A 55,816-nucleotide genomic window follows, 5' to 3' on the forward strand; every position below is an offset into this window, starting at 1 on the left:
AACGCCCGGTCCCATTCCGAACCCGGAAGCTAAGCCTGGTAGCGCCGATGGTACTGCAACCGAAGGGTTGTGGGAGAGTAGGACGCCGCCGAACTCAACGTTAGAGACAGGCCCCGGTCGAGAACCGCATGGTTCTCCCGGGGCCTTTCTCCATATCCACACCCCTTTACGCGCCTCGCGGCCGGCCAGAGCACCGGGGACTGAGACCTCGCCATCCATCCCGGTTAGCCCGCGGCCGTCCGTTCCTTCTGACCGAGACTTCGCGATCCACTCTGCATCACCCCGTGGCCGACCGCTTCCTTCGACCGCGGCATCGCCCGCCGCCCCCAGCCAGGGATGGCCACGGCCCACCCGACCGTCTGAGGGCGCCACTGCCCACCGGAGGATGCGCCAGCGCACTCGGACGTTCAGTGCCGGCCAGCAAGCGGCCTCAGGCTCCCGCATTGCTGGCGCGGGACACGCGCCGACGCGGGCTGCTCCGCACACGGCACCCCAGCACGGCCAGTGTGGTTCATCCCCACCTGATCGGGTTGTGGACAACCAGCAGCCGGAGACTGCCGCTGTCCACCGGCCTCGTCTGGGGAGCCACCGCCCACCGGGAGATTTGCCCCGGGCACTCGGACGTCCGCTGCTTGCCGGGAAGCTCACTCAGGCCCGTGAAGGTCGCTGCTCGCTCCGGCCACACTGCCTCGATTGCGCTGATCTCGCCCCGCGCTGCGGCCAACCGTCGACTCGCAGGCCGCTCTGTCTCTTCCTCGCTGTGCGAGGCGCCTGGTGCCGGCCCGAACGGTCCGCCGCCGCTAAGGCAGATCCGTTCCTACCTCTAGCCAGCTCCGGCTCCCGCACCGCCGGTTGGGCACCTCCGACCTACCTCTCCGTGGTTGACAACCAGCTTCGACTTCCGCAGTGCCGGTCCGGACACGCGCCGACGCGGGCTGCTCCGCGCACGGTGGCCCGGCACCGGCCGCGGTGGCATGGCGTTGACCAGCGCAGTTCATCCGCACTCGACCGGGTTGTGCACAACCACCCCACCCAGCCGCTGACCACCTGTTTTTGTCGGGGATGGTCGATGGAATGGACTCGGGGATGCCCGCGGTTTCTAGGGGTGGTTGCAACACCTGAGTTTGTTCAGGAGCTGCGTGGATGTCCAGATCGGAACGTGATCGGGCGTCGGGGAGCAGATCTCGAGGGTCTGGTCCGCGTGGTCGAGGGTTGCCCGGGGTGGGGGCGGCGGGTTGAGGCGCCAGGGGAGTGGCGCGGCGGGTCGGGATCGACTACCGGACCGCGAAATACTGAAGGGCTGGTGCTGGTGTGGTTGCGGCGCGGGTGGTTGAGGCTGTGGTCTCATCGCGGCTTATGAGTTCGAGTGACCGGATCCTGATCGCTGACCGGGCGGCGGCCTGGGGTCTGGTTGCTGGCGATCGGGGCCGCAGCTGAGTCGGGCGGTCTCGACGGTCGCTCGGGAGTTGCGCCGGAATCAGCAACCGGATGGGACCTGTCAGCGGCGTGCCGCTCACGCACTGGCCGCCGGTGGTCGGGCCCGCCCCGGTATGTGATGCTGCTGCACCCGCCCCACGGCTACACCCCGACCCTGGTCCGCGCGGCGCTGATCGCGACGATCGCGACCTTGCCTGATCAGCTGCGCCGGTCGGTTGACTTGGGACCAGGGCAGTGAGATGCACCCTGCACGGCCAGTTCACCCGGGCCCGTACGCGCCTTGGCAACACGGATCCAACGGGAACACCACAGGGCCGCACGGCAGTACTCCCCCACAGGCACCGATCTCGCCGCGCCCACACCGCCGAGCACCTGGACGCGGTCGCGACAGAACTCAATGACCGCCCTCGGATGACCCTCGGCTGGGACAGCCCAGCCGAACGCATGACACAGTTACTCAACGCCCGCCATCACCAACAGTGTCGCAACGAACGCTGGAAACCGCCGGGAGGGCCGGGGGATGTCTCGCGGGCTGCCGGGCTGTTTCTGTTGCGCGGCAGGGGGATCCAGAGCGGGTTGGGCCGCCGGCGAACTGTTCGGATCGCAGACGTTCGCGGGTTCCGGGCCGGCGGTCATAGAGCCAGTCCGTTGCGTGCGGCTCGAGAATTGCTCAGCGTCGTCGGTGGCGGAGTCCGTCTTGGGAGTTGCCACATACAGCACTGCTCAGAGACGTGGCTCGGATTGGTGCCCCAGCCGGCTTGGGAGAGGTTCAATCGGGCAGGAAGGCCCGAGGGGCCGCCGACGAGGTTTAGACCGCTCAAGAAGGCCCTCAGCGGACCGTGCAGAGCCCTCAACGCCCACAGGGGCCTCAGAGAAGTCCTGCAACTAGACCAGCCGGCCCGGCCGCCACCGAAGCCGGCAACCGACACCGGCATTGGCGGCCGAGTAGACCGCCGCCTGCACCCGCCACGGAACAACCCGCAAACCACCACCCCAGAAAAGCCCCAGACAACAACAAAGGCGCCGGAGCAAGAGCTCCGGCGCCTTTGCGGCCTGTCAGTGCGAAGTCCCGGCAAGGGGTCAGGAGAGGGCGGAGCCCTTCTGCCAGTCGGTCCAGGACTTGGACCAGTCGCCGTACAGGTCCCAGACCGGGAGTTGCGGGCCGCCCGAGTTGGTGACCTCCACGACGTCGCCGAGGCCGAAGTTCTGGAAGAACCATTCGGCGTTGGCGGCGTTGAGGTTGATGCAGCCGTGGGACACGTTGGAGCTGCCCTGCTGGCCGACGCTGTTCGGGTTCTCGTGGACGAACTCGCCGTCGTTCGAGATGCGTTCGGAGAACTTCTCGTCGGAGCGGTAGGCCTTCGGGTCGGGCGGGCACACGCCGTAGGTGCAGGAGTCCATCGTGTAGTTCGCCGACTTGAACGAGATCACGTGCGGGCCCAGGTGGGTCGGCGTCGCGTCCTTGCCCATGGAGATCGGCATGGACTTGACCATCGAGCCGTTGTGGAAGATCTGCATCTGCTCGGTGTTGCCGTCCGCCTTGGCGATCCAGGAGTCGTGCACCTTGTACGTCTCGGTGCGGTCCTCGGCGCCGTACACGCCGTTGCCGAAGTCGACGCCGTAGATCTTCGCCGTGACGGTCAGCGTGGTGCCCGGCTGCCAGTACTCCTTCGGCCGGTAGTGGACGTTCTTGTCGTCCATCCAGTACCAGCTGCCTTCCTGCTTCGGCGACGATTCCACCGACAGGGCCTTCTCCACGGCGGCCTTGTTCTTCACCGCGGTACCGAAGCTGAACACGATCGGCTGGCCCACACCGACGCCGGTCGAACTCACGGCCGACGGTGCGGGGATCAGGTTCGCGTTCGCCTGCTTCGTCGGCGTCAGCGTGGTGATCTGGCCGTCCTTCTCGACGGGTTTGCCGTCGAGGCCCTGGGCGTGGGCCACGACCTTGTACGTGCCGCTGTAGCCGAGCTCCTCGGTGGTGGTCCAGGACGAGGCGTCCGACGTGAGCTTGCCGGCGACCGTCTTGCCCTTCGAGTTGGTCACCGTGACGTCGGTGAGCTTCCCGTTGGTGGCCTTGACGACGATGGGTGTGGTCGGGCTGATGTCCTTGCCGTCGGCCGGATCGATGGACACCGCCGCGGCGGGCGCCGCGGCTTGGCTCGAACCGTCCGCGGTGGCGGGCGAGGCGGACCCCCCGGTGTCCCCACCGGACGAACAGGCCGACACCAGCAAGGTTGCCGCGAGAATTCCGGCAACCGAAAGGAAAGTCTTCTTCGGGAACATTTTGTCTCTTTTGCGGGGTATCGCGGACCGGCAGGCTTCTTCTATTCCAAAACTACGCGATCGTGAAGACGCCCCATGCAGCGGATCGGTGCATCGCAGTGGCGTGGATCACGTGACGACGAGACCCGGTGCCCCGTAAAGACCGGGCCCGCCGACCACGAGTTCCTTGAGGTAATCGCGGGCCGCGTCGTACGCCTCTTCCGCGAGCTGGTCCGTGCGCGTGAAGTCCAGCGGGCTCACCCGGGCCGGCGCCGGGCCGGGCAAGTAGACCACCGGCGCGCGCCGCGCCGCCAGCGGAGCCTCCAGCGCCGCCTGGTTGCGCATGCTGATCAGCGCGGTGAACATCATCACCTCGGCGAACGTGCGCGGCGGACCGGGCATCTTGCCCGGAAACGCGCAGTCGAGCACCACGAGCGACTTCGCTCCCATCGCGAGCGCCTGGCGCATCGGCACGTTCGCGACCAGCCCGCCGTCGTAGAGCAGCCGCCCGTCGTGCTCCACCGGCGGGTAGATGCCCGGGATCGCGCAGCTGGCGAGCAACGGCTCCCGCACCGGCCCGCTCCGGATCAGCACCGGCTCGGCCGTCTCGACGTCGGTGGTGACGACCCCGAGCGGCAGCGCGAGGTCCTCGAACCGGCGGCCCTCGCCGAGCTGGTCGTCGACGATCTTCGCCAGGCCCGTGTTCGGGAAGAGGTTCGTCTTGCTGTGCCGAAGGGTCCGGACCTGGCTGAAGACACCGCCGGGGAAGGCTTCGTGCTTCGTCATGTGCTTCCAGATCTCGCGCAGGCGCCCGAGCCGGTCGCCGCCGGGCAGCGCGAGCACGGCCGCGTTGAGCGAACCCACCGACGTCCCCACCACGAGGTCGGGCACCACACCGGCTTCGTCCAGCGCGCGCAGCATCCCGACCTGCAACGCGCCGAGACTGCCGCCACCCCCGAGCACGAACGCGACGGGCCCGGGAAGATCGAGTGGGGTCATGCCCTCGAATGTAGGTCGCGGGAACGCTCACGGGCGGCTGACGCCGGGGAGATCACTCCGTGGCGCGCACGGGCTCCTGTTCCTCCGTGACCACGGGGGCGAGCGCCTTGCGCTTCTTCAGCCGCACCAGGAAGAAACCCAGCACCCCGACGACGACGGCCGCCACGACCAGGAATCCCGTGCTGAGGGCGCCTTCCACTTGTTTCGCCGCCTCGCCCAGCGCCGCCCCGAGGCTGATGTGCACGGCCGACCAGCACAGCGCCCCTGCGGCCGTCGCGGGCAGGAACTTCCGGAACGGCAACCGCGACGTTCCCGCGGCGGCCGGCGTCAACGTTCGCAGGACGGGCAGGAACCGGGCGAAGAACACCGCCCACGCGCCCCGTCGTTCGAGGACGTCCGCCGCCTTGTCCCAGGCGTCCAGCCCGTACTTGCGGATCAGCTTCGTCTCGCGCAGGCGCGGCCCGAACCGCCGGCCGAGCGCGTAGCCGACGGAATCGCCGAGCGCCGCGCACATCGTCACGACGGCCCACAGCGTGAGGAACCGTGGGTGGTCGTCGCCGTCGTCGCCGCGATCAGCAACGCCGACTCGCCGGGCGCGATGAACCCCAGTCCGATCGTGCACTCGGCGAACACAAGCCCGCCCGCCGCGGCGACAAGGCCCGGTTCCGGGAGTCCTTGCAGCCAGTTCAGGAGATCCGTTACCAAAGCCACAAAGTCACTTTACGGACTCTTTGGAATCGGCGACGGTGATCGCCCGCAGATGGGGGAGTTCCCAGGGGCAGCCCCGTAGGGGGCGGAAACGACGGAGGGCCCGCTCGAGGTGAGCGGGCCCTCCGGTCGGAAACTGTGGTCAGCGGGCGAGCAGCGACGCCGCTTCCTGCGCGGCGGGCCCCGCAGCGGCGAGGTGCGCCAGGTTTTCCGGCAGGTCTTCGCCGCGGTGGGCCTTGGTCTGGGCGTACAACCGGCCGGCGCGGTACGACGACCGCACGAGCGGTCCCGCCATCACCCCGGGGAACCCGAGCGCTTCGGCGGCGTTCGCGTGCTCCACGAACTCCTCGGGCTTGACCCACCGATCCACCGGGTGATGCCGCGGCGACGGCCGCAAGTACTGCGTGATCGTCAAGATCTCGCACCCCGCGTTGTACAAGTCGCGCATCGCCGGTTCGACTTCCTCGGGCGTCTCGCCCATGCCGAGGATCAGGTTCGACTTCGTCACCAGACCCGCCTCACGCGCCCGCGTGAGCACCTCCAGCGACCGCACGTAGCGGAACCCGGGACGAATCCGCTTGAAAATCCGCGGCACCGTCTCCACGTTGTGCGCCAACACCTCCGGCCGCGCACCGAACACCTCCGCCAACTGCGCCGGATCCGCGTTGAAATCCGGGATCAGCAACTCGACACCGGTGCCGGGATTGAGGGCGTGGATCTGCCGGACGGTCTCCGCGTACAGCCACGCGCCGCCGTCCTCGAGATCGTCACGCGCGACACCGGTGACAGTCGAGTAGCGCAACCCCATCGCCTGCACGGACTCCGCGACCTTCCGCGGTTCGGTCCGGTCCAGAGCGGCAGGCTTGCCCGTGTCGATCTGGCAGAAGTCACACCGCCGCGTGCACTGGTCACCACCGATGAGGAAGGTGGCTTCGCGGTCTTCCCAGCACTCGTAGATGTTGGGACAGCCGGCTTCCTCACAGACGGTGTGCAGACCTTCCCGGCGCACCAGGCCCTTGAGTTCGGTGAACTCCGGCCCCATCCGCACCCGTGTCTTGATCCACGACGGCTTCTTCTCGATCGGCGTCTCGCTGTTGCGAACTTCCAGCCGCAGCAGTTTCCGCCCTTCCGGCGCAACAGTCACGACGACCACACTACGCCCGGCACACCGGGCGTTTCGCCTACTGCGGGTCGGGCGTGACGTTCGTCAACCCGGCCGTCAGTTCCCACAATGCGGACCCCGTCACGGGGTTGCGGGCGGCGCCGAGCGTGCGCACCTTCGTGGGGTAGCCGCGGGCGTTGAACAGGCGGTCCGGGCCGTAGTAGTCGCCGCCTTCGACGCCGGGCGCGGTGGCCGCGTACAGCTGCGGCAGCGCGCCGTGCGCGACGTCCTGCGCGAGCAGGAGGTCGCCGAGCCGTGCGCCGCCGAGGATCAGGCTGCGCACGACCGGGTTGCGGTACGAAGTCGCCGTGTTCGTCTCGAGGCCGGTCGTCGTGTAGCCCGGGTGCGCGGCGACGCTGAGCACCGGGGACCCGGCCGCGCGCAGCCGCCGGTCCAGCTCCAGCGCGAAAGCCTGGTTCGCGAGTTTCGACTGCCCGTACGCGGCCGCCGTGTTGTACCAACGGTGCTCGAAGTTCGGGTCGTCGAGCCGGATGCGCGCGCCGACGGCGGCGAGGCTCGACACGGTGACCACGCGCGCGGCCGTCCCGCCGCGCAGCGCGGGCATCAGCAGCCACGTCAGCGCCGCGTGGCCCAGGTGGTTGGTGCCGAACTGCAGGTCGAACCCGTCGGCGGTCTTGCCCTTCGCGGTGGCCATCACCCCGGCGTTGTTCACGAGCACGTCGAGCGCGTCGCCGGTCAGCTCGCGCACGGCCGTGGCGGCCTTGCGCACCGAAGACAGATCGGCCAGGTCCAGCGACACCAGTTCGGGCGCCGGTCCCGACGCGAGCGCGTTGACGCGCGCCAGCGCCGTGGCACCGCGCTCGGCCGAGCGGCACGCGAGCAGCACCCGCGCGCCGCGGCCGGCGAGGACTTCGGCCGTGCGCAGGCCCAGCCCCGAGTTGGCGCCGGTGACCAGGACGGTCCGGCCGGTCTGGTCGGCCACGTCGGCCTCGGTCCAGCGTCGGTTCACGGGGTTCACCTAACTACACGTCACGCGCTGGGCGCGAGCAGGCGCATCAGGTGCCCCATCGGGCTGCGGCGGCGGGCCGGGCGCTCGGCGCGCCGGTCGCCCGCGCGGACGAGCGAGTCGAACGCGTACCCGACGCGCGTGAGCTCCTCGGCCGGCTCACCGGGCTCGGCGAGCCCGGCCGTGATGGCGAGCATCCGCAGCTCGCCCTCGTGCAGCGGGACGAGCGCCGGATGGCGTTCGAGACCCGCGTCGAGCAGTGCGCGCAGCGCCTCGTGCTCGGCCTGGGCGCGTCGCCACGCCCGCGAAACGGCGTCGACCTGGTCGCCGACGCCGTCGGCGGCCGCGTCCTCGGGGTCGGCCAGTTCGGCGCGCAGGTGCCCCCCGAGCACCTGCGTCCACTTGTGCTGCAGCGCCAGCAACAGGCTCTCTTCGCAGCCGAAAGCGTCGGTGGCGCCGGGGATCTCGGCGAGGTCGAGCGGCTCGCCGGGGGTGCGCTTCGCGTGGCGCACGGCCGCTTCGAGGATCTCCCGGCGTCGGTAGAAGTCGGTCCAGCTCATGGTGTGGGCTCCCCTTCCGTGACCCGGGCCATACCGCGGGTCTGCGGCATACTCCCGGTACGGACCTGACACGGCGAACATACCATGGGTATGGAGATCGTCGTCCGCGTAAGGTTGTGAGGGTGCCGACAATGAGGTCCAGACGGCTCGACTACTCGGAGTCCACGCGATCCGCCCTGGTCGACAGCGCGGTGGAGCTGTTCACGAAACGCGGCTACGCGGGTACCTCGCTCGACGAGGTGGCCAAACGTGCCCGCGTGACGAAAGGCGCGCTCTACCACCACTTCAGCGGGAAGCAGGCGCTCTTCGAGGCTGCGTTCGACTCCGTGGAGAGCCTGGTCTACGACCGGCTCGACAAGATCATGACCGGTCCCGGCACGCCGTGGGAGCGGGCGCTCGGCGCGCTCAACGCGTTCATCAAGAGCTGTCTCGACCCCGCGTACCAGCGGATCGCGATCCACGAGGCGCCGGTGGTGATGGGCTGGGAGCGCTGGCGCGAGGCCGAGGAGCAGTGCAGCTTCGGGCTCGTGCGCTCGGGCCTGCAGGCGCTCGTCGACGCCGGCGAGGTGGAGCCGGTGCCGGTCGACCTCACCGCCCGGCTGCTGTTCGGCGCGCTGTCGTCGGCGGCCACGGAGATCGCGAGCGCGACCGACCCGAAGCAGGTCGGCGCGCAGATCGAGGACGTGATCGTGCGGATGCTGCTGCGCCTGCGCCAGCCCGGCGAAGCGGGAGAGCGACCGGCCGCGAGCTGAACCAGTCCCTGGCTAGGCTGGCGCCATGGACTTGAGGATCTTCACGGAGCCCCAGCAGGGCGCCACCTACGACGACCTCCTGCGCGTCGCCCAGGCGACCGAGGCCGCCGGTTTCGACGCGTTCTTCCGCAGCGACCACTACCTCAAGATGGGGTCCGGCGACGGGCTGCCCGGGCCCACCGACGCCTGGGTCACGCTCGGCGGCCTCGCTCGCGAGACGAAGCGGATCCGGCTCGGCACGCTCGTCACCGCGGCGACGTTCCGCCACCCCGGCCCGCTCGCGATCTCCGTGGCGCAGGTCGACCAGATGTCGGGCGGGCGGGTGGAGTTCGGCCTCGGCGCGGGCTGGTTCGACGCCGAGCACACCGCGTACGGCTTGACGCTGCCGCCGCTGAAGGAGCGGTTCGACCGGTACGCCGAGCAGCTGGAGATCATCACCGGCCTGTGGAAGACGCCGGCGGGGGAGACGTTCTCGTTCTCCGGGGAGCACTACACGCTCACCGACTCGCCGGCGCTGCCGAAGCCCGCGCAGTCGCCCGCGCCGCCGGTGATCATCGGTGGCGGCGGCAAGAAGCGCACGCCCGAGCTGGCCGCGCGCTACGCCGACGAGTTCAACCTGCCGTTCGCCGGCCAGGACACGACGCTGGCGCAGTTCGAGCGCGTCACCGCCGCGGCGGAAGCGCTGGGCCGCGACCCGAAGGAGATCCTCCGCTCGGTGACCCTGACCGTCGCCATCGGCCGCGACGACGCCGAGGTGGCGCGCCGCGCGTCCGCGATCGGCCGTGACCTGGCCGAACTGCGCGAAAACGGCCTCGCCGGCACCGCCGCCGAGGTCGTCGACCGCATCGGGCAGTGGCGGGAGAAGACGGGGATCACCCGGCTCTACTTGCAGGTCCTCGACCTGGCCGACCTCGACCACCTCGAGTTCATCGCCTCGGACGTGGCTCCGCAGCTGTGACGCGCCCGGGTGGTGGGCTCGCTCGCGGCGCCCACCACCCGGTACGGGTCAGCTCTGCAAGGCGAAGGTGACGCCCGGCGCGGACGGCGCGTCCGGACGCGGCAGCCAGCGGTCGTCGCGCACCGGCAGCTCGCCCGCCAGCGCGGCGAGCACGGCGTCGCGGGCCATCGGCAGGACCTCGGACACCGCGACGTCGCGCTGGAGCTCGTAGGACAGCGACGTGACGCCCGCGTCGCGGATGCCGCACGGGACGATGTTGTCGAAGGCGCCGAGGTCGGCGTTGCAGTTGAGTTCGAAGCCGTGCATCGTGACGCCGCGCTGAACGCGGATGCCGATGGCGGCGATCTTGCGCTCGATGCCGCGCTCGTCGGCCGGGATCCACACGCCGCTGCGGCCTTCGACGCGGCCGGTGCGCACGCCGAGCCGCTCGCACACCACGATCAGCGCCTCTTCGAGCCGCCGGACGTAGTGCATGACGTCGATGGGATCGGCGAGCTTCAGGATGGGGTAACCCACCAGCTGGCCCGGGCCGTGCCAGGTGATCTTGCCGCCGCGGTCCACGTCGATCACCGGGGTGCCGTCGGCCGGGCGGTCCTCGGGCTCGGTGCGCTTGCCGGCGGTGTAGACCGACGGGTGCTCCAGCAGGAGCAGCGTGTCCGGCCCGGTCTCGTCGGCGCGCGCGGTGAGGATCTCGCGCTGCAGGTCCCAGGCCTCGGTGTACTCGATGGTGCCGAGCTCCCGGACGTCGACGGGATCGCTCGTGGCACGGCAGGAAATCGTCGAAGAACTCACCCGTCGAGGCTACGCCCGTCGGCCTCCGGAAAGGGCAGAAGCCGAAGTGCTGTGGCCGACACCAGGCCCATCCCCAGCACGGCGAGCACGGCGCCGGCGGTGTCCGTGACCCAGTGCACACCCAGCACGATCCGGCAGGCGGCCGCGAGCACCGTCGCGGCGGCGGCGGCGATCGTCGCGAGGCGCACGAACCGGCGCGCGACCCAGCCGCACAGCAGCACCACGACCAAACCGGTCGCGGCGACCGAAACGACGTGCCCGCTCGGGTAGCTCAGCTCGGGGTACACGCGCGGCCGTTGCCGCAGGAACACCGGTTTGAACGCCACGCTCATCACCCGGCACAGCACGAGGATCGCGGCGAGCCGCGCGTAGACCGAAAGCCGGGCGCGGTCCCGCAGCGCCAACGCGACGAGCACCACCCCGAGCACCCACGGCAGCACGGGCCCGAGGACGTTCGTGACCACTCCCGCGACCAGCCCGGCCGGCCGCGTGTCCTGGCCGCGCAGGGCGCCGGCGACCTCGACGTCGAGCCGCAGTGGCTGCCGGTCGACGAGCAGGCCCAGTACGACGAACGCGGCGAGCAGCACCACCCCCGTGACGACCCAGCGGACTCTCGGCACGGTCATGTCGCGGCGGCGAGCGCGCTTTCCAGTGTCCGGTGGCGGAATTCGTAGCCGGTGTGCTCGAGCCGGCGGGGCACGGCGCGCTGGCCGAACAGGGCCATCTCCTCGGCGGCCTGGCCCAGCACGAGTTTCATCGCGATCCCCGGCACCCACCACGGCGCGGGCCGGTGCACGGCGTGGCCCAGCGCGCGCGTGAAATCGGCGTTGGTGACCGGCGCCGGACCCGTGAGGTTGACCGGGCCGGACAGCGTTTCGTGCGCCAGCGCGTGGACGATCCCGCCCACCTCGTCTTCGAGCGCGATCCAGGGCATGTACTGGTGGCCGTTGCCGAGCCGGCCGCCGAGCGCGAACTTGAACAGCGGCCGCAGCACGTCGAGCAGCCCGCCCTTGGGTGCGAGCACGAGCCCGGTCCGCACCGTCACGACGCGCGCGCCCGCGGCCGTCGCCGGAGCCGTCGCGCCTTCCCACGCCGCGCACAGCTCGGCCAGGAACCCCGAGCCCGTGCCGCCGGTTTCGTCGACGACCGCGGAACCGGTGTTGCCGTAGAACCCGACCGCGGACGCGTTCACGAGCACCCCGACGCCGTGGTCGGCGACGGCCTCGGCGAGGACCTCGGTGGGCTCGACCCGGCTGTCGAGCAGCACCTGCTTGCGCATCGCGCTCCACCGGCCCGGCAGCAGGGGCGCGCCGCACAGGTTCACGACCGCGTCGACGCCCTCGAACGCGCCGTCGTCGATCCGCGCCGACGGCGGGTCCCAGCCGCGCTCGTCGGCCGCCCGCGCGGCGCGCCGCACCAGGCGGCGCACGTCGTGGCCGTCCGAACGCAGCCGCGCGGCCAGCGCCGTGCCGATGAGCCCGCCGGAGCCCGCGATGAGTACCCGCATGCTTGAGATCGTGTCCTATCCGTCCGCGGACCGCACGCCCGGTCGCAGCTCGCCCGCGATGTCCGCGGCGGCGGTCAGCAGCACCAGCGCCGGGATCGTGGCGGTGGGCCGCAACCGGTAGCTGCCGCGCCGGTCCTGCTCGACGAGGCCGGCTGAGGTCAGCGTTTTCAGGTGGTGGTACAGCCGCCCGGGAGACCCCAGGCCCGCGCTTTCCTGCAGCGCGGCGCCCGTCTGCGCGCCGTCACGGGCGAGCACGCGCACGAGCGCGATCCGGTCCGGGCTCGCCAGCGCGGCCAGCACTTCGGCGCGCGGGCCGTCGGGCAGGCCGAGGACAGCGGGCGCGGTGAGCCGGATCTGCCAGGTGAGATTCGGGTCGGTGAGCTCGCCCTGGTAGCCGACGACCCCGCCGGGACCGTCCGGAGTGGACTCCTCGGGCCGCCCTTCGAGCGCGGCGACCCGCCGTTCCAGTGCCGCGACGCGTTCGGCGAGGTCTTCGGTCATGCACTCAGTGTCCCAGTGCGCGGCTCACTTCCGCGAGCGTGGCGGGTGTCGTGAGGCTGCCGGCGCAGAGGTCGAGCAACGTCGCGGCGTTCGCGAGGTCCACGGACGGGTCCGCGATCAGGAGCACGGCCGTGCCGGGTCGGCGGTCCGGCCACAGCAGGTCCGCGGCGAGCGTGAGGATCCCCGGGTAGCTGCCACCCTTGTACAGCATCGCGGTCGTGCCGGGCGGCTGGTGCCCGGCGTATTGGGCGCTGAGGATGTGCCGCGTGAGGTCGGCGGATTTCCCTTGTGCGGTGGCGATTTCGTGGTGCAGGGCGGCCAGTTGTGCGGCGCTGCCGCGGCCGGTGCCGGCGGCCCAGGCGAATTGTTCGTCCATTGTGGGCGGTCGGGCCGTGACGCGGGGGATCACCTGGGCGCGGAAAGCTTTGTCGCGCGCGAACCGGTCGGACAGCCGGTCGCCGGCCGCGCGGCGCGTTGCCGCGGGAACGCCGGACGGCGGGCAGAACTCGGGGAACAGGAGCAGGAGGGTCTCGCCGCTGAACATCCGCAGGTCGGGGTCGAACCACCCGGCGCGCGCCGCCGCGCCCCGCAACGCGGCGTCGCCGAGACGGGCCCGCAGGTAGTCCGCGGCGGCGCCGTCGCTGACCACGATCATCAGCTCGGCCAGCCGGTGCAGCGGCACGGTCCGGCCGGGATCGGTCGCGATGCCGGACGCGTCGTGGGGAATCCCGAGCAGCGTGTACGACTGCACGTGCGAGCCGCCGTCGCCGCCGTACGGGTAGCGGGCGTCCCAGTCGCCGACGCGCACGGGCTCGTCCGGGTCGAGGCGGCCGGCGGTGACGGCGTCGGAGTAGGCGGCGGCGTGGATAACCTTGATCGCCGACGCCAGGGGACGCGCGGTGTGCGGCTGGTGGGCCAGGCGGTGCCCGGCGCCGTCGTCGAAAACCGCCGAAACCGCGTCGCGGTGGGCGGTCAGCCACTGCAGCCAGCTGGCGGTGGTGGTGATGTCCGGCGGCGTCTCGGCGCGGGCGGTGGCGGGTACGAGCAGGGCGGCGGCGCTCGCGGCGGCCGCGCCGGTCAGGAGTCTGCGTCGGGTCAGCACGGGTCCACTGTACTCCGAGATTCCGTAATTCCGGAATTACAGTGAGACTGGTACGGCGAAGGCCCCGCACACCCTGAGGGCGTACGGGGCCTTCGCGGAGGCGTCCGGCGAGGTCAGAGACCCAGCTCGTCCTCGAACTTGCCCTCTTCCAGGCGCTGCTTGATCGTCGTCAGGAAGCGGCCGGCGTCGGCGCCGTCGACCAGGCGGTGGTCGTAGGTCAGCGGCAGGTACACCATCGAGCGGACGGCGATCGTGTCGCTGCCCTCGGTGTCGGTCACCACGACCGGGCGCTTCACCACGGCGCCGGTCCCGAGCATGCCGGACTGCGGCTGCACGATGATCGGCGTGTCGAACAGGGCGCCGTTGCTGCCGATGTTCGTGATGGTGAAGGTGCCGCCGGTCAGCTCGTCCGGCTTGATCTGGTTGGCCCGGGCCCGCGCCGCCAGGTCGGCGATGCGGTGCGCGAGACCGGCGAGGCTCAGCTCACCCGCGTCGTGGATCACGACCGAGAGCAGGCCGCGCTCGGTGTCCACCGCGATGCCCAGGTGCACGGCGCCGTGGTAGGTGATCTCCTTCGTGTCCTCGTTGTAGGACGCGTTGACGTTCGGGTGCTGCTTGAGCGCCTCGACCGTCGCCTTGGCGAAGAACGGCAGGAACGTGAGGTTCACGCCCTCGCGCTCCTTGAACGCCGCCTTCGCGCGCTGGCGCAGCTTGGCGATCTTGGTCACGTCGACCTCGTGCACCTGGGTCAGCTGCGCGGAGACCTGCAGCGACTCACGGGTCTTGGTGGCCGTGATCTGGCGGATCCGGCTCGCCTTCTGGACGGTGCCGCGCAGGGCGGCGACGTCCGGCGAGACGGCGGCGCGCGGCGCCGCCGGGGCGGCGGCGGCCGGAGCCTGGGCGGCGGGCGCGGCCGGGGCGGGCGCCGGAGCGGCCTGCTTCTGCTTCGCCTCGGCCGCCGCGAGCACGTCCTGCTTGCGGATGCGGCCACCGACCCCGCTGCCGGTCAGCGACGCCAGGTCGATGTCGTGCTCGGAGGCGAGCTTGCGCACCAGCGGGGTGACGTACGGGCCGTCGGCCGCCGAGCCGTTGTCCGCGGCCTTGGCAGCCGGAGCCGCGGCAGCCGGAGCCGGAGCAGCGGGGGCCGGGGCAGCGGGCGCCGGCGCCGCCGGGGCGGGCGCGGGAGCCGGCTTGCTCTCCTGAACGGGAGCCGGAGCCGGAGCAGCGGGCGCCGGAGCGGCCGGAGCCGGGGCCGGCGCGGGAGCGGCAGCCGGGGCGGGCGCGGCACCGGCGTCGCCGATCACCGCGAGCACACCGCCGACCTCGACGGTCTCGTCCTCACCGGCGCGGATCTCGAGCACCGTGCCGGCGACCGGCGACGGGACCTCGGTGTCGACCTTGTCGGTGGAGATCTCGAGCAGCGGCTCGTCGACGTCAACCGAGTCGCCGACCTGCTTGAGCCAGCGGGTGACGGTGCCCTCGGTCACGCTCTCGCCCAGCTCGGGCAGCTTGACCTCGGTGCCCTGGCCACCGGCCGCGGGCGCGGTGTCCGGCCGCGACGGGGCCTCGGCCTCGACCTGGGCGGCGGGCGCCGGCTCGGGCTCGGGGGCCGCCTGCGGCTCCGGAGCGGCTTCCTGCGCGGGCGCGGCGGCCGGCTCGGCGGCGGGGACCCCGCCGGTGCCGTCGTCGATCACGGCGAGCTCGCCGCCGACCTCGACGGTCTCGTCCTCACCGGCGCTGATCTTCACCAGCGTGCCGGCGACCGGGGACGGCACCTCGGTGTCGACCTTGTCGGTGGAGATCTCGAGCAACGGCTCGTCGACCTCGACGGTGTCGCCTTCCTGCTTCAACCACCGGGTGACGGTGCCTTCGGTGACGCTCTCACCGAGCTCCGGCAACGTGACGGAGTAGGCCATCGTTCGCTGACTCCCTTGATATCTGTAAGTCGTGAGTTGGATTCTGCTGGTGAGACGTCAGCTGTGCACGTGCAGCGGCTTCCCCGCGAGGGCGAGGAACGCTTCACCGAGGGCCTCGGTCTGGGTGGGGTGGGCGTGGATCAGCGGGGCGACGTCCTCCGGGAAGGCCTCCCAGTTGTAGACCAGCTGGGCTTCGCCGATCAGCTCGCCGACGCGGTCACCCACCATGTGCACGCCGACGACCGGGCCGTCGGGCGCCTTGACCAGCTTCACGCCACCGGAGGTCTTGAGGATCTGGCTCTTGCCGTTGCCGCCGAGGTCGTAGGTGTAGGTGGTGACGTCGTTGCCGTACTTCTCCTTGGCCTGCGACTCGGTGAGCCCGACCGAGGCGACCTCGGGGTGCGAGTAGGTGACGCGCGGGATGCCCTTCTCGTCGATCACGCGCGGGTTGAGGCCCGCGATCTCCTCGGCGACGAAGATGCCCTGCTGGAAACCGCGGTGCGCGAGCTGCAGGCCCGGGACGATGTCGCCGACGGCGTAGACGTTCGGCAGGTTGGTGCGCAGGCGCTCGTCGGTGAGGACGAAGCCGCGGTCGATCTTGACGCCGGCTTCCTCGTAGCCGTGGCCGGCCGAGTTCGGCCCGCGGCCGACGGCGACCAGCAGGAGGTCCGCGTCGATGGTCTCGCCGGACTCCAGCGAAACGCTCACGCCGTTGTCGTCCTGCTTCGCGCCGGTGAACTTCACGCCGGTCTTGAAGGCGATCTTGCGACGGCGGAACGCGCGCTCGAGCTGCTTGGAGGCGTACTCGTCCTCGGCGGGCACCAGGCGCGGCAGGGCCTCGACCACGGTGACGTCGACGCCGAAGGAGGCCCAGACGCTCGCGAACTCCACGCCGATCACGCCGCCGCCGAGGACCACGACCTTCTTCGGCACCCAGTCGAGCGCGAGCGCCTGCTCGCTGGCGATGACGCGGCCGCCGAGCTCGAGACCGGGCAGCGTCCGCGAGTACGAACCGGTGGCGAGGATGACGTTCTTGCCGGTGTAGCGCGTGCCGTCGACCTCGACGGTGGTGCCGCCGACGAACGTGCCGGTGCCCTCCACCAGGTTGACCTTGTGGGCCTTGGCCAGGCCCTGGAGGCCCTTGTACAGGCGGGCGACGACGCCGTCCTTGTACTTGTTGACCCCGGCGATGTCGATGCCTTCGAACACGGCCTTGACCCCGACCGACTCCGATTCACGAGTCTCGTCGGCGACCTCGGCGGCGTGGAGCAGGGCCTTGGTCGGGATGCACCCGCGGTGCAGGCAGGTCCCGCCCAGCTTGTCCTTCTCGATCAACGTGACGGAAAGGCCCAGCTCGGCCGCGCGGAAAGCCGCGGCGTAGCCGCCCGATCCGCCTCCCAGGATCACAAGGTCGGCGGAGGTGTCGCTCACTTCAATAACTCCTCGGCAGCGGTAGGGGGTGAAGCTCCGTCGTCGCGCCGGGCCGGTATAACCGCGCGCGCGACACCAGCCATCTTGTCACTACGGCGAATCGCTCGACCAACCCGGCCGTGCGACACCGACCACACCTGGCCATGGGAATAATGGAAGCCGTACTCCTGCAAGAAGAGAGGTGGTCGGAGTGGGGATCTTCGACTCGCTGCGCCGGCGCGGCCGCGGCGGCAGGCGCCCGGGGACCATGCGTCGGGCCACTTCGGAAGACACGCGTCACCTGGAGGAATGGGCCTCGACGAGGCGTGGGGTCGAGGCGTACGTGGAGCCCCGCACCACGGTGACGGAAACCACTGTGGTGCTCATCGCCCACGACGGCGAGTGGACCCGCCGGCGCATCGGCAGCCTGCCCGCGGCGCTGCACTTCGGGCAGAAGCACTCGATCCCGGTGTACGAGGTGTCGCGGGTCGGTTACCCGAGGCGCATGCGCGAGTACACCGAGCGCAAGAAGCGCGGCCAGGCCTAGCGGCTGGCCTCGAGCAGGCCGAGGTGGCGTTCGAGCAGCGCGCGGAACGACCCGTGCGCGGTGCTGCCGAAGGTCAGGTCGACCTCCACGGCGTGCCCCGTCTCGGTGAGCAGGACGAGCGCCGGGTCCGAGACGATGACGACGGTCCCGTCGGCCCGGAGTTCTCCCGCGCGGAGCAACCGCGGGAAGACGACGTCGGCGGGCAGGCCGTCAGCCGTGCGGAGGAACTCGCGGTAGTCCTCGGGCAGCGCGGTGCCCAGCCGGGTTTCGGCCGCGCGGATGTCCGCCTCGGCCGCGGCCGGCGGCGCCACCTGACCGCGTTCCCGGACGATCGCGGCGACGAGGTCCGGCCAGCTGTCCGCCGTCGACGGGTAGCGCTCGCGCAACGCGGCGACGAGGGCGCCCGCGCAGAGGTGCGGCCATTCGGCACCGAGCCCGAGCGGATCGGCTCCGTGGACGAGCCGGCGCGCCAGGTTCCGCGTGGCGCCGAGGGCGGCGACGTCGGGCTGCTGCTGCTCCGCCGTGCGGTCCGTCCACTGCGCGAGGTCGCCTTCGGCCAGCGCGGCGCGCACGCGGTCGGGCCGGCCCGGGGTGAGCGCACCGACCACTCCGGCGACCGGTGATCCGTCGAACACACCGTCCAGATCGGACACTTTCCGGGTCAGGAACGCTTGGTGCGCCTGCTCTTCCGCGTCGAGGTCCAGCGGGGGCAGCGCGTCCGCCCACTGTGGACGGTTGCCCCGAGCCTCGAACAGCATCGCCCACGCCCGGGTCCGCACGGCGTCGTCGGCGAGCCGCGTCGCCGGCCGCTCCGTCACCGCGTGCCACTGCGTCGCGAGCCGGTCCGCGGCCTCGGCCGCGCCCGCCGTGGCGAGCAGCAGTGCGGCGTACCCGACGCGGTGGTCGAGCGTGGGCTCGTCGCCGGTGAGGACGTCGTGGATCGCGGTTTCGAGGTACGCGTCACGGTCCACGGCACCGAGGGTGCCACAAGAAGAGGCCCCTCACCGCGCGCGGTGAGGGGCCTCGACCCGGACGGGGAAGCTCAGCCGCGGTCGGCGATGTCCGCCAGGACGGCCGCGATGGTCCGGACCGGCACGCCGGTGCCGCCCTTGCCCGTGTAGCCCCAGGGGGAGCCGGTGTTGAACGCCGGGCCCGCCACGTCGATGTGGGCCCACGGCAGGCCGTCGGCCACGAACTCCTTCAGGAACAGGCCGGCCGCGAGCATGCCGCCCCAGCGGTGGCCGGTGACGTTCGCGATGTCGGCCAGGCGCGAATCCAGGTCGGCGCGCAGTTCCTCGGGCAGCGGCATCGCCCAGCCGCCCTCGCCGGTGGCCTGCATGATCGCGGCGACGCGGTCGCGGAACTCGTCGGAGCCCATGACCCCCGCAGTGCGGTTGCCCAGCGCCACGACCTGCGCGCCGGTGAGCGTGGCGGTCTCGATGAGGTAGTCGGGGTTCTCCTCGGCCGCGCGCACCATCGCGTCGACCAGCACCAAGCGGCCCTCGGCGTCGGTGTTGAGGACCTCGACGGTCTTGCCGCCGTACATGGTCAGCACGTCGCCCGGGCGGTAGGAGCTGCCCGAGGGCAGGTTCTCCGCGAGCGGGATGTGCGCGGTGACCTCGAGCGGGTACTTGAGCTTCGCGGCCAGCACCACCGACGCGAGCACCGCGGCCGCACCGGACATGTCCGAGGTCATGTGGTCCATGCCCGCGGCGGGCTTGATCGAGATGCCGCCCGAGTCGAACGTGATGCCCTTGCCGACCAGCGCGACCTTCTTGCTCGCCTTCGCCGGCTTCCAGCCCACGCGCAGCAGCCGTGGCGGCCGGACGGAGCCCCCGCCGACACCGAGGATGCCGCCGAAGCCCTTGCGCTTGAGCTGCTTCTCGTCGAGGACCTCGAAGTCGAGGCCGTTGTCCTCGGCCAGCTTCTTCGCGCGGTCGGCGAACGAAGCCGGGAACAGGTCGTTCGGCGGGGTGTTGATGAGGTCGCGGGTGATGATCACCGACTCGGCGATGGCGGTGGCGGCCTTCAGCGTCGCCTTGTGCTCGCGCGCGGTGCCGTCCTCCGGGCTGACGAAGTCGGCCTTGGCCAGCGGGGCGTCGCCCTTCGCGGAGCGGTACTCGGTGAAGGTGTACGCGCCGAGCGCGGTGCCCTCGACGGCCGCGTGCAGGTCGAGCGCCGACAGCGTGACGAACGCGCGCTCGGTGCCGGCCAGCGCGCGGGCGGCCGCACCGGCGGCGCGGCGGACCTGCTCGGCGGTGACGGTGCCGCCGTTGCCGTCCTCGGCCTTGCCCAGGCCCACGGCCAGCACGACGCCCGCGGGCAGCTTGCCCAGCGTCGGGAGCTTCACGACCTGTTCGGCCTTGCCGGTGGCGCCGAGCGTGGCGAGGACCTCGGCGAGCTTGCCGTCGAAGGCGGCGTCGGCGACCGCGGCACCCGCGGCGAGCAGCGGGCCGTCCTCGCCCTGGAGGGTGCCGATCACGACCACGTCGGCGCGGGTTTTGGCGAGCGCCGCCTCGGTGTTCTCGGTGAGGGCAAGCTTCGGCACGGTCACTTCTGGCTCCTCGCGCTGTCGCGGTGGTACCGGGCGACGTGCCCGGACGGATCGTGAGCCATGCTAATGACAGACGCGGCCGGACGTCGGAAGGGGACCATCGTGCGACTCGGGGGCGGGCTCCTCGTCGTGCTGGCGGTGGGGGCCGCCGGGGCCGGGTACTGGGTGCTGGCCGGGGTCGTGCTCGCCGCGGTGGTCGCGGCGGTCGTGTCCCGCCTGCCCGCGCTGGGCGACACCCCGCTCGAGCGGTACGCCGGGGCGTTCACGCGCCTGGCGCTGGTGGTGGTGCAGGCGATCGTCTTCGGTGCGTACGTCGTCCCGGCCCAACCCGCGTACGCGGCGGCCGGGCTCGTGCTCGTGGTCGCCGTGGCCGATCTCGCCGGCCTGCGGCTGCCCGCCGCGCTGACGCGCTGGCTCACCGTGGTGCTGATCGCGGCCGCGGCGGTGCTCATCGTGCTGTGCGCGGTGGTGGCCCCGGTGGTCACGTCGACGCCGATCGGGACGCCGGACCTGGCCGCGATCGTGGTCACGGCGCTGATCACGCTGCCGTTCCTGCTCCCGGTCGCGGCCGACCGCGGGACCGTCCGGGCCCTGACGCTCGGCGGGTTCGCGGTGCTCGTGACGATCGTCGCGCTGGTGCAGCTCGGACCCGATCGGCTCGGGCTGTCGGCGACGTCGGTCCGCGACCTGCTCTACGCCGCCGATGCCGGCCAGCTGCAGCCGCTGCTGACCGTGGTCGTCGTGCTCGCGACGGTCCCCGCCGCGCTCACCACGTTCACCGACGCCCGCGAGCGGTACGCGCCCGAGCGCGGCTGGGTTTCGGCCGTCGGGGTCGTCCTGGCGCTGGCCGCGGCTCTGTTCGTGACGCCGTACGCGGTGCTGGTCGCGGCCGGGCTCGGCGAGGTGGTGGAACTGGTCCTGCGGGCCCGCCACCGCCGCTACCGTGTCGCCCATGAGTGATCACCGCTGGGCGCCGGGGGACACCGTCGTGGAGCGTTTCCTGCGGCCCGACGGCAGCATCGGCCAGCACCACCCGCTGCGCGTCGTGGCCGACGACGGCGACGTCCTGTTCGGCTGGCTGCCGGTCGGCACGCCGATCGTCGGCAGCCGGCTCGCCGACGGCCGCACGATGCGCGAGGCGCCGCTGGCGGAACGGTTCCGCGTGCCGCGCGTGCCGGTGCCCGACACGTGGCGGGGCACGTCGACGCTGCGGATGATCCCCGAGGGCCGGTGGTCGTCGGTGTGGTGGTTCTTCGAGGCCGACGGCACCTTCCGCGACTGGTACGTGAACCTGGAGGTGCCGCTCGGGCGCACCGCGAACGGCCCGGACCGCATCGACGGGGTGCTCGACGTCGTGGTCACGCCGGGCGGGGGCTGGCGCTGGGACGACGAGGACGAGGCCGAGGAGGCGCTCGCTGTCGGCCGCCTCACGGCCGGGCAGCTCGACCGGCTGCGCGCGGAGGGCGAGCGGATCGGGGCACTGGCCGGCGCGGGCGCGTTCCCCTTCGACGGCACGCACACCGACTTCCGGCCCGACCCGGCGTGGGCCGCGCCGGAGCTGCCCGCCGGCCTGCGGTGAGCGTCAGGTCGCGGTGAGGAGCAGGATCCCGGCGAGCACCACGTTCACCACGACCAGCAGGACGACCGACCGGGTGGGCAGGTCGGGTGCGAACACCTTGCCGTGCAGGCTGCGCCACCAGTAGACGCCGAAGCCGCCGGCCACCAGGCCGATGAACCCGCCGAACCCGCTGCCCAGCAGCGCCCACCCGACCATGCCGAGCAGGCCGACGCCGAACGTCAGGAACACCGCGGTCACGAAGGTCTTCACACCGTCGCCGCCGCCCGTTTTCGCGGGCGGGTGCGGCTGGGAGGTCGCTGGGAAGCTCACCACCCCATCGTAGGGGTGGATCGCCCCAGCGGGCAGGACGTGGCCGGGGGCCTCACGCAGCGGGCGCGCCGGTACGCGGCGCGTGAAATAGGTGGTCGTCCGACTAACGCGCCTCCGAGCAAGCGCTAAAGTTGCACCATGACGACAGCGACGCAGTTCTCCCGAGTCCCGCATCCCGCCCCCGCGACTCCCGAGCGCGTCGCCGAGGTACTCGACAAGCCCGGGTTCGGCACGTTCTTCACCGATCACATGGTGACGGTGAAGTGGAGCGAGGACCGTGGCTGGTACGACGCCAAGGTCGAGCCGTACGCGCCGTTCTCACTCGACCCCGCCACGTCCGTGCTGCACTACGGCCAGGCGATCTTCGAAGGCCTCAAGGCCTACCGCCAGCCCGACGGCACTGTCGCTGCGTTCCGGCCCGACGCCAACGCCGAGCGCTTCCAGGCGTCCGCGGAGCGGCTCGCGATGCCGAAGCTGCCGGTGGAGACCTTCGTGCAGTCGGTGCGCGAGCTGATCGCGGTCGACGAGCGCTGGGTGCCCACCCGCAAGGGTGACTCGCTGTACCTGCGCCCGTTCATGATCTCCACCTCGACGGGCCTCGGGGTGAACCGCCCCGCGACCGAGTACCTGTACACGCTCATCGGTTCGCCGGCCGGCTCGTACTTCTCGGGCGGCGTGAAGCCGGTCAGCGTGTGGCTCTCGACGGAGTACGTGCGCGCGGCCCCGGGCGGCACCGGGTTCGCGAAGTGCGCGGGCAACTACGCGGCGTCGTTCGTGGCGCAGGCGCAGGCCGTCGAGAACGGCTGCGACCAGGTGGTGTGGCTCGACGCCGTCGAGCGCCGCTGGGTCGAGGAGATGGGCGGGATGAACCTGTTCTTCGTCTTCGGCTCGGGCGCCGACGCCCGCGTGGTCACGCCGGAGCTGTCCGGCTCGCTGCTGCCGGGCATCACGCGCAAATCGCTGCTGCACCTGGCGGAGGTCGCCGGGCACAAGGTCGAGGAGCGCCGGATCTCCACCGACGAGTGGGAGAAGGCGGCCGCCTCCGGTGAGCTCACCGAGGTCTTCGCGTGCGGCACCGCGGCGGTCATCACCCCGGTCGGCCACGTGAAGCACGCGGGCGGCGAGTTCACCGTCGCCGACGGGCAGCCGGGTGAGATCACGATGAAGCTGCGTGAAGAACTGGTCGGCATCCAGGAGGGTGACCGCCCGAACGCGGCCGGCTGGATGCAGCCGCTGGACTGATCCACTGTAGACGGAAAGGGCCGCCCGGGTTCGTCCCGGGCGGCCCTTTTTCCGTTGCGGGGCTTAGGAAGTCGGCACCGGCGTGAGCGGGCCCGAAACACCGGACTGCTCGTGCGTGGTCATTTCGGCGAGCACGCGCGCGGCCATCATCAGCAGCGGCAGCGCCGTGACGGCGCCGGTGCCCTCGCCGAGGCGGACGTCGAGGTCGAGCAGCCCGCCGAGGTCGAGGTGCTCGAGCGCGAGGGCGTGCGCGGGTTCGCCGGTGAGCTGGCCGGACATCCACCAGCGGCGGGCGCCGGGCGCGAGCTCCTCGGCCACGAGCGCCGCCGAGCAGACCACCAGGCTGTCGAGGACGACCGGGGTGCGGCGGACGGCCGCCTGGGCCAGGAAGCCCGTCATAGCGGCGATGTCGGCGCCGGAAGACGTGCGCAGCAGAGCGAGCGGGTCCGCGAGCACCGTACGGGCGCGGCGCAGCGCGTCGCGGATGGCGGCGGCCTTGCGCATCCAGGTGTTGTCGTCGATGCCCGAGCCGCGGCCCACGACGGCCACCGGCTCCGTGCCCGTGAGGGCGGCGACGAGCACCGACGCAGGCGTGCTGTTGCCGATGCCCAGGTCGCCGGCGATGAGCAGGTCGGCGCCGCTGTCGACCTCGGCGTCCGCGACCTTCATGCCGGCCAGCACGGCGGCGCGGACCTCGTCTTCGGTGAGGGCGTCCTCGACGTCGATCGAGCCCGAGCCGCGGCGGACCTTGTACTCGCTGATCGAGCGCATGGCCGATTCCTCGGTGTCCACGGCCATGTCGACCACGCGCACGCTGGCGCCGGCCGCCGCCGCGAGCACGTTGACGGCCGCGCCGCCGGTGAGCATGGTGCCGACGAGCTGCGAGGTGACCTCGGCCGGATAGGCGGACACGCCCTTCTTCGCGATGCCGTGGTCGCCGGCGAACACCACCACGCGCGGCCGCGTGAACGGCCGGGGCGGGGCCTGGCCCTGGCACGCGGAGATCCACACGCCGAGCTCCTCGAGCCGCCCGAGGGACCCCGCGGGCTTCACGAGCTTGTCGTGCAGTGCGATCGCCGCCGACCGGGCCTGGTCGCTGGGTGGTTCGATCTCGCCGAACTCGATGCTGGTGTCCGCGTCCACGCCAGGCCTTTCTCTCGCGGGAGTCCTCACGCGCAAACCTACCGAAGCCCGGTCCAGTAGGGTCGCCGACCGTGGAGACGACAGCGGCGGGGGTCGTGCTGGCCAGCGGCGCCGGCACCCGGGTCGGGGCGGCGCTCAACAAGGTCTACCTGCCGGTGGCCGGCCGGCGGGTCGTGGCGTGGTCGCTGGCGGCGTTCGCCGCGGTGGCCGGACTCGGGGTGCTGGTGCTGGTGATCCGGCCGGAGGACGAGGCGCTGGCCGGCGAGGTCCTGGCCGCGCACCCGGGGAAGATCGAGGTCGTCACCGGCGGCGCGACCCGGCAGGCGTCCGAGCTGAACGCCCTGCGCCACCTCGCGCCGCGCATCGAAGCGGGGACCGTCGACGCCGTCCTGATCCACGACGCCGCCCGTCCGCTCGTGACGCCCGCGTTGATCGCCGACGTGCTCGCGCAGACCCGGGAGCACGGGGGAGCGGTGCCGGGCCTCGCGGCCGACGACGTGGTGTCGATGGCCGCCGACGGTTCCGTCGCCGCGCGGCTGCCGGGCGCGATCCGCGTGCAGACGCCCCAGGGCTTCCGCGCGCAGCCGCTGCTGGCGGCCTACGAACAGGCCGCGGCCGAGGGTTTCCTGGGCACGGACACCGCGTCCTGCATGGAGCGGTTCTCCGGGCTGCCGGTGCGCTGGGTGCCCGGTGGGGTGGAGAACATGAAGATCACGTACCCGCACGACCTCGCGGTGGCCGAGCGGCTGCTCGCCCGCTGAGCGGACCCGCGGCCGGGCCCGCTCAGCGGGTGGTGCTCAGAGCGACGGGCTGCGCGTCAGCGAAGCGTCGCGCTCGACGACACCCTCGAGGGCCTCGTCGATCTTGGCGAGGAGGTCGTCGTCGAGCTTCACGCCGGCGGCCTTCACGTTCTCGTGGACCTGCTCCGGGCGAGACGCCCCGATGATCGCCGAGGCGACATTCGGGTTCTGCAGCACCCAGGCCACGGCCAGCTGCGCCATCGACAGCCCGGCGTCGGCGGCCAGCGGCTCCAGCTTGGCGACGGCGGTGAGCGTCTCGTCGTTGAGGAAGCGCTTGACCACGTTGGCGCCGCCGTTGGCGTCGGTCGCCCGCGAACCCTCCGGCAGCGGCTGACCCGGCTTGTACTTGCCGGTCAGCACACCCTGCGCGATCGGCGACCAGACGATCTGGCTCAGCCCCTCGCGCTCCGCGGCCGGCACGACCTGCGACTCGATCACGCGCCACAGCATCGAGTACTGCGGCTGGTTCGAGATGAACGGCACCTTCAGCTCGCGCGCGAGCTGCGCGCCCTGCGTGATCTGGTCGGCGGACCACTCGGAGACACCGACGTAGAGCACCTTGCCCTGGCGCACCAGGTCGGCGAACGCGAGCATCGTCTCTTCGAGCGGCGTGCTGTGGTCGAAGCGGTGCGCCTGGTACAGGTCGACGTAGTCGGTGCCGAGCCGCTGCAGCGACGCGTTCGCCGACTCGACGATGTGCTTGCGCGAAAGGCCCTTGTCGTTCTGGCCCTTGGGTCCGGTGGGCCAGAAGACCTTGGTGAAGATCTCGAGGCTCTCCCGGCGCTGGCCCTTCAGGCCGCGGCCGAGCACCGATTCGGCCGCCGTGTTCGCGTACACGTCGGCGGTGTCGAAGGTCGTGATCCCCGCGTCCAGCGCTGCCTTGATGCAGGCCTGCGCCTGGTCCTCTTCGACCTGGGACCCGTGGGTGAGCCAGTTCCCGTAGGAGATCTCACTGATGTTGAGGCCGCTGCGGCCGAGGCGTCGAAACTCCATGGCCCACAGCCTAAGCGGAGGGTTGTTCGCGTTGCTAACGAACCTGCGCGATCGGGAGACGGCAACGGCCGCCGCACCGGGTGGGTGTGGCGGCCGTCACGAGAAGCGGTTCAGCCGGGGATCGGGTCACCCGGGCGCAGGCGCGGCTTCGGGACGCGCAGCTTGCGGATCTGGCTCGCCCGCACGAACGCGTACCAGCCCACGCCGCGGGTCGGCTCCTTCGGGAAGCGCTCGCGCGCCAGCCGGGAGATCTTGCGCCCGTTGACGACGCCCTCGATGGCCATGACCAGCAGCATCGCCATGCAGACGAGCGTGATGTACTGCTGCGCCGCCGGCACCGGCACCAGCAGGGCGAGGAACACGAGGATCGCCAGCGGCATGAACAGGCCCAGGATGTTGCGCCGCGAGTCGACGAGGTCGCGGACGTAGGCCTTGACCGGGCCGCGGTCGCGCACGGGAAGGTACTTGTCGTCACCCGACATCATGCGTTCGCGGCGTTCCTTGGCGGCGGCGCGGCGCTCGTCCTTGCTCACCGGGTTGGCTTTGCGCAGCTCACGGTTGCGCCGCATCGCTTCGCGCATGTTGGTGGGCGGCGGGGCGACGGGCCCGCGCTTGCGCCCTTCGGCCTCGCGCCGGCTCGGCGTCGCCCGGCCCTTGCCCGGCGTGTACGCCCGGCCGGTGGTCGACGCAGGGTCGACGACGCCGGTGTCGGCGTCCTCGGCGGGGGTCTCGGGGGTGCTTCGGCGCAGGAACCTCACCTCACCAGGGTATTGCAGGCGTCACGACGATGTTCGGCAGGTCGCTGGATGTGCAACCATGGAGGGGGAACAGATCGGGTACCCGCGGTGTTGAACCGTTAAGCACGAGAAGTACCCGCAGCGAGTTCGACCTAGAGGGAGTGCCATGACGACCGCTGAGCAGACCGGTGCGGCGCAGGCCGAGACCGCCGAGGAGACCCACGGCGTGACCTTGACCGACGCCGCGGCCGCCAAGGCGAAGGCGCTGCTCGACCAGGAGGGCCGCGACGACATGCACCTGCGCATCGCCGTCCAGCCCGGTGGCTGCGCCGGCCTGCGCTACCAGCTGTTCTTCGACGAGCGCGAGCTCGACGGTGACCTCTTCCGCGACTTCGACGGTCTGCGCGTGGCGGTCGACCGGATGAGCGCGCCGTACGTGAGCGAGGCCGTGATCGACTTCGTGGACACGATCGAGAAGCAGGGCTTCACGATCGACAACCCGAACGCGACCGGTTCGTGCGCGTGCGGCGACAGCTTCCACTGAGCTGCGTGAACGGCTGAGCTGCTGAACGGCTGCTGACCGCGAAGAGGGCCCCGACCGAGTTCCGGCCGGGGCCCTCTTCGCGTCTTCGGGGGCTCAGACGTAGGCGTCGAGGTCGGCGACCTGCGCGTGGCACGCGTCGTCGACGGTCCACGGCCGGGCCGCGCGGGGCCGCGGCAGGCGCTTGCCGGCCAGGCGCTCGGTGCGCAACTCGGACGGGATGTGGGCGCAGTCGGCGATCAGTTCGCCGATGTTTTCCGGTTCAGTGGCCGTGTTCACTTCCGTAACGCTATTGATCCGCTCGCGACTGGGAAAGCGGTACCAGCCGGTAGTGTCGGTCGAGGCGCGGGAACTACCCGGACGGGTCATGACCTGCGGGTAACCGCTCACGAGGCACACGCACACGACAGCCAGAGGAGAACCGGTGGCAGACAAGGCCAGGATCGCCGTGTCCGGCAGCATCGCAACCGACCACCTGATGCACTTCCCCGGCAGGTTCGCGGAGCAGCTGGTGAAGGAACAGCTCCACCGGGTGTCGCTGAGCTTCCTGGCCGACGACCTCGTCGTCCGCCGCGGCGGCATCGGCGCCAACATCGCGTTCGGCCTCGGCGTGCTGGGTGTGCAGCCGGTGCTCGTGGGTGCCGTGGGCTCCGACTGGGCCGACTACGCTTCGTGGCTGGAACGCCACGGTGTCGACACGTCCGGGGTGCTCGTGTCGGAGGTCGCGCACACGGCGCGGTTCGTCTGCACCACCGACGAGGACCTGTGCCAGATCGCGACGTTCTACGCCGGCGCGATGGCCGAATCGCGCAACATCGAGCTCAAGCCCATCGCCGATCGCGCGGGAGCGCTCAGCCTCGTGCTGATCAGCCCGGACGACCCCGAGGGCATGGTCCGCCACGCCCAGGAGTGCCGCCAGCGGGGTTACGAGTTCGCCGTCGACCCGTCGCAGCAGCTGGCCCGCATGGACGGCGCGCAGGTGCGCGAGTTCATCGCGGGCGCCAAGTACCTGTTCAGCAACGACTACGAGTGGGAGCTGTTGCTCCAGAAGTCGGGCTGGACCGAGGCCGACGTGCTCGAGCGCGTCGGCATGCGCATCACGACCCTCGGCGAGAAGGGCGTGGAGATCGTCGGCCGCGACGGCCTCGCCCTGCAGATCGGCGCCGTCCCCGAACGCGGCAAGGCCGACCCGACCGGCGTCGGCGACGGCTTCCGCGCCGGTTTCCTCGCCGCGCTGGACGGCGGCCTGGAGCTCGAGCGCGCCGCGCAGCTGGGTTCGCTGATCGCGGTGCTCGTGCTCGAGACCGTGGGCACGCAGGAGTGGACCTTCGACCGGACGGACGCCCTCGCGCGCCTCGGCGACGCGTTCGGCCCGGCCGCGGCGGAGGAGATCGCCGCGGTGCTGCCGGCCTGACGCCGGGCACTGTCGAACGAACGAAGAGAGCCGCTCCGAACCGGGGCGGCTCTCTTCGTAGCCGGGGCGGTCCCGCGTCAGACGAGGCCCCGCAGCACCGCCGCGACGGCTTCCGGGTGCGACACGTGCGGGCAGTGCCCGCCGGGCACTTCGTGAGCTTCGACACCCAGCCGCTCCTGCGCGGCCGCGCACATCCACGAGCTCCGCAGCGTCCGGTCCGCCGCCGGCACGATCACCGTCGACGGGATGTCCGGCCGCTCGCCCGCGGGGTGCGCCGGCAGCACGGCGGGGTTGAACAGCCGCAGCGTGCCGTGCGCCCGGGACCGCACCTCGGGTGCGCAGTCGTGGAACAGGAAGTGGTCCGCCGCGGCCACGTCGGCCGTCGGGTCCACGCCGGGCCACTCGGGGTGGAACAGCGCGTCGACGTCGGCCGCGACCTCGTCCCGCAGGCTCCGGCCGGTGCCGAAGGCGGGGATGTACGCGGCGAGCCACACGAGGTGCGCCGCACCCAGTGCCGCGCCGATCGCGGGCAGGAGCACCCCGCTGCCCGAATGCGCGACGACCACCGGCCGGGTCGCGTCGGTCTGCTGCCGGACCACTTTCGCGAACCCGGCCACGTCGTGGTCGGGGCCGTCGGCGAGCAGGTCGACCGCGACGGCGCGGTGGCCGCGCACCGTGAGTTCGGCCACCAGCCGGTCGAAGCCGGCCGGGGTTTGCGTGGTGCCGTGGACGAGGACGAAATCACGGGTCATGCGTCATGGTGCTCCGCCGCGGGGCCCGGCCGCCAGCGCGAGGGTCAGAGCTTTACGGGATACACCGGCTCCGGGATCTCCGGCTTGATGCGGTGCTCGACGAAGATGCCGTGCCACAACATGAACACCAGCAGCGCCCAGATCTGCCGGCTGCGGTCCAGCTGGCCCGCCTTGTGCTCGTCGAGCAGGCGCAGCACCGCGGACTTGTCGAGCAGCTCGTCGGTCTTCGAGTCGTTGATGATGCCGCGCGCCCAGTCGTACATCTCGTTGCGCAGCCAGAGGCGGATGGGCACCGGGAAGCCGAGCTTGCGGCGGTTGAGCACGTGCGCGGGGATGATCTTCGCGAGCGCCTGGCGCAGCGCGTACTTCGTGGTGCCGTGCGCGAGCTTCTGGTCCAGCGGGATGCTCGCGGCGACCTTGAACACCTCGGCGTCGAGGAACGGCACGCGCAGCTCGAGCGAGTTGGCCATCGTCACCTTGTCGGCCTTGACGAGGATGTCGCCGCGCAGCCAGGTGAACAGGTCGACGTGCTGCATGCGCGCCACCGGGTCCCAGCCGCGGGAGAGGTCGTACCAGGGGGCCGTGACGTCCTTGAAGCCCACGCCTTCCCGATAGGTCCGCAGGACGGCGCGCAGCTGCTCGTCGCGGAAGTTGCGGGCGTTGCCGTAGTAGCGGTCCTCCAGCGGCAGCGCGCCGCGGCGGAGCAAGTCCTTGCCGCGCGTGCCTTCGGGGATCTTCGTGGACACCTTGCCGATGAGCTTGCGCACACCCCCGGGCACCTTTTCGAACGGTGCCAGCGAGATCGGCTCGTTGTAGATCGTGTAGCCGCCGAACAGCTCGTCGGCGCCTTCACCCGAGAGCACGGCCTTGACGTGCTTGCGGGCCTCGCGCGCGATGAACCACAGCGGCACCAGCGCGGGGTCGGCCACCGGGTCGTCGAGGTACCAGACGATGAGCGGAAGCGCTTCCATCATCTCGTCGGCCGACACCGTCCGGATGACGTGCCTCACACCGATCGCGGCGGCCGACTCGGCGGCGACGTCCACTTCGGAGTAACCCTCGCGCTCGAACCCGGTGGTGAACGCGATGAGGTTCGGGTTGTGCTCCTTGGCCAGCGTCGCCGTGGCGGTGGAATCGATGCCGCCGGACAGGAACGCGCCGACGGTCACGTCCGGGTCCGAGATCATGTGCTTGCCCACCGAGTCGCGCATCACATCGGCGATGCGCTCGTACAGCTGCTCGGCCTCCGCGGCGCCGTTCACGGGCTTCGTCGCGAACTGCGGGTGGAAGTAGCGCGTGAACTCGACCGCACCGCCCGGGGCGACGCGGAACGACGTGCCCGATTCGACGCGGCGCACCGCCGTGTGCAGCGACTCCGGCTCCGGCACGTACTGCAGGACCAGGTAGTGCTGCAGCGCCGTGCGGTCCAGCTCCAGGGGTACGCCGAGCGTTTCGGCCAGCTCCAGCAGGCTCTTCTTCTCGCTGGAGAACGCGACGCCCTTCGGGCCGGCGGCGTAGTAGAGCGGCTTGATGCCGAACGGGTCCCGCGCGCCGAACACGACCTTCTCGGCCGAGTCCCAGATCATGAAGGCGAACATGCCGCGCAGCTTCTTCACCGCGGCGTCGCCGAGGTAGTGGTACGCCGCGACGATGGCCTCGCCGTCGCCCTCGGTCTCGAACTTCGCCCCGAACTTTTCAGCGAGCTCGTCGCGCAGCTCGCGGTAGTTGTAGATCTCCCCGTTGAAGTTCAGCGTGTAGCGGCCGGGCGCCTCCGGCGGGCCCCAGACCAGCGGCTGGTGCGCGTGCTCCACGTCGATGAACGCGAGCCGGTTGAAGCCGTAGACGACCTCGGCGTCGGCCCAGGTGTCCTGCTCGTCGGGGCCGCGGTGGCGCTGGCAGCGCATCGCCGTGCCCACGGCGGCACGAGCGTTCGCCGCGTCGGTCTCGGTGCCGCAGATCAGTCCAAGCAGGCCGCACACGTGTACTCACACACCTTTTGGTCGGGCCGGTCCGGGGAAGGGCCCAGTATGCCGCGAACCGTGCACCGCGGGCCGCATCGGGTGGACGCGCGCGCGTTGTGGTTACCCCTTGGACAGCGGGAACCGTGAACTCGGCTAGGCTCCGCCTGTCACGAAGATCGGTCGAGGAGGCTCTGGGTGAAAGGGCGAGGCGCAGTGGGAAAACCAGCGCGCACCCACGGGGGTAAGCGGGTCGGCCGCGTCGCCGCGCTGGCCGTGCTGGTGGCGCTGACCGCGACGGGGTGCTCCGGGGACGAGATCCTCCGCTTCGGCTGGCCGGTCGGGGTCACCCCGCAGGCCGACGAGATGCGCAACCTCTGGACGTGGACGGTCATCGCCGCGCTCGTCGTCGGTGTCATCGTCTGGGCCCTGATCTTCTGGACCGCGACGTTCCACCGCAAGAAGAAGAACGCCGCGGTCGAGGGTCCCGAGGACCTCCCGCGGCAGTTCCAGTACAACATCCCGCTGGAGATCTTCACGGTCGTCGTCCCGACGATCATGGTCTGCGTCCTGTTCTTCTTCACGGCGACGACCGAGAACGACGTCCTCGAGAAGAAGCCCAACCCCGACGTGACCGTCGACGTGGTCGCGTTCCAGTGGAACTGGGAGTTCAAGTACGACGACGCGAACGCGAAGCGTCCCGACGGCACCCAGGTGAGCACCGTCGGCTCGTCCGGCGAGATCCCGCTGCTCGTGCTCCCGACGAACAAGACGATCGAGTACCGCCTGCGGTCCACCGACGTCATCCACTCGTTCTGGGTCCCGGAGTTCCACTTCAAGCGCGACGTGATGCCGGACCCGGAGAAGAACAACCAGGACAGCTCCTTCCAGAACTCGATCGACCGCGAAGGCTCCTTCGTCGGCCGGTGCGCGGAGCTGTGCGGCACGTACCACTCGGTGATGAACTTCGAGGTCCGCGCGCTGTCGCCGGACAAGTACGACCAGTACATCAAGCTGCGCACGGAGATCAACCCGAAGACGGGCCTGCCGAACACGGCGTCCGAGGCGCTGTCGGCGATGAACTGCGGCGAGCTGTGCACCCCGCACGCGGTGACCACGGCGCCGTTCAACACCGACCGCACCGCGCGCACCGCGTCCAACTGACCGGTTCCGGCGAACCAGAGGAGTAGGGGAAAAGTCCCATGAAGGTCGAAGCCCGGATTTTCTACATGGTGGCGGCGTTCGCCGTCGTCATGGCCGTCATCTACTGGGTCATGACCGCCCTCTACGCGACCGACCAGAAGGCCGAGCCCGTCGGCATCGTCTCGCTCTTCCTGACCGGTGGCCTCGCGTTCCTCGCGGGCAGCTACATGCAGTTCGTGTCCCGCCGGATCGAACCGCGCCCGGAGGACCGCGAGGACGCCGAGATCAGCGACGGCGCGGGCGAGCTGGGCTTCTTCAGCCCGGGCAGCTACTGGCCGATCGCCATGGCGGCCTCGGCCGCGCTGGGCGGTCTCGCTCTCGCGTTCTTCCACATCTGGCTGCTGGTCATCGCGATCGTCGCCCTGCTCATCGCGATCGGCGGGCTGGTGTTCGAGTACCACACGGGTCCGAACCACGAGTGACGTCCGCGGCCCGCGGCTTTCGCGCCGCGGGCCCGCCGCCGCGCTGGGGTGCCAGCGCGGCGGCCAGCACCGCCAGCATCCCCAGGCCCTCCGGCCACGTGAGCCGGTGGCCGAACGCCAGCACGTCCACCACCACCGCGACCACCGGGTACAGGTAGGACAGCAGCGCCACCGTCGTGGTGGGCAGCTTGCCGATGCTCGCGTACATCAGCACGTACATCACCGCCGTGTGCACGGTGCCCAGCAGCACCAGCCACAGCAGCCCCGGAACCGAGTGCGGTAGCGGCGTGAACGCCAGCGCCGGGGCCAGCAGCACGGTCCCCACCACGAGTTGCACCGCCGCCAGGACGTGCGGGCGGACGTGGGTCAGCTGCTTCGCCACGAACGACGTGCCGGCGTAGAGCACGGCCGCGCCCAGCGCGAGCGCGATCCCCGCCAGGCGCACGGGCTGCCCGTCGTCGCCGTGGGCCGAAAGGGAGATCACCACCACGCCGGCGAACGCGACGCCTGCCCGGGCGAGGTGCGACTTCGCGACCTTTTCACCCAGGAACGCCGCCGCCAGCCCGACCAGGATCAGCGGCTGCGTGTGGTACACCACAGTGCTCACGCCGATCGACGACAGCGAGTACGACGTGAACAGCAGCACCCAGTTCGCCACCAGCAGCACGCCGCCGAGCGCGGCCAGCAGCAGGTCGCGCCGCGTCGGGCGCCACGTGCGGAAGTAGCCGCGGGCGAGGCACCAGAGCACGAGCAGGAGACCGCCGACGAGGCAGCGCGCGAAGGCGACGGCGGGCGCGGCGGCACCGCTGGACAGCACGACCGCGCCGATCGTGCCCGAGAGGGCCATCGCGCTCGACCACTGCAGGAGCGGGCGGGTTTCGGGGTTCGTCATGCGAACCAGATTCGGCTCTCCGCCGATCTCCAACCAGTGTCAGAGATGACAACGACCGCAAAACTTGTGACACCCTGACCGGATGGACGTGGAACGGGTCGCGGTGGTGGTGGCGGACCGGGTTTCGCCGTTCGAACTGGGCGTCGCGTGCGAGGTGTTCGGCACCGACCGCAGTGCCGACGGCATCGCGGGCTGGGAGTTCGGCGTGTGCTCGCCGGCCGGGCCGGGCGTGGACACCGTGGACACCTGGTCCGGCTTCGGGCTGCGCGGGCTGGCCGGCCTGGACTTCGCGGCGTCGGCGGACCTGCTGATCGTGCCGACGTGCGAACCGCGCACCGTCGCACCGCCGGAACCGGTGCTCGACGTGCTGCGCGACGCGCGGGAACGCGGGGCGTGGGTCGCCGGCTTCTGCGCCGGGGTGTTCTCGCTCGGCTACGCGGGCCTGCTCGACGGGCGGCGCTGCACCGTCCACTGGGTCTACGAGCAGGAGTTCCGCCGGCTCTTCCCGCGCGCCGTCGTCGACCCGCAGGCGCTCTACGCCGACGACGACGGCGTGTCGACCAGCGCGGGCACCGTCGCGGCCGTGGACCTGTGCCTGCACCTCGTCCGGCGCCTGCGCGGCGTCGCGGCCGCCACCACCCTCGCGCGGCGCATGGTCGCGGCGCCGCACCGCGCCGGCGGCCAGGCGCAGTTCGTCGAAGCCCCCGTCCCCGCCACGGCGGCCCCCGACGACGCCGTGGTCGCCGAAGCGCTGGAGTGGGTGGAACGGTGGCTGGACCGGCCGTTCACGGTCGCCGAACTGGCCCGTCGCAGCGGCCTGGGGGAGCGCACGTTCCTGCGCCGCTTCGCGGCCGCCACCGGCACCACCCCGCACCGCTGGCTCACCGAACGCCGCCTCGACCGCGCCCAAGCCCTGCTCGAAGAGGGCCGCCTGAGCGTCGAAGACATCGCGACCGCCTGCGGTTACGCCTCGGCGGCCGCACTGCGCCACCAGTTCACGCGCCTGCGCGCCACGACCCCGAGCGCTTACCGCGCGGCGTTCCGCAGCGCCTGAATCGCGGCAGACGGGCCACTCGGCGCGCCTCAGCCGCCCCAGACGCCGCCGGTTCGCTTGCCACCGTGCCCGCCGGTGGGTCGCTCGCACCGGGCGGCGCTCAGCGCTTCTGAGCCCCCGAAACGCCGCGATGCCGCTCCGGGTGCCGTGCACGGGCCGGTCGTGCCGCCGAGAAACGGGTGCCGGCTTGCATTCCGGGCAGTGCCGCTCGTGCGGCGTGGGCGGTCGTTCTGGCGAAAACGGGCGGCTGCATGGCTTTCCAGGCTTTGCCATGGGTGCGATGTGCTCGCTGAGGTTCCGCGCTTTCCAGCCGTGCCCCGGAAACGCCGAAAGCCGCCCCGGAAACGCCGAAAGCCGCCTCGGACGGAGCCGAGGCGGCCTTCGGGGTCGAGCGGAGGGTTCAGCGAGCGTCGGCGGAGAACGCGATCCAGCGGTCCAGCAAGGTGGCCGCCGCGCCGGTGTCGAGGGCGCGGTTCGCGCGGTCGAGGCCGGCGGCCAGGTCGTTCTCCAGCGAGCCGGAGAAGCCCGTGAACGCGGCCAGCGCCGCGGCCGCGTTGAGGACCACCGCGTCGCGCACCGGGCCGGTCTTGCCGCTGACCAGTTCGCGCACGACTTCGGCGTTGGCGGTCGCGTCGCCGCCGCGCAGGTCTTCCGCGGTGGCGCGCGGGATGCCGAGCGCGGCCGGGTCGAAGGTGCGCTCGCTGACGGTGCCGCCGGAGACGACCCACACCGAGGTGGTCGTGGTGGTGGTGATCTCGTCGAGCCCGTCGTCACCGCGGGCCACCAGCACCGACATGCCGCGCTGCGCGAAGACCTCCGCCAGCACGCGCGTCTTGTCGGCGTACGCGCAGCCGATCAGCGCGCTGCGCGGCTGCGCGGGGTTGGTGAGCGGGCCCAGCAGGTTGAACGTGGTCGGCACGCCCAGCTCGCGCCGCGGCGGGCCGGTGTGGCGGAACGCGGGGTGGAAGGCCGGCGCGAAGCAGAAGCCGATGCCGATCTCCTCGAGCCCGCGGTGCACGGTCTCCGGCTGCAGGTCGATGGCGATGCCGAGCGTCTCCAGCACGTCGGCCGCGCCCGCCTTCGACGAGGCGCTGCGGTTGCCGTGCTTGGCCACGGGCGCGCCGGCGGCCGCTGTGACGATCGTCGCCATCGTGGAGATGTTGACCGAGTTCGACCGGTCGCCGCCCGTGCCGACGATGTCGACGGCGGGCGCGTCCAGCTCGATGCGGCGCGCGTGCGCGAGCATCGCTTCGGCCATGCCGGAGATCTCCTCCGGCGTCTCGCCCTTGGCGCGCAGCGCGACGGCGAAGCCGGCGATCTGCGCCTGCGTAGCCGCCCCGGACATGATCTGGTCCATCGCCCAGGCCGTGTCGTCGGCGGACAGGTCCTCGCGCGCGATCAGCTGCGTCAGCAGGGCCGGCCAGGTGTGGGGGACCGGGGTGGTGCTCATCGCCGGGCTCAGCCGTTGACGGCGGGCACGCGCCCGGCGCGCAGCACGCCGGCGACGGTTTCCGCGGCGGTCAGCGGGTCGAGCGGGTGGACCAGCACGGCGTCGGCCTGGGACCACGTGGCGAGCCAGCGGTCGTCCTTGCGCCGCACCGTGACGACGATCGGCGGGCAGTCGGTGATCTCGTTCTTGAGCTGGCGGGTCAGGCCGATGCCGCCGGTGGGCTGGGCCTCCCCGTCGAGGATCGCGAGGTCGACGGCGCCGGCGTCCATCTCGGACAGCACGTCGGCGATCCCGGCCGCCTCGACGTACTCCACGCGGCCCAGATCGGCGGCGGGCCGCCGGCCGATGGCGTTGATGATCGCGTCGCGGACCTCGGCCTTGTGGCTGAACACCAGGATCCGCTTCGTCTGCTCGCCCATTGAGCACGCCTCCGTCTCGTCACGGGTGGAACTGGACGCGATCGTATCGGCCGTTACGCAAATCACGCGGACGCGGTGGGCGACTCACCCGGTTGCCGCGCGTCCCAGCCCAGCGCGTCGCCGCCGAGGCGCTGCGCCAGACCGGCCATCCGGGACCGTTCCTGGGCGCAGTGCAGGGCGTCGAGCACCTGCACCCGCAGCGCGTGCACCAGCACGCGGTCGCCGTCGGGGCCCTGTTCGCGCAGTTCCCAGGCGTCCTGCGCGAGGATCGTGGCCGCCTCCGCGACGCGGTCCGCGGGCAGGCTGAGGTGGTGCACGAACACCGCCGGATCGCTCGCCACCCAGTGGGGTGAACTCGCGAGCACCGCCGAGTCCGCCACCGCCGGGTCGAACGCCTCCGCGACGACCGTCAAACCGGGCGTGTCGGGCGTCAGACCGGCGGTTTCGCGCTTTCCCAGCAGGTCACGCAGCCGCCCGAGCAAACTCATCAGTAGCTCCTGCCTCTGCCGGGTTCGGGTGTGATGCGAAGCTCCCACGACCCGCCGTGGACCCGAAGGGCGGGGTGGTCGCGCGGGAGGACATAATGCGATCCGTGACAACGGCAGCTCCCACCATCAGCCAGCGAGTCCACTCGCTGAACCGGCCGAACATGGTCAGTGTCGGCACCGTCGTGTGGCTGTCCAGCGAACTGATGTTCTTCGCCGGACTGTTCGCCATGTTCTTCACCGTCAAGGCGCAGAACGCGGCCGGAGCACCCTGGCCGCCGCCGCTGCACGGCGAGGAGTTCCACCTCAACATCCCGTACGCGATCCCGTTCACGGTGATCCTCGTGCTGTCGTCGCTGACGTGCCAGTTCGGCGTGTTCGCGGCCGAGCGCGGTGACGTCTACGGGCTCCGGCGCTGGTACATCGTCACGTTGATCATGGGCGCGATCTTCGTCGCCGGGCAGGCGAACGAGTACCACAACCTGGTCAACGAGGGGCTCACGATCCCGTCCGGCCCGTTCGGCACCGTGTTCTTCCTCGCCACCGGTTTCCACGGCCTGCACGTGATCGGCGGGCTCATCGCGTTCGTGTACCTGCTGATCCGCACGAAGCTCAGCAAGTTCACGCCCGCACAGGCCACCTCGGCGATCGTCGTGTCGTACTACTGGCACTTCGTCGACATCGTGTGGGTGGGCCTCTTCGCGGTGATCTACATCCTCCCCTGATCCCGCACCCCCGCCACCACCATCGGCCTGAACTGACAGCAAGGGTTGCCGCAAGATGACCACCAGCAAGAAGTCCCCGGAGCGCCGGTTCCGCGCGCGTTCGAAGCTGCGGAGGCGGTTCGCCGGCCTGCTCGCACTCGGCGTCGCGCTGGTGGGAGCCGGCGCGCTGTACGCCGTGTTCGCGCCCGAGCCCCAGACCGCGCAGGCCCAGGGCGACCCGGCACTGCTGCGGCAGGGTGAGCAGGTTTACAACAACACCTGCATCGAGTGCCACGGCAAGAACCTCGAGGGCGTGCAGGACCGCGGACCGAGCCTCATCGGCGTCGGCGACGCGGCGGTGTACTTCCAGACCTCGTCCGGCCGCATGCCCGCCGCGCGCCAGGAGGCGCAGATCGAGCGGAAGCCGCCGAAGCTGACCCCGAGCGAGATCGACGCGGTCGGCGCGTTCGTGCAGGCCCACGGTGGCGGCGTCCAGCGCCCGGCCGAAACCGGTGCCGCGCTGCGCGGCAGCGACCCGGCCCGCGGCGGCGAGCTCTTCCGCCTGAACTGTGCTTCGTGCCACAACTTCACCGGTCGCGGCGGCGCGCTGTCGGCCGGCAAGTACGCGCCGAACCTCGACCCGGCCACCGAAGAGCAGATCTACGACGCGATGCTCACCGGGCCGCAGAACATGCCGAAGTTCTCCGACCGGCAGCTCAACCCGGAGGAGAAGAAGGACATCATCGCTTACGTGAAGTCGGTGTCCGACGGCAACAACAACCCGGGTGGCAACAGCCTCGGCGGGTTCGGTCCCGCCTCCGAAGGCCTGATTGCGTTTATCGTCGGAATTGCAGCGCTTGTCGGCGTCACCCTGTGGATTGGATCGAAGGCATGAGTGCCGAAGGGCCCCAGCCGCCCTCGGAGGCGGAACTGGCCGAGATGGACCGTGACCAGCTGCTCAAGCTGGGCGGTCAGCTCGACGGTGTCGAGATCGTCGACTACCCCAACCCGTGGCCGGTCGAGAACACCCGCGCCGAGCGGCGCGCGCAGCGGCTCGTGGCGTTCTGGTTCGCCCTGTCCGCGCTCGCCGGGCTGGCGTTCGTGGTCGTCATCGCGTGGCCGCACTGGTGGGAGTACAAGGACCCGAGTGACCCGAGCGGGCACGCGACCTACAGCCTGTACACGCCGGCGCTGGGCGTCACGCTCGGCGTCGCGGTGCTGGCGCTCGGCATCGGCGTGATCCTGTACACGAAGAAGTTCGTCCCGCAGGAGAACGCGGTCCAGCAGCGCAGCGACGGGCCCTCGGCCGAGGTCGACCGCGCCACGATCCTCGCGCACCTGGCCGACGCCGGGAACCGCAGCACCATCGCCCGCCGGTCGCTGATCAAGCGCACGGCCATCGCCGGCGCCGGTACGCTCGGCCTCGCCGTCGCGGCCCTGCCCATCGCGTCCTTCATCAAGGACCCGTGGAAGGACACCGAGAACGAGAACTCGCTCTGGCACACCGGCTGGCAGCCGCAGCACCCGGGCGAGAAGGTCTACCTGCGCCGCAACACCGGCAGCCTGGACGCCGACGTCGAGAACGGCGTCACGCTCGTCAAGGCCGAAGACCTCGACGCCGGTGGCATGGAGACGGTGTTCCCGTACCGCGAGTCCGAGAAGGGCAACCGCGAGGCGCTGGCCGCCGCGCTGAGCCGCGTCGACAACCCCGTGATGCTCATCCGGCTGCGACCGACCGACGCCGCCCGCGTCGTGAAGCGCAAGGGCCAGGAGGACTTCAACTTCGGCGACTACTACGCGTACACGAAGATCTGCAGCCACGTCGGTTGCCCGACTTCGCTGTACGAGCAGCGCACGAACCGCATCCTCTGCCCGTGCCACCAGTCGCAGTTCGACGCCCTGCACTACGCGAAGCCGATCTTCGGCCCGGCCACCCGTCCCCTCGCCCAGTTGCCGATCACGGTTGACGACGAGGGATACTTGATCGCACGGGGCGACTTCATCGAGGCCATTGGACCGGCCTTTTGGGAGCGTAAGTCATGAGTTCACTCACCACGCCGACGAAGGGCACGAGCGCGCTCGAGAAGCACCTCGGGGAGGCCGCGGACAACGCGGATCAGCGGTACAAGCTCGCCAAGGGCTTGCGGCACCAGATGAACAAGGTGTTCCCGACCCACTGGTCGTTCCTGCTCGGCGAGATCGCGCTCTACAGCTTCATCGTCATCCTGCTCTCGGGCGTGTACCTGACGCTGTTCTTCGACCCCTCCATGCAGGAAGTCACCTACCACGGCAGCTTCCAGAACCTGCAGGGCGTCGAGATGTCCCAGGCGTTCCGGACCACGCTGGACATCTCGTTCGACGTGCGCGGCGGCCTCTTCGTGCGCCAGGTGCACCACTGGGCGGCGCTGATCTTCGTCGCGTCGATGATGATCCACATGTTCCGGATCTTCTTCACGGGCGCGTTCCGCAAGCCGCGTGAGGCGAACTGGCTCATCGGTGGCCTGCTGCTGATCCTGGGCATGTTCGAGGGCTTCTTCGGCTACTCGCTGCCGGACGACCTGCTGTCGGGTACGGGTATCCGCGCGACCCTGTCGGGCATCGTGCTCTCCGTGCCGGTCATCGGCACCTGGATCCACTGGGCGCTGTTCGGCGGCGAGTTCCCGGGCGACCAGATCATCCCGCGCCTGTACACGCTGCACATCCTGCTGATCCCGGGCATCATGCTCGCGCTGGTCGGCGTGCACCTGGCGCTGGTCTGGTACCAGAAGCACACGCAGTACCCGGGCGTGCGGCGCAAGGAAACGAACGTCGTCGGCGTGCGCATCATGCCGTACTTCGCCCTCAAGGGCGGCGCGTTCTTCACCCTGGTCGTGGGCGTGATCGCACTGATGTCGGGGTTGTTCCAGATCAACCCGGTGTGGAACTTCGGTCCGTACAACCCGTCCATGGTGTCGGCCGGCTCGCAGCCGGACTTCTACATGGCCTGGGCCGACGGCATGCTGCGCATCTGGCCCGCGTGGGAGGTCTACCTCGGGAACTACACGATCCCGGCGGTGTTCTTCCCGGGTGCGGTGGGCATGCCGGTGCTGATCGGGCTCCTGTTGTCCTACCCGTTCCTGGAGCGCAAGCTCTCGAAGGACGCGGGGCACCACAACCTGCTGCAGCGGCCGCGCGACGCACCGGTCCGCACCGCGCTGGGCATGATGGCGCTCGGGTTCTTCCTGGTCATCGAGCTGTCGGGCTTCAACGACATCATCGCCGACCAGTTCGACATCTCCCTGAACGCCACGACGTGGGCCGGCCGCATCGGTGTGCTGATCGTGCCGCCGATCGCGTACTACGTGACGTACCGGATCTGCCTTGGCCTGCAGCGGGCGGACCGGGAGGTCTTGGAGCACGGTGTCGAGACGGGCATCATCAAGCGTCTGCCGCACGGTGAGTTCATCGAGGTCCACCAGCCGCTGGGTGGCGTGGACAGCCACGGCCACGCGGTCCCGCTGGAGTACCAGGGCGCGCCGGTGCCGAAGAAGATGAACAAGCTCGGGACCGCCGGGCACGCCGTGCCGGGTTCGATCTGGACGCCGGACCCCGCGGAGGAGACGGCCGCTCTCGAGCGCGCCTCCAGCCACGGCAACGGGCACGCCGAAGTGGGCAGCTCGGCGGAGTCGTCGGAAGTCGGCTCCGGGCACTGAGTCTCGTGAACGGCGAAGGCCCCTTCACCCGCTGGGTGGAGGGGCCTTCCCCGTTGTTCCGCCTCGCCGATCAGGCGCCTTCGACGCCGATCTCGAACGCGGAGTCCGTGTCGGCCCGCGAATACGACCGGAACGCGATGTGCGTCACGGTGTCCAGCACGCCCGGAACCTTCCCGATGCGGCCGGGGATGAGGTCGGCCAGGTCCTCGTGGGCCTTCACGCGCACCGTCGCGATCAGGTCGACGTCACCGGCGCACGAGTAGACCTCGTTGACCCCCTCGAGGTCCGCGATCGCCTGCGCGGCCTGCGGGATCTCCTCGGCCTCTACGTTGATCAGCACGATCGCCGTGATCACAGCGCTCCTCCAACTCCGTGGCGATAACCGACGAGCGCGATCGTAGCCCGGATCACATTGCCCTCCGGCTCCAGCGTCCGGGTGCTCACCCGGCGACGCGCTCCAGCGTCCTGGCGTCGGCGGCGAGGTCGAGCCAGTTGCGCCAGCCGGCGATGGCGGTGGGTTCGGCCCAGGGGCGGGTGGTGCGGACCAGCCGGACGCCGGGGCGGGCGAGCCAGCGCAGCAACACCGCTACTTCCTCGCCGGAGGCCCCGCGCAGGGGCCCTTCGCCGGGGAGCACGGTTTCGGCGGCCGCGACGAGGTGTTCCACCACGGGCATCGGGGGCACGCCGCGGCGGGCGACGCCGGCGGAGGCGAGGCGGCCGTGGCGGATGACGGAGAGTTCCCAGCCGCCGGTGCCGTCGGGGGAGGCGGCGATGAGTTCGGCGATCGCGGCGAGCGCGGCTTGGCGGTGGGAGCGGCCGACGGCGCGCACGAGGTCGGCGAGCTCGTCGCGGTGGCGGGCGGCCTGCTCGTAGTGCCGGCCCTCCGACAGCCGTTCGAGCTGCGCGGCCGCGAGCTGCAGCGGACGGCCGTCCTCGCCGGCGATGAGGGCGCGGGCGGCGGTGACGGCGGGGGAGTAGCCCTCGACGGTCTGGCGGCCGGCGCAGGGCGCGCCGCAGCGGCCCAGTTCGGCCAGCACGCACGGGGTGCCCGACGGCGAAACCGCGGAGATGCGCTGGGTGCAGGTGCGCAGCCCGGCGGCGCCGGCGAGGGTGTCGGCGGCGGTGCGGGCGTCGGCCTGGGTGCGGAAGGGGCCGAGGGTGCCGTCGCGGGGCAGGCGGACCACCGAGAGCCGCGGGAAGGCCTCGTCCGTGAGCCCGACCCACCACGCGTGGTGCGGGTTCTTCGACCGCCGGTTGTACATCGGCCGGTGGGCCGAGATCAGCCGCAGCTCGCGGATCTCCGCTTCCAGCGAATGGGCGCACTCGATCGCGTCCACGCGTTCGGCCAGCGCGACCATCTCGCGGATGCGCCCGCGGCTCTCCGAACCCGTGAAGTACTGCCGCACGCGCCGCCGCAGATCGCGGGCGGTGCCGACGTACAGGACCTCGTCGCGCGGCCCCCGGAACAGGTACACACCGGGCCGCGCCGGCAGGTCCGCCGCCAGGTGCCGCTTGCGGCGCTGGGCCGTGGTGACCTCGGGCAGGTAGTCGACGAGCTCCTCGACCGTCTGCACACCGACGTTGCCGACCCGCTCCAGCAGCGCGTGGAGCACGTCGACGGTGGCGCGGGCGTCGTCGAGCGCGCGGTGCGTCGGCCGGGTGCGGGAGCCGAGCAGCATCGCCAGCGACGAGAGCCGGTAGCTGCGCGCCTCCTCGCGCGGGATCACGCGCCGGGCGAGCTTCACCGTGCAGATCACCGTCGCGCGCGGCCAGACGTAGCCGTGGCCCTCGCACGCCGCGCGCATGAACCCCGTGTCGAACCCCGAGTTGTGGGCCACGAGCACGGCGCCGGAGATGAACTCGAGGAACGCCGGCAGCACGCGTTCGATCCGCGGCGCGTCGTAGACCATCGCCTGCGTGATGCCCGTGAGCTCCACCACCTGCGGCGGGATCGCGGCACCCGGGTTGACCAGCGTCGCGAACTCGGCCACCACTTCGCCGCCGCGCACCTTGACGGCGCCGATCTCGGTGATCCCGTCCGGCCCCGGTTTGGTGCCCGTGGTCTCGAGGTCGAAGACGACGAAGGTGGTGTCCCGCAACGGGGTGCCGAGCTCGTCGAAGGCCAGCTGCGCCTGGCCGGGCCGCGGTCGGGTCTCCATGATCGCGCACTTTAGGACCGGCCACCGACAATCCCGGGCGGGCCGATCGGCGTGACGCGTGTGACGGTGGTGACGGCTGGGGTTGCCGGCGGGGCTGTCCCACGTGGGCGACCAACGGCGCGGGATCCGGCCCCGGGGCCTACCCTGGACCAATGCACCCCCAGCCCGTCGATCCGGTCGAACCCGAGGACGCCGTCGGTCCCTCGGCCGCGCCGGCGCGGGCTGGCACGGCCGCCGAGACCGCCGCCGACGCCGCGGCGCCCGAACCCGCATCGTGGGTTTCGCTGCCCGACGCGGTGCGCGAGCGCATCGCCGAGCTGGCGGCGGCCGCCGTCGCGAAGCTGCCCGCCGCCGACGTGCCACGGCAGCTGCGGCCCGTCGCGAAGTTCGCGCCCGCCAAGCGCGCGAAGCTCGGTGGCACGGCGCTGCTGGCCTCGCTCGGGGATTCGGCCCAGTTCCGCACGGCCGTGATCGAGTGGCTGCGCGAGCACCGCACGGACGCCCTCGACCCCAACGCCGCCGACTCCGTCTACGCCGCGGCCGCCGCCGTGCTGCTCGGCGAATCGGGCGCGGCCGGACGCGTGCGGCTCGTGGCCAAGAACGCCGAGGAGACGGCGTTGCGGGCAGAACGCGACGCCGCGCTGGCCCGCAACCAGAAGCTCGAAGCCGACCTCGCCGAGGTGCGTGCCGAGCTCGAAAGCGTGCGCGGCGCCGTCGCGGCCGCCCGCGGTGAACGCGAGGCCGAGGTGGACAAGCTGCTGCGCCGGCTGCGCGAGCAGGGCGTGCAGCTGCGCCAGGCCAAGGACGCCGCCGAGCAGGCGCGGGCGGAAGTCGCGCGCGGGGGCACCGCGAAGGCCGAGGAGGTCGAAGCGCTCACCGCGCAGCTCGACCGCGAGCGTCGCCGTGTGACGGCCGAGCGCACGCGGGCGGAGCGGGCGGTCGCCGACGCCGAGATCGCCCGTCAGTCGGCTCGTGAGGCCCGGGAAGCCGATGAGGTGCGCCTGGCGCTGCTCGTCGACACGATCGAAGGCGCCGTGGGCGGCCTGCGCCGCGAGCTGGCGCTGGGCGATCGCGGCGCGCGGCCCGCCGACATGGTGCGCGGCGCCACGTCGGGGCTGGGGCCGGGCGGGCGCGTGCAGGACGTGGTGGCGCTCGACCGCTACCTCGCGCTGCCCGGTGTGCACCTCATCGTCGACGGCTACAACGTCACCAAGACCGGCTACCCCGAGCTCGCGCTGGCCGATCAGCGCGACCGGCTGGTGCACCAGCTCTCGGCCCTCGCGGCCCGCACGGCCGCCGAAGTCACGGTCGTGTTCGACGGCGCCGGTGTGTTGTCCGTACCGGCTTCGGTGCCGCGCGGCGTGCGCGTGCTGTTCTCCGACCGCGGCGTGCTGGCCGACGACGTGATCCGCTCGCTCGTGGCCGCCGAGCCGAAGGGGCGGCCGATGGTCGTGGCCACGTCCGACCGGGCGGTCGCGGACTCGGTGCGCGCGGCCGGCGCGCACTCCGCGCCGTCCGCGGTGCTGGTCAGCCGGTTGAGCCGCGTCTGATCCCTTCCGCCGCCGGCGCGCCGAAACTGTCGGTGGTGGCTCCTACCGTGCGCAGCAGGAGCACGACGACGTGAGGAGCCGCCATGAGCGAGACCACCGACCACCCGCCCGGAGCGCGCGAAGCCGCCGAAGTCGACCTGAGCGGGGTCGACCCGGCCGAGCTGGACACGCTGGTGGTCGACTGCGACCGCTGCGCCGTGCGCGGCTTCGCTTGCCACGACTGCGTGGTGAGCGTGCTGCTCGGCCCGCCGGTCGCCCTCGCGTGGGACGCGGACGAACGGCGAGCCGTCGACGCGCTCGCCGAGGCGGGGATGGTGCCCCGGCTGCGCCTGGTTGCGGAGCCCGAACGTAAGCCCGCATGACACTTGTGGGTGATAACGGCGCGATAAGTGGTCGATCTGATCCGGTGAACGGTCGGTAGTGATTTCACGCCATTCTGACACCGCAGAGTATGACCGCCGTCACACTCTGCCTCCCTCGCTGGTCCGATGGTGTTTCGCCGGACTACGCAGAGTTTTTGCGCCGGGCCCGGTGGACGCCGTGACGGTCTTTTCGTAACCTGTCCGAGATCTCGCGGCCAGCAGCCGTCGGCAAGGCGGCGACGCGAGATCGCCGCCGGAACGGCTTTGTCGGGGAGCCAGGACCGGAACCACACCGCGTGCGTGACGCTGTTGCAGTCGATCGCGGCCGAAAACACGCGTGGTGAGACGTGGCGGAGAGGGCCCCCGACCTCTTCGGCGTCGCAAAGGTTCCGACGGCGGCCCGACAGCAAAGGAGACACGCGCGACCGTGCAGTCGCATCCAGTCAAGCGCGTGGTGTCAGGTGCCCTCGCGGCAGCCTCGGTGATCGCAGTGGTCACCGTCGCGCAGCCCTCGGCCACGGCCATCGCAGCTCCCGTCCCCGCCCTCCAGACCCCGCCCGACTCCGGTTCGAGCGCCCTGCAGAAGTACCGCGACCTCTCGTCACAGGCCGAGAAGGCCAACGAGGACCTGCTGAAGGCCCAGGACGACCTGAAGGCCAAGCAGGGCGACCTCGACAAGGCCAACGGCGACGCCGACCACGCCAAGCAGCTCGCCACGCAGGCCGAGCAGAACGAGCAGAAGTACAAGGTCGACGTCGACAAGTTCGCCGGCGCGTCGTTCCTCAGCGGCGTGCAGATGAACAAGCTCTCGGCGCTGCTGGCCGGCACGTCGACGCAGGAGTTCCTCGAGCGTTCCTCGGCGCTGGACCAGATCGCGTCCGAAAAGGACGCCGCGCTCGATTCGCTGGCCGGTGCCGTGAAGCAGGCCGAAGACGCCGCCAAGCTGGCGGCCGACTCGGCCAAGCGCGCCACGGACGCCCGTGACGCCGCCGCGAAGCTCACGGACGACATCAAGGCCAAGCAGAAGACGCTCGACGACCAGATCAAACAGCTCAAGGCCACCGAGCCCTCGCTGTCGGCGCTCGACAAGGCCCTGCAGAAGGACACGGGCGGCATCGCGCCGTCGAACATCAAGGCGCCCGGGCCCGCGGCCCAGGCCGCCGTCGACGCGGCGCTGTCCCGCCTCGGTGACGCCTACGTGTGGGGCGCCACCGGTCCGAGCACGTTCGACTGCTCGGGTCTCATGCAGTGGGCGTACCGGCAGGCCGGCATTTCGCTGCCGCGTTCGAGCCGGGAGCAGTCGACCTTCGGCACCGCGGTCGCCCGCAGCCAGCTCCAGCCCGGTGACCTGGTGTTCTACTACACCCCGGTTTCCCACGTGGGCATGTACATCGGTAACGGCAAGATGGTCCACGCCCCCACCACGGGTGACGTCGTGAAGATCTCGCCGCTGCAGAGCCAGTACGTCGGCGCGCGCCGCGTCAGCTGACGGTCTTTTCCGGCCACCGGGGCGGTACCGCACACGCGGTACCGCCCCGGTGTCGTTTTCGCCAGCGGTGGTGCGGGAAACCCCGCCGGAGCGCGGACAGTAACCTTCCCCTCGTGTTGAGGACGCTGCTCGTGACCAACGACTTCCCGCCGCGGCCAGGGGGGATCCAGAACTACCTCAACTCGCTGGCCACGCGGCTGCCGGCCGACGACCTGGTGGTCTACGCCCCGTCGTGGGAAGGCAAGACCGGCTCGCACGTCGAATTCGACGCGGCGGCGCCGTTCGAGGTGGTGCGGCACCCGACTTCGCTGATGCTGCCGACTCCGGACGTGCTGGGGCGCGCGAAGCAGATCATGCGGGCACGCGACTGCGAAGCGGTCTGGTTCGGCGCGGCGGCTCCGCTCGCGCTGCTGGGCCACCCCCTGCGCCAGGTCGGCGCGCGCCGCGTCGTCGCGTCGACGCACGGGCACGAGGTGGGCTGGTCGATGCTGCCCGGGTCGCGGCAGGCGTTGCGGCGCATCGGGGACACGGTCGACGTCCTCACCTACGTCAGCAAGTACACGCGCCGCCGGTTCGCCGCGGCGTTCGGGCCCATGGCGGGGCTGGAGATGCTGCCGTCCGGAGTGGACACCACGCTGTTCGCCCCGGACCCGGGTGCCCGCGAGGAAATCCGGGCGCGCCACGGACTCGGTGACCGGCCGACGGTCGTGTGCGTTTCCCGGCTGGTGCCGCGCAAGGGCCAGGACGTGTTGATCCGCACGCTGCCGGAGCTGCGCAAGCGCGTGCCGGACGTGGTGCTGCTGCTCGTGGGCGGTGGTCCGTACCGCAAGCGGCTCACGGAGCTCGTCGGCGAACTCGGCGTGGCGGACAACGTGGTGATCACCGGTTCCGTGCCGTGGGCCGAACTGCCGGCGCACTACAACGCGGGTGACGTCTTCGCGATGCCCGCGCGCACCCGCGGCAAGGGGCTCGACGTCGAGGCGCTCGGCATCGTCTACCTGGAGGCCTCGGCCACCGGACTGCCCGTCGTCGCGGGCCGCTCGGGCGGCGCGCCCGAGGCCGTGCTCGACGAGGTGACCGGCCACGTCGTCGACGGCCGTGACGTGGGCCAGCTGCGTGACACCCTCGAAGCCCTCCTGAACGACCCCGTGCGGGCCCGTCGCATGGGCGAGGCGGGCCGCGCGTGGGTCACCGAGAACTGGCGGTGGGACAGGATGGCCGAACGGCTCTCCGGCCTTCTCGACGGCGATCCCGTGGCCGCCGTCCGCTGATCAGCCCTCGGGTTCGTACACCGCCGGGTGGCGCGGATCGTCGACGCGCACCACGACGTCGGCGAGCGAGCTGGGGTCGACTTCCGCTTCGTAGCGCTCGTACGCGGGCAGCGCCCAGGCGTCGCCGGCCGGCAGCCGGCGGCGCAGCGCGGCGGGGGAGAGCCACAGGTGCACCACGAGGTCGAACGCGAGGCCGGCGCCCAACAGGAACTCGCCGTTGACGAGCACCACGCCGCTGTCCGGCACCGGCACGCGGGCCAGCCGCGTGGCGCGGTCGCGAGCCGGGTCCCACAGCGCCGGCAGGACTTCGCCGGAGCCCTCGGCGGCGAGCGGGTCGAGGACCTCCCGGCGCAGCCCGCCGAGGTCGAGCCAATCGGTGTAGCGCGCGTCGGGGTTCTGCTTGCCGCGCTCGAACCGCAGCGACGCCGGGCGCAGGAAGCCGCGCGCGGGCACCCGCACCGTCGCGCGGCCCAGCAGCCGCAGCGGGGCGACGAGGGCGTCGGCGAGGCCGCTGGTGTCCATCGCCACGTCGGCGCCGTCCACGGCGACCGCGAGGCGGCGGTTCGGCAGCGCCGCGACGCGCTCGGTCAGCTCGGCGGCCAGTGCGGCGGGGGAGATGGGTCGGTAGTGCACGGAAACCCATCCTGCCGTGCGCGCCACACGGAGCACACCGAGCCGTGGGCATACTGGGAGTACGACGGATCCGGCCAGACCTTGGGGGCGAGATGACAGTGGACGACACAGCGTCTGCCGAAGAAATGCCCGTGATCGACGAAGGCTTCCTGCAGCACACGCACGAAACGCTGCACAACCTGCGCGGCCACGGCGCCGTGTGCCCGATCCGCATGCCGCGCGGCACGCCGTCGTACCTGGTGACGGGCTACGACGAAGCGCGCTCGCTGCTGAGCGATCCGCGGCTGAGCAAGGACAACCGGGGCGCGTACGACCTGATGGCGAAGAAGGTCGGCCCCGAGAACATCAACCGCAACTTCGGTCAGCTGCTCGGCGCGCACATGCTCAACACCGACCCGCCGGACCACACGCGGCTGCGCAAGCTCGTGAACAAGGCCTTCACGTCGCGCGCGATCGCCGGGCTGCGGCCGCGGATCGAGGAGGTCGCCACCGAACTGCTCGACGCGATGGCCGAGCACGAGCAGGCCGACGTGATGGCCGCGTTCGCGGGGCCGCTGCCGATCACCGTGATCTGCGAGCTGCTCGGCGTGCGCGAGGAAGACCGCGGCGAGTTCTCGGGCTGGTCCAACACGATGCTCGGGGCCGGTGCGATCGAGGACGTCCAGGCCGCCGTGATCTCGATGCACACCTACCTCGTGGCGCTGGTCGCGCAGAAGCGCGCCGAACCGGGCGACGACCTGCTGTCCGGCCTCGTGCTCGCCACCGACGAGGGCGACTCGCTGAGCGAGGACGAGCTCGTGTCGATGGCGTTCCTGCTGCTCGTCGCGGGCCACGAGACCACCGTGAACCTGATCGGCAACGCAACCCTGGCGCTGCTGCGCGCGCCCGAGCAGCGGGCGAAGCTCGCGGCCGACCCGGCGCTGATGCCCGGTGCCGTCGAGGAATTCCTGCGCTTCGACGGGCCCATCAACATCGCGACCCTGCGCTACACCGTCGAGGACGTCGAGGTCGGCGACGACACGATCCCCGCAGGCGAGTTCGTGCAGGTGTCCCTGCTGGCCGCCAACCGCGACGAGCAGCGCTTCCCCGACCCGGCGGACCTCGACGTGACGCGCGCGGCCGGCGGCCACCTCGCGTTCGGGCACGGCATCCACTACTGCGTGGGCGCGCCGCTCGCGCGGCTGGAAGCGGAGATCGCGCTCAACGGACTGCTCGCGCGGTTCCCGAACCTGAAGCTGGCCGTGCCGGAGGAAGAGCTGGTCTACCGCACCAGCACGCTCGTCCACGGTCTGACGAAGCTGCCGGTCGTGCTCGCCTGAGGCGTTGAGCGCAGCGCACTGAGCCCGACGTAAGGTCGGCGCGTGGAAACCAGCGCCGACGCCCTGCTCGCCCTCGATGCCGCGCACGTGTGGCACCCGTACGCGCCCATGCCGGGCCGGGTGGCGCCGCTGGTCGTGGCCGAGGCGAGCGGGGTGCGGCTGAAGCTCGCGGACGGCCGTGAGCTCGTCGACGGGATGTCGTCGTGGTGGGCGGCGGTGCACGGGTACCGGCACCCGGTGCTCGACGCCGCGCTCACCGAGCAGGCCGGGCGGATGAGCCACGTGATGTTCGGCGGTCTCACGCACGAACCGGCCGTGACGCTGGCGAAGTCCTTGGTGGACTTGACTCCCGACGGTCTCGAGCACGTGTTCCTGTGCGACTCGGGTTCGGTGTCGGTCGAGGTCGCGGTGAAGATGTGCTTGCAGTACCAGCGTTCGCGCGGGTTGCCGGGCAAGCGGCGGCTGCTGACGTGGCGCGGCGGCTACCACGGCGACACGTTCACGCCGATGAGCATCTGCGATCCCGACGGCGGCATGCATTCGCTGTGGCGCGGCGTCCTGCCCGAGCAGGTGTTCGTGCCCGAACCGCCGAGCGGGTTCGGTGAGCCCGTCGACCAGTCCTATGTGGACACCCTGGCCGCGGCGCTGGAGCGGCACGCGAGCGAGCTGGCCGCGGTGGTCGTGGAACCCGTGGTGCAGGGCGCCGGCGGCATGCGCTTCCACCACCCCGGTTACCTGCGGGCGCTGCGCGAGCTGACGCGCGAGCACGACGTGCTGCTGGTGTTCGACGAGATCGCCACCGGCTTCGGCCGCACCGGGCGGATGTTCGCGGCCGAGCACGCCGGCGTCACGCCCGACGTGCTGTGCCTCGGCAAGGCGCTCACCGGCGGGTACCTCACGATGGCCGCGGCGCTGTGCACACCCGAGATCGCCGACGGCATCTCGCGCGGCGACCTGCCGGTGCTCGCGCACGGCCCGACGTTCATGGGCAACCCGCTCGCCTCCGCTGTCGCCAACGCGTCGCTGGGCCTGCTCGCCGAAGGCCGCTGGTCCGCGGACGTCGCGCGCCTCGAGGCCCGGCTGCGGCGCGGCCTGGCGCCGGCGTGGGAGCTGCCGCACGTGCGCGATGTCCGGGTGCTGGGCGCGATCGGTGTGCTGCAGCTCGACCACGAGGTCGACCTCGGGGTGGCCACCGATGTCGTCACCGCCGAGGGCGCGTGGCTGCGGCCGTTCCGCGACCTCGTGTACGCGATGCCGCCGTACGTCACGGACGACGCCGACCTGGCCGTGATCACCACGGCGATGCTCGCGGCGGCCGAAAAAGCCTGAATTCACCCCACCGGGTGTGACGGGGCTCATGAATGAGGGAGTGTGCACGGTCAGTGATGTGAATTGGTCCGAAGTCACCGTTCAGGACCGGGGCGGTTCGACGATTTTGGACCGGTTTGCGTGAAATGACCGAGCCGTCCTAGTTCTCCGGTTCACAAGCTAAGGCGAAGATCATTCGCGTAGCGGACTTTTTGATCATTTTCCGCTTTCCTGGCGCCATGATCGAGATCGTTCGCGGAGAGCACGACACCGGACCCCCGTCCCGCCGCGCTCGCGCCGCCCAGTCCCTCCAGACCCTCCTGCGCCACGACCTGCCGGCTTCGGTGGTCGTCTTCCTCGTGGCCGTGCCGCTTTCCCTCGGCGTCGCGCTCGCTGTCGGCGCGCCGCTGCTCGCAGGCCTCGTCTCCGCCGTCGTCGGCGGCCTGGTCGCGAGCTTCCTCGGCGGATCGGCCCTGCAGGTCAGCGGGCCGTCCGCCGCGCTGACCGTGGTTCTCGCCGACGCCATCACCACCTACGGCTGGCCGGTCACGTGCGCGATCACCGTCGGCGCCGGCCTGGTCCAGATCCTCCTCGGTTTGTGCCGCTTCGCGCGGGCCGCGCTGGCGATCTCGCCCGCGATCGTCCACGGCCTGCTGGCCGGCATCGGCGTGACGATCGTGCTCGGCCAGCTCCACGTGGTGCTCGGCGGCCGGGCCCAGGGCTCCGCGCTGGCGAACCTCGCGGCGCTGCCCGGCCAGATCGTCGGCCACCACGACCAGGCCGTGCTGATCGGCGTGCTGACCGTCGCGATCCTGCTGGGGTGGCCGCGCCTGCCCGCACCGGTGCGGAAGGTCCCCGGGCCGCTCGCCGCCATCACGCTCGCGACGGGCCTGTCGGTCGCCGCCGGGATGTCGCTGCCGCGCGTGGACCTGCCGGCCGGGTTGCCGTCGGTCGGGCTCGTGGCGCAGCTGCCCTCGGGTGGCTGGGGCGGCGCGGCGTTCGCGGCCGTCACCGTCGCGCTGATCGCGAGCCTCGAAAGCCTGTTGTCCGCGGTGTCCGTGGACAAGCTGCGCGGCGGCCGCCGCACGAACCTCGACCGCGAGCTGATCGGGCAGGGTGCCGGGAACGTCGCCTCCGGCGCGCTCGGCGGGCTGCCCGTCACCGGCGTGATCGTGCGCAGCATGACCAACTTCCAGGCGGGTGCGAAGACCCGCGCGTCCGCGATCCTGCACTCCGTCTGGATCCTGGCGTTCTGCCTCCTGCTGACGGGTGTGCTGCGGTTCATCCCGCTCGCGGCGCTGGCCGGGCTGCTCGTGTACGTGGGGGCGAAGCTCGTGAACGTGGCGGCGCTCAAGGAAGTGCTGCGCCACGGCGACCTCGCCGTGTACGCGGTGACGCTCGCCGGTGCGGTGTTCGTGAACCTGCTGACCGGCGTCGCGGCCGGCGTGCTGCTCGCGCTCGCGTTCATGCTGCGGCGGATGGTGCACTCCGGCGTGCACGTCGAGGTCGGTGAGCAGCGCACGCGCGTGGTCATCGAGGGCGCGCTGACGTTCCTTTCGGTGCCCCACCTGACGAAGGTGCTCGCCGGCGTGCCCGAGCGGGCCGACGTGACGCTCGAGCTGCTCGTCGACTACCTCGACCACGCCGCGTTCGACTGCCTGCGCGGGTGGCAGCAGAGCCACGTCAAGGCGGGCGGCACCGTGCTCGTCGATGAGATCGGGCACCCCTGGTACGGCCGCGGCAGTTCCGGGGAGCCGACGGTCCGGCGCAGCCTGGCCGCGCGCGTGCTGCCGCGGTGGCTCGCGCCGTGGTCGCAGTGGCAGGCCGAGCACGTGCTGGTGCCCGAGCAGCGGCCCGGCGCCGACGGCGCGTCGCCGCTCGTCCGCGGGACCTCGGAGTTCCAGCGCCGCACGGCGCCGTTGCTGCACGACACGCTGCGCGGTCTCGCGGACGGCCAGCGTCCGCACACGTTGTTCATCACCTGCGGCGATTCGCGGATCGTGCCGAACCTGATCACCACGTCGGGGCCGGGTGACCTCTTCGCCGTGCGCAACATCGGCAACCTCGTGCCGACGACTGGCGACGCGTCCGTCGGCGCGGCGATCGAGTACGCCGTGGGCGTGCTGGCGGTGCCGGAGATCGTGGTGTGCGGCCACTCGTCCTGCGGCGCCATGAAGGCGCTGCTCGGCCAGGCCCCCGAGGGCCTCGACAGCCTCGGCGACTGGCTCCGCCACGGCGACGCCACCCTGCGCCGCCGCGCGGCCGAACCGGCGCTGCTGCTCGACGGCCACCGGCCGGCCGCCGAATGCGACCAGCTGGCCCTGCACAACGTGGTCCAGCAACTCGAGCACCTCCGCACGTTCCCGGTGGTCGCCGCCGCGCTGGCCCGTGGCGAGCTCAGGCTCACGGGCATGTACTTCGACGTCGGCGCCGCCCAGGTGTCGCTGCTGGACGCGGCCTGCCGCGGTTTCGTCCCGGCGGGGGTGGCGGTGCACTGACCGCGAAGCCGGTGCGGGGCCGCGGCTCCGCACCGGTACCGGTGATCGGGCACTGCGCAACCCGAAAGTGGGATCCGTCGTAAAAATTCATGCCATCGAGTGGGACATAGCGAACATTTAACCCACAATCGGGTTACCTGGTGATCATGAGCCGAACTGCCGTGCTTCGCCACGACGTACCCGCCTCGCTCGTGGTCTTCCTCGTCGCCGTCCCGCTGTCGCTGGGGATCGCGCTCGCGTCCGGCGCGCCGATCGTCGCCGGGCTGATCGCCGCCGTGGTGGGCGGCGTGGTCGCCGGGGCGCTGGGCGGCTCGGCGTTGCAGGTCAGCGGGCCCGCGGCCGGGCTGACCGTGATCATGGCCGAGACGATCAGCACGTTCGGCTGGGCCGTCACGTGCCTGATCACGGTGCTGGCCGGCGCCGTGCAGGTACTGCTGGGCCTCAGCCGCATCGCGCGGGCGGCACTGGCGATCTCGCCGGCGATCGTGCACGGGATGCTCGCGGGCATCGGCGTCACGATCGTGCTGGGCCAGCTCCACGTGGTGCTCGGCGGCCAGGCGCAGAGCTCCTCGCTCGCGAACATCGCCGAGCTGCCCGCGCAGGTCGTCGCGCACCACGACGCCGCGGCGGTGATCGGATTGCTCACCATCGTGCTCCTGGTGGTCTGGCCGCGCCTGCCCGCCGCCGTCCGCAAGGTGCCGGGGCCGCTCGCCGCGATCGCGGTGGCCACGGTGACCTCCGTCGTCGCCGGGCTGACGCTGCCGCGGGTGGAGCTGCCCGGCGACCTGCTGCAGATCCGCTTCGCGCCGCAGCTGCCCGGCGACGGCTGGGCCGACGTCGCGCTCGCCGCGGTGACGATCGCGCTCATCGCGAGCGTCGAAAGCCTGCTGTCGGCCGTCGCCGTCGACAAGCTGCACACCGGGCCGCGCGCGAACCTCGACCGCGAGCTCGTGGGCCAGGGCGCCGCCAACGTCGTGTCCGGCGCGCTCGGCGGCCTGCCCGTGACGGGCGTGATCGTGCGCAGCTCCACCAACGTCGCCGCCGGTGCCCGGACCCGCGCGTCCGCGGTGCTGCACGGGGTGTGGGTGCTGGTGTTCGTGGTGGCGCTCGCGGGCCTCATCGAGAACATCCCGCTGGCCGCGCTCGCCGGGCTGCTGGTGCACGTCGGCGTGAAGCTCGTGAACCCCGGCCACCTCAGGCAAGTGCTGCGCCACGGCGACCTGCCGCTCTACCTCGTCACGCTGGCCGGCGTCGTCGTGTTCGACCTGCTGACGGGAGTGCTCGCCGGGATCGCCCTCGCG

General features: G+C 71.5%; 52 protein-coding genes, 1 rRNA gene and 1 pseudogene (1 of these 54 cut by a window edge). 25 read left to right on the forward strand and 29 right to left on the reverse strand.

Annotation, left to right across the window (positions count from 1 at the left end):
• Positions 1–94: ribosomal RNA gene (gene rrf / locus ACIA77_RS21040) — 5S ribosomal RNA — on the forward strand; the annotation flags it as partial.
• 2,423 nt (positions 95–2,517) lie between these two features.
• Here rrf and ACIA77_RS21045 read toward each other — a convergent pair.
• The 6 genes and pseudogenes from ACIA77_RS21045 to ACIA77_RS21070 all read right to left on the reverse strand — a co-directional run bounded on the left by ACIA77_RS21045 (position 2,518) and on the right by ACIA77_RS21070 (position 8,098).
• A complete protein-coding gene (locus ACIA77_RS21045; protein ID WP_395887599.1) occupies positions 2,518–3,723 on the reverse strand; it encodes an Ig-like domain-containing protein in 1,206 nt (401 codons plus the stop codon).
• Positions 3,724–3,831: 108 nt separating this feature from the next.
• The gene (locus ACIA77_RS21050) at positions 3,832–4,701 is read right to left on the reverse strand and encodes a patatin-like phospholipase family protein (protein ID WP_395887600.1); all 870 of its coding nucleotides are present in this window, start codon (positions 4,699–4,701) and stop codon (positions 3,832–3,834) included.
• A 52-nt stretch (positions 4,702–4,753) separates the two neighbouring features.
• Positions 4,754–5,412, reverse strand: a pseudogene (locus tag ACIA77_RS21055) (DedA family protein).
• 139 nt (positions 5,413–5,551) lie between these two features.
• Positions 5,552–6,553 (reverse strand): lipoyl synthase, encoded by a 1,002-nt coding sequence (gene lipA, locus ACIA77_RS21060; protein WP_395887601.1) that lies wholly within the window; start codon positions 6,551–6,553, stop codon positions 5,552–5,554.
• A 37-nt stretch (positions 6,554–6,590) separates the two neighbouring features.
• The gene (locus ACIA77_RS21065) at positions 6,591–7,541 is read right to left on the reverse strand and encodes an oxidoreductase (protein ID WP_395887602.1); all 951 of its coding nucleotides are present in this window, start codon (positions 7,539–7,541) and stop codon (positions 6,591–6,593) included.
• A 20-nt stretch (positions 7,542–7,561) separates the two neighbouring features.
• Entirely contained in the window at positions 7,562–8,098 is a 537-nt protein-coding gene (locus ACIA77_RS21070) for a hypothetical protein (RefSeq protein WP_395887603.1), read from the reverse strand.
• Positions 8,099–8,229: 131 nt separating this feature from the next.
• On the opposite strand from ACIA77_RS21070, the gene ACIA77_RS21075 reads away from it, so the two are divergent.
• Both ACIA77_RS21075 and ACIA77_RS21080 read left to right on the forward strand, forming a co-directional pair.
• On the forward strand, positions 8,230–8,850 hold the full coding sequence (locus tag ACIA77_RS21075) for a TetR/AcrR family transcriptional regulator (RefSeq protein WP_395887604.1): 621 nt from the start codon (positions 8,230–8,232) through the stop codon (positions 8,848–8,850).
• A gap of 25 nt (positions 8,851–8,875) precedes the next feature.
• Positions 8,876–9,808 (forward strand): LLM class F420-dependent oxidoreductase, encoded by a 933-nt coding sequence (locus tag ACIA77_RS21080; RefSeq protein WP_395887605.1) that lies wholly within the window; start codon positions 8,876–8,878, stop codon positions 9,806–9,808.
• Between the two features lie 48 nt (positions 9,809–9,856).
• Here the strand turns inward: ACIA77_RS21080 and lipB are convergent, their stop codons facing one another.
• The 7 genes from lipB to lpdA all read right to left on the reverse strand — a co-directional run bounded on the left by lipB (position 9,857) and on the right by lpdA (position 17,057).
• Positions 9,857–10,600: a lipoyl(octanoyl) transferase LipB gene (gene lipB / locus ACIA77_RS21085; protein WP_395887606.1), complete on the reverse strand. Its 744-nt coding sequence runs from the start codon at positions 10,598–10,600 to the stop codon at positions 9,857–9,859.
• The gene (locus ACIA77_RS21090; RefSeq protein ID WP_395887607.1) at positions 10,597–11,226 is read right to left on the reverse strand and encodes a phosphatase PAP2 family protein; all 630 of its coding nucleotides are present in this window, start codon (positions 11,224–11,226) and stop codon (positions 10,597–10,599) included. The genes lipB and ACIA77_RS21090 overlap by 4 nt, the downstream gene beginning before the upstream one ends.
• Positions 11,223–12,107, reverse strand: coding sequence for a TIGR01777 family oxidoreductase (locus ACIA77_RS21095; protein ID WP_395887608.1), 885 nt, complete (start codon positions 12,105–12,107; stop codon positions 11,223–11,225). Before ACIA77_RS21095 ends, ACIA77_RS21090 begins: the two co-directional genes overlap by 4 nt.
• 15 nt (positions 12,108–12,122) lie before the next feature.
• On the reverse strand, positions 12,123–12,608 hold the full coding sequence (locus tag ACIA77_RS21100; protein ID WP_395887609.1) for an ArsR/SmtB family transcription factor: 486 nt from the start codon (positions 12,606–12,608) through the stop codon (positions 12,123–12,125).
• 4 nt (positions 12,609–12,612) lie between these two features.
• Positions 12,613–13,710 (reverse strand): serine hydrolase, encoded by a 1,098-nt coding sequence (locus ACIA77_RS21105; RefSeq protein ID WP_395887610.1) that lies wholly within the window; start codon positions 13,708–13,710, stop codon positions 12,613–12,615.
• A gap of 113 nt (positions 13,711–13,823) precedes the next feature.
• On the reverse strand, positions 13,824–15,626 hold the full coding sequence (gene sucB, locus ACIA77_RS21110) for a 2-oxoglutarate dehydrogenase, E2 component, dihydrolipoamide succinyltransferase (protein WP_395887611.1): 1,803 nt from the start codon (positions 15,624–15,626) through the stop codon (positions 13,824–13,826).
• A 57-nt stretch (positions 15,627–15,683) separates the two neighbouring features.
• A complete protein-coding gene (gene lpdA, locus ACIA77_RS21115; protein ID WP_395887612.1) occupies positions 15,684–17,057 on the reverse strand; it encodes a dihydrolipoyl dehydrogenase in 1,374 nt (457 codons plus the stop codon).
• A gap of 181 nt (positions 17,058–17,238) precedes the next feature.
• Between lpdA and ACIA77_RS21120 the strand changes: the two genes are divergently transcribed.
• On the forward strand, positions 17,239–17,583 hold the full coding sequence (locus tag ACIA77_RS21120) for an oxidoreductase (protein ID WP_395887613.1): 345 nt from the start codon (positions 17,239–17,241) through the stop codon (positions 17,581–17,583).
• Here the strand turns inward: ACIA77_RS21120 and ACIA77_RS21125 are convergent.
• Complete coding sequence (locus ACIA77_RS21125; RefSeq protein WP_395887614.1) at positions 17,580–18,554, reverse strand: SMI1/KNR4 family protein; 975 nt, start codon at positions 18,552–18,554, stop codon at positions 17,580–17,582. The genes ACIA77_RS21120 and ACIA77_RS21125 overlap by 4 nt on opposite strands.
• Before the next feature lie 71 nt (positions 18,555–18,625).
• Complete coding sequence (locus tag ACIA77_RS21130) at positions 18,626–20,137, reverse strand: leucyl aminopeptidase (RefSeq protein ID WP_395887616.1); 1,512 nt, start codon at positions 20,135–20,137, stop codon at positions 18,626–18,628.
• Positions 20,138–20,239: 102 nt separating this feature from the next.
• Between ACIA77_RS21130 and ACIA77_RS21135 the strand changes: the two genes are divergently transcribed.
• Together ACIA77_RS21135 and ACIA77_RS21140 are read left to right on the forward strand one after the other, a co-directional pair.
• The gene (locus ACIA77_RS21135; RefSeq protein WP_395887617.1) at positions 20,240–21,097 is read left to right on the forward strand and encodes a sulfatase; all 858 of its coding nucleotides are present in this window, start codon (positions 20,240–20,242) and stop codon (positions 21,095–21,097) included.
• Positions 21,090–21,716, forward strand: coding sequence for a DUF402 domain-containing protein (locus ACIA77_RS21140; protein WP_395887618.1), 627 nt, complete (start codon positions 21,090–21,092; stop codon positions 21,714–21,716). The genes ACIA77_RS21135 and ACIA77_RS21140 overlap by 8 nt, the downstream gene beginning before the upstream one ends.
• Before the next feature lie 3 nt (positions 21,717–21,719).
• Here ACIA77_RS21140 and ACIA77_RS21145 read toward each other — a convergent pair whose 3' ends face one another.
• On the reverse strand, positions 21,720–22,025 hold the full coding sequence (locus ACIA77_RS21145; RefSeq protein WP_395887619.1) for a hypothetical protein: 306 nt from the start codon (positions 22,023–22,025) through the stop codon (positions 21,720–21,722).
• Between the two features lie 138 nt (positions 22,026–22,163).
• Between ACIA77_RS21145 and ACIA77_RS21150 the strand changes: the two genes are divergently transcribed.
• Positions 22,164–23,267, forward strand: a complete 1,104-nt coding sequence (locus tag ACIA77_RS21150) for a branched-chain amino acid aminotransferase (RefSeq protein ID WP_395887620.1) — start codon at positions 22,164–22,166, stop codon at positions 23,265–23,267.
• Positions 23,268–23,330: 63 nt separating this feature from the next.
• On the opposite strand, the gene cobT is transcribed toward ACIA77_RS21150, so the two are convergent.
• On the reverse strand, positions 23,331–24,410 hold the full coding sequence (gene cobT, locus ACIA77_RS21155; protein ID WP_395887621.1) for a nicotinate-nucleotide--dimethylbenzimidazole phosphoribosyltransferase: 1,080 nt from the start codon (positions 24,408–24,410) through the stop codon (positions 23,331–23,333).
• A gap of 71 nt (positions 24,411–24,481) precedes the next feature.
• Between cobT and ACIA77_RS21160 the strand changes: the two genes are divergently transcribed.
• Entirely contained in the window at positions 24,482–25,171 is a 690-nt protein-coding gene (locus ACIA77_RS21160; protein WP_395887623.1) for a 2-C-methyl-D-erythritol 4-phosphate cytidylyltransferase, read from the forward strand.
• A 36-nt stretch (positions 25,172–25,207) separates the two neighbouring features.
• Here ACIA77_RS21160 and ACIA77_RS21165 read toward each other — a convergent pair whose 3' ends face one another.
• Positions 25,208–26,203 carry an aldo/keto reductase family protein gene (locus ACIA77_RS21165; protein WP_395887624.1) on the reverse strand — a complete coding sequence of 332 codons (996 nt, stop codon included), beginning with the start codon at positions 26,201–26,203 and terminating at the stop codon, positions 25,208–25,210.
• Between the two features lie 110 nt (positions 26,204–26,313).
• Positions 26,314–26,961, reverse strand: a complete 648-nt coding sequence (locus ACIA77_RS21170) for a DUF3043 domain-containing protein (RefSeq protein ID WP_395887625.1) — start codon at positions 26,959–26,961, stop codon at positions 26,314–26,316.
• A 145-nt stretch (positions 26,962–27,106) separates the two neighbouring features.
• Here ACIA77_RS21170 and ACIA77_RS21175 point away from each other — a divergent pair, with 145 nt between their 5' ends.
• On the forward strand, positions 27,107–27,484 hold the full coding sequence (locus ACIA77_RS21175) for an iron-sulfur cluster assembly accessory protein (RefSeq protein WP_204090549.1): 378 nt from the start codon (positions 27,107–27,109) through the stop codon (positions 27,482–27,484).
• 93 nt (positions 27,485–27,577) lie between these two features.
• Here ACIA77_RS21175 and ACIA77_RS21180 read toward each other — a convergent pair whose 3' ends face one another.
• Positions 27,578–27,760: a hypothetical protein gene (locus ACIA77_RS21180; RefSeq protein ID WP_395887626.1), complete on the reverse strand. Its 183-nt coding sequence runs from the start codon at positions 27,758–27,760 to the stop codon at positions 27,578–27,580.
• Between the two features lie 145 nt (positions 27,761–27,905).
• Between ACIA77_RS21180 and ACIA77_RS21185 the strand changes: the two genes are divergently transcribed.
• Entirely contained in the window at positions 27,906–28,895 is a 990-nt protein-coding gene (locus tag ACIA77_RS21185) for a carbohydrate kinase family protein (protein ID WP_395887627.1), read from the forward strand.
• 77 nt (positions 28,896–28,972) lie between these two features.
• Here ACIA77_RS21185 and ACIA77_RS21190 read toward each other — a convergent pair whose 3' ends face one another.
• Together ACIA77_RS21190 and asnB are read right to left on the reverse strand one after the other, a co-directional pair.
• Entirely contained in the window at positions 28,973–29,647 is a 675-nt protein-coding gene (locus tag ACIA77_RS21190; protein WP_395887628.1) for an alpha/beta fold hydrolase, read from the reverse strand.
• A gap of 44 nt (positions 29,648–29,691) precedes the next feature.
• The gene (asnB, locus tag ACIA77_RS21195) at positions 29,692–31,626 is read right to left on the reverse strand and encodes an asparagine synthase (glutamine-hydrolyzing) (RefSeq protein WP_395887629.1); all 1,935 of its coding nucleotides are present in this window, start codon (positions 31,624–31,626) and stop codon (positions 29,692–29,694) included.
• Positions 31,627–31,821: 195 nt separating this feature from the next.
• Here asnB and coxB point away from each other — a divergent pair, with 195 nt between their 5' ends.
• Positions 31,822–32,769, forward strand: coding sequence for a cytochrome c oxidase subunit II (gene coxB, locus ACIA77_RS21200; RefSeq protein WP_395887630.1), 948 nt, complete (start codon positions 31,822–31,824; stop codon positions 32,767–32,769).
• A 38-nt stretch (positions 32,770–32,807) separates the two neighbouring features.
• On the forward strand, positions 32,808–33,230 hold the full coding sequence (locus ACIA77_RS21205) for a cytochrome c oxidase subunit 4 (RefSeq protein WP_395887631.1): 423 nt from the start codon (positions 32,808–32,810) through the stop codon (positions 33,228–33,230).
• Here the strand turns inward: ACIA77_RS21205 and ACIA77_RS21210 are convergent.
• On the reverse strand, positions 33,175–34,122 hold the full coding sequence (locus ACIA77_RS21210) for a DMT family transporter (protein WP_395887632.1): 948 nt from the start codon (positions 34,120–34,122) through the stop codon (positions 33,175–33,177). The genes ACIA77_RS21205 and ACIA77_RS21210 overlap by 56 nt on opposite strands.
• 82 nt (positions 34,123–34,204) lie before the next feature.
• On the opposite strand from ACIA77_RS21210, the gene ACIA77_RS21215 reads away from it, so the two are divergent.
• Positions 34,205–35,176, forward strand: coding sequence for a GlxA family transcriptional regulator (locus ACIA77_RS21215; RefSeq protein WP_395887633.1), 972 nt, complete (start codon positions 34,205–34,207; stop codon positions 35,174–35,176).
• 400 nt (positions 35,177–35,576) lie between these two features.
• On the opposite strand, the gene trpD is transcribed toward ACIA77_RS21215, so the two are convergent.
• From trpD to ACIA77_RS21230, 3 genes are all read right to left on the reverse strand, one after another.
• A complete protein-coding gene (gene trpD, locus ACIA77_RS21220) occupies positions 35,577–36,626 on the reverse strand; it encodes an anthranilate phosphoribosyltransferase (RefSeq protein WP_395887634.1) in 1,050 nt (349 codons plus the stop codon).
• Positions 36,627–36,634: 8 nt separating this feature from the next.
• Complete coding sequence (locus ACIA77_RS21225; RefSeq protein WP_395887635.1) at positions 36,635–37,045, reverse strand: hypothetical protein; 411 nt, start codon at positions 37,043–37,045, stop codon at positions 36,635–36,637.
• Between the two features lie 62 nt (positions 37,046–37,107).
• Positions 37,108–37,533, reverse strand: a complete 426-nt coding sequence (locus ACIA77_RS21230; protein WP_395887636.1) for a hypothetical protein — start codon at positions 37,531–37,533, stop codon at positions 37,108–37,110.
• A 95-nt stretch (positions 37,534–37,628) separates the two neighbouring features.
• On the opposite strand from ACIA77_RS21230, the gene ACIA77_RS21235 reads away from it, so the two are divergent.
• The 4 genes from ACIA77_RS21235 to ACIA77_RS21250 are packed head-to-tail and all read left to right on the forward strand — an operon-like array spanning position 37,629 to position 41,926.
• Complete coding sequence (locus tag ACIA77_RS21235; RefSeq protein ID WP_395887637.1) at positions 37,629–38,255, forward strand: heme-copper oxidase subunit III; 627 nt, start codon at positions 37,629–37,631, stop codon at positions 38,253–38,255.
• A 55-nt stretch (positions 38,256–38,310) separates the two neighbouring features.
• The gene (locus ACIA77_RS21240) at positions 38,311–39,129 is read left to right on the forward strand and encodes a c-type cytochrome (RefSeq protein ID WP_395887638.1); all 819 of its coding nucleotides are present in this window, start codon (positions 38,311–38,313) and stop codon (positions 39,127–39,129) included.
• Positions 39,126–40,277, forward strand: coding sequence for a ubiquinol-cytochrome c reductase iron-sulfur subunit (locus ACIA77_RS21245; RefSeq protein WP_395887639.1), 1,152 nt, complete (start codon positions 39,126–39,128; stop codon positions 40,275–40,277). Before ACIA77_RS21240 ends, ACIA77_RS21245 begins: the two co-directional genes overlap by 4 nt.
• Complete coding sequence (locus ACIA77_RS21250) at positions 40,274–41,926, forward strand: cytochrome bc complex cytochrome b subunit (RefSeq protein ID WP_395887640.1); 1,653 nt, start codon at positions 40,274–40,276, stop codon at positions 41,924–41,926. The genes ACIA77_RS21245 and ACIA77_RS21250 overlap by 4 nt, the downstream gene beginning before the upstream one ends.
• A gap of 70 nt (positions 41,927–41,996) precedes the next feature.
• On the opposite strand, the gene ACIA77_RS21255 is transcribed toward ACIA77_RS21250, so the two are convergent.
• Entirely contained in the window at positions 41,997–42,281 is a 285-nt protein-coding gene (locus tag ACIA77_RS21255; RefSeq protein WP_326569522.1) for an Lrp/AsnC ligand binding domain-containing protein, read from the reverse strand.
• A gap of 85 nt (positions 42,282–42,366) precedes the next feature.
• Positions 42,367–44,085, reverse strand: a complete 1,719-nt coding sequence (locus ACIA77_RS21260) for a DEDD exonuclease domain-containing protein (protein WP_395887641.1) — start codon at positions 44,083–44,085, stop codon at positions 42,367–42,369.
• Between the two features lie 152 nt (positions 44,086–44,237).
• Here ACIA77_RS21260 and ACIA77_RS21265 point away from each other — a divergent pair, with 152 nt between their 5' ends.
• From ACIA77_RS21265 to ACIA77_RS21280, 4 genes are all read left to right on the forward strand, one after another.
• Positions 44,238–45,635, forward strand: a complete 1,398-nt coding sequence (locus ACIA77_RS21265) for an NYN domain-containing protein (RefSeq protein WP_395887642.1) — start codon at positions 44,238–44,240, stop codon at positions 45,633–45,635.
• A gap of 83 nt (positions 45,636–45,718) precedes the next feature.
• Positions 45,719–45,997, forward strand: coding sequence for a hypothetical protein (locus ACIA77_RS21270; RefSeq protein WP_395887643.1), 279 nt, complete (start codon positions 45,719–45,721; stop codon positions 45,995–45,997).
• A 427-nt stretch (positions 45,998–46,424) separates the two neighbouring features.
• The gene (locus tag ACIA77_RS21275) at positions 46,425–47,486 is read left to right on the forward strand and encodes an NlpC/P60 family protein (RefSeq protein ID WP_395887644.1); all 1,062 of its coding nucleotides are present in this window, start codon (positions 46,425–46,427) and stop codon (positions 47,484–47,486) included.
• 113 nt (positions 47,487–47,599) lie between these two features.
• Positions 47,600–48,757 carry a glycosyltransferase family 4 protein gene (locus ACIA77_RS21280; RefSeq protein WP_395887645.1) on the forward strand — a complete coding sequence of 386 codons (1,158 nt, stop codon included), beginning with the start codon at positions 47,600–47,602 and terminating at the stop codon, positions 48,755–48,757.
• Here the strand turns inward: ACIA77_RS21280 and ACIA77_RS21285 are convergent, their stop codons facing one another.
• On the reverse strand, positions 48,758–49,390 hold the full coding sequence (locus ACIA77_RS21285; RefSeq protein WP_395887646.1) for a uridine kinase: 633 nt from the start codon (positions 49,388–49,390) through the stop codon (positions 48,758–48,760).
• 125 nt (positions 49,391–49,515) lie between these two features.
• Between ACIA77_RS21285 and ACIA77_RS21290 the strand changes: the two genes are divergently transcribed.
• The 4 genes from ACIA77_RS21290 to ACIA77_RS21305 form a co-directional block, all read left to right on the forward strand.
• On the forward strand, positions 49,516–50,709 hold the full coding sequence (locus ACIA77_RS21290; protein WP_395887828.1) for a cytochrome P450: 1,194 nt from the start codon (positions 49,516–49,518) through the stop codon (positions 50,707–50,709).
• Between the two features lie 42 nt (positions 50,710–50,751).
• The gene (locus ACIA77_RS21295; RefSeq protein WP_395887647.1) at positions 50,752–52,038 is read left to right on the forward strand and encodes an adenosylmethionine--8-amino-7-oxononanoate transaminase; all 1,287 of its coding nucleotides are present in this window, start codon (positions 50,752–50,754) and stop codon (positions 52,036–52,038) included.
• Positions 52,039–52,256: 218 nt separating this feature from the next.
• Complete coding sequence (locus ACIA77_RS21300) at positions 52,257–54,515, forward strand: bifunctional SulP family inorganic anion transporter/carbonic anhydrase (RefSeq protein WP_395887648.1); 2,259 nt, start codon at positions 52,257–52,259, stop codon at positions 54,513–54,515.
• Between the two features lie 146 nt (positions 54,516–54,661).
• Positions 54,662–55,816, forward strand: partial view of a bifunctional SulP family inorganic anion transporter/carbonic anhydrase gene (locus tag ACIA77_RS21305; RefSeq protein ID WP_395887649.1) — the 5' portion only. Its footprint extends 1,020 nt past the window's final position; only the first 1,155 of its 2,175 coding nucleotides appear in the window; its start codon is at positions 54,662–54,664; its stop codon lies beyond the right edge, outside the window.

This window comes from Amycolatopsis sp. NPDC051903, from assembly GCF_044452505.1.
Lineage (GTDB): Bacteria > Actinomycetota > Actinomycetes > Mycobacteriales > Pseudonocardiaceae > Amycolatopsis.

What these genes read in the sequence shown, in the direction of transcription:
- ACIA77_RS21045 (WP_395887599.1), bottom strand. Translation starts at nt 3,723, where the DNA reads ATGTTCCCGAAGAAGACTTTCCTTTCGGTTGCCGGAATTCTCGCGGCA.
- ACIA77_RS21050 (WP_395887600.1), bottom strand. Translation starts at nt 4,701, where the DNA reads ATGACCCCACTCGATCTTCCCGGGCCCGTCGCGTTCGTGCTCGGGGGT.
- ACIA77_RS21070 (WP_395887603.1), bottom strand. Translation starts at nt 8,098, where the DNA reads ATGAGCTGGACCGACTTCTACCGACGCCGGGAGATCCTCGAAGCGGCC.
- ACIA77_RS21075 (WP_395887604.1), top strand. Translation starts at nt 8,230, where the DNA reads ATGAGGTCCAGACGGCTCGACTACTCGGAGTCCACGCGATCCGCCCTG.
- ACIA77_RS21080 (WP_395887605.1), top strand. Translation starts at nt 8,876, where the DNA reads ATGGACTTGAGGATCTTCACGGAGCCCCAGCAGGGCGCCACCTACGAC.
- ACIA77_RS21090 (WP_395887607.1), bottom strand. Translation starts at nt 11,226, where the DNA reads ATGACCGTGCCGAGAGTCCGCTGGGTCGTCACGGGGGTGGTGCTGCTC.
- ACIA77_RS21095 (WP_395887608.1), bottom strand. Translation starts at nt 12,107, where the DNA reads ATGCGGGTACTCATCGCGGGCTCCGGCGGGCTCATCGGCACGGCGCTG.
- ACIA77_RS21100 (WP_395887609.1), bottom strand. Translation starts at nt 12,608, where the DNA reads ATGACCGAAGACCTCGCCGAACGCGTCGCGGCACTGGAACGGCGGGTC.
- sucB (WP_395887611.1), bottom strand. Translation starts at nt 15,626, where the DNA reads ATGGCCTACTCCGTCACGTTGCCGGAGCTCGGTGAGAGCGTCACCGAA.
- ACIA77_RS21140 (WP_395887618.1), top strand. Translation starts at nt 21,090, where the DNA reads ATGAGTGATCACCGCTGGGCGCCGGGGGACACCGTCGTGGAGCGTTTC.
- ACIA77_RS21150 (WP_395887620.1), top strand. Translation starts at nt 22,164, where the DNA reads ATGACGACAGCGACGCAGTTCTCCCGAGTCCCGCATCCCGCCCCCGCG.
- ACIA77_RS21165 (WP_395887624.1), bottom strand. Translation starts at nt 26,203, where the DNA reads ATGGAGTTTCGACGCCTCGGCCGCAGCGGCCTCAACATCAGTGAGATC.
- ACIA77_RS21175 (WP_204090549.1), top strand. Translation starts at nt 27,107, where the DNA reads ATGACGACCGCTGAGCAGACCGGTGCGGCGCAGGCCGAGACCGCCGAG.
- ACIA77_RS21190 (WP_395887628.1), bottom strand. Translation starts at nt 29,647, where the DNA reads ATGACCCGTGATTTCGTCCTCGTCCACGGCACCACGCAAACCCCGGCC.
- ACIA77_RS21205 (WP_395887631.1), top strand. Translation starts at nt 32,808, where the DNA reads ATGAAGGTCGAAGCCCGGATTTTCTACATGGTGGCGGCGTTCGCCGTC.
- ACIA77_RS21210 (WP_395887632.1), bottom strand. Translation starts at nt 34,122, where the DNA reads ATGACGAACCCCGAAACCCGCCCGCTCCTGCAGTGGTCGAGCGCGATG.
- ACIA77_RS21215 (WP_395887633.1), top strand. Translation starts at nt 34,205, where the DNA reads ATGGACGTGGAACGGGTCGCGGTGGTGGTGGCGGACCGGGTTTCGCCG.
- trpD (WP_395887634.1), bottom strand. Translation starts at nt 36,626, where the DNA reads ATGAGCACCACCCCGGTCCCCCACACCTGGCCGGCCCTGCTGACGCAG.
- ACIA77_RS21225 (WP_395887635.1), bottom strand. Translation starts at nt 37,045, where the DNA reads ATGGGCGAGCAGACGAAGCGGATCCTGGTGTTCAGCCACAAGGCCGAG.
- ACIA77_RS21230 (WP_395887636.1), bottom strand. Translation starts at nt 37,533, where the DNA reads ATGAGTTTGCTCGGGCGGCTGCGTGACCTGCTGGGAAAGCGCGAAACC.
- ACIA77_RS21235 (WP_395887637.1), top strand. Translation starts at nt 37,629, where the DNA reads ATGCGATCCGTGACAACGGCAGCTCCCACCATCAGCCAGCGAGTCCAC.
- ACIA77_RS21240 (WP_395887638.1), top strand. Translation starts at nt 38,311, where the DNA reads ATGACCACCAGCAAGAAGTCCCCGGAGCGCCGGTTCCGCGCGCGTTCG.
- ACIA77_RS21245 (WP_395887639.1), top strand. Translation starts at nt 39,126, where the DNA reads ATGAGTGCCGAAGGGCCCCAGCCGCCCTCGGAGGCGGAACTGGCCGAG.
- ACIA77_RS21250 (WP_395887640.1), top strand. Translation starts at nt 40,274, where the DNA reads ATGAGTTCACTCACCACGCCGACGAAGGGCACGAGCGCGCTCGAGAAG.
- ACIA77_RS21260 (WP_395887641.1), bottom strand. Translation starts at nt 44,085, where the DNA reads ATGGAGACCCGACCGCGGCCCGGCCAGGCGCAGCTGGCCTTCGACGAG.
- ACIA77_RS21265 (WP_395887642.1), top strand. Translation starts at nt 44,238, where the DNA reads ATGCACCCCCAGCCCGTCGATCCGGTCGAACCCGAGGACGCCGTCGGT.
- ACIA77_RS21270 (WP_395887643.1), top strand. Translation starts at nt 45,719, where the DNA reads ATGAGCGAGACCACCGACCACCCGCCCGGAGCGCGCGAAGCCGCCGAA.
- ACIA77_RS21290 (WP_395887828.1), top strand. Translation starts at nt 49,516, where the DNA reads ATGCCCGTGATCGACGAAGGCTTCCTGCAGCACACGCACGAAACGCTG.
- ACIA77_RS21300 (WP_395887648.1), top strand. Translation starts at nt 52,257, where the DNA reads ATGATCGAGATCGTTCGCGGAGAGCACGACACCGGACCCCCGTCCCGC.